We start from the raw sequence: 57,671 nt of genomic DNA, 5'->3' as shown, positions 1-57,671 counted from the left end.
TTCGCTGCTTGTCCCGAAATAATAAGCGGCGTACGTGCTTCATCGACGAGGATGGAGTCAACTTCGTCAATAATAGCGAAGTTCAACGGACGCTGTACCATTTGCTCTTGGTACAACACCATGTTGTCACGCAAGTAGTCGAAACCGTACTCGTTGTTCGTACCGTACGTAATATCGCAAGCATATGCATCTTGCTTCATCTCGTGGCTCATGCCAGAAAGGTTCAAACCTACTGTCATACCCAAGAAGTTATAAATCTGTCCCATCTCGTTGCTATCACGCGATGCCAAGTAATCATTGACGGTAACTACGTGAACACCTTTGCTTGAGAGTGCATTCAAATAAACAGGAAGCGTACCGACGAGCGTCTTACCTTCACCTGTTTTCATCTCCGCAATCTTACCTTCGTGCAGCGCCACACCGCCCAATAGCTGAACATCGTAATGACGCTTGCCGAGTACGCGTTTGGATGCTTCACGCACCGTCGCAAATGCTTCAGGCAGCAACTGCTCCAACGTGTCGCCTTTCTCTATGCGCGCACGGAATTCTTCTGTCTTCGCGCGCAATTGCTCGTCCGACAACTTCTGTAATTCCGGCTCCATGCTGTTAATCAGCTCAACAGTTTTCATTAACCGCTTCACTTCGCGTTCATTAGCGTCACCAAATAATTTTTTCACAAGTCCTAACATGGTTAACCCCTTTCACGCAAAACAGATCATTTATTCTAATCACCCATCAGAGGGCATTTAGAAGTCTATTTCCATTCACTCGTTTTGCAATAAATTGTAACAGTTTCAACAAAGAGCCGCAACCGTCCAAGGCACCAAATCATGACACTTGTGGCGTTATTTACGCATTCGAAGCGGCCTTATGAGTTGCGTCTTGGTCACAGCATTGAACATAACAATATTTCAGTAAACTTTGCTTCTATATATACGAGAAAAGAGCCCATTCCGTTGCGGAATTAGGCTCAGTTCTTATCATATACGGTGTACACGCCGCTAATCCGACTTACTCTGTCTAGCTTAGCCTTAAATGCTTAGCTTTAGAGCTTACGGATCAGCTGCAGCACCGTGCTTAGCCTTGTTCTATTAATCCATAACGTCCGTCATCGCGACGATACACGACACTGACTTCCTTTGTATCCGAATTGGAGAAGACGAAAAAGCTATGTCCTATCATATTCATTTGCAAAATAGCTTCTTCCACGTCCATCGGCTTCAGCGTAAAACGCTTCATCCGAACGACTTCCAACTCGTCCTCGTGCTCATCTACAGCCACTTGCGCCGCTGCATCTTCGGCAAACAGTTGATTCACGCTGCCAGCTACACGCAATTTGCGGTTGACTTTCGTCTTATGCTTGCGAATTTGGCGCTCCAACTTGTCTAGAACCGAATCAATAGATGAGTACATGTCTTTACTGCGATCCTCTGCCCGCAACATCAAGTTAGGCAGTGGAATTGTCACCTCGACAATGTGCAAATCGCGAATAACGCTCAGCGTCACATTGACATCAGATGTAAGGGGAGTTTCAAAATACCTCTCTAGCCGGCTTAACTTCTTCTCGACATAATCGAGCAAAGCATCCGTAACCTCGATGTGTTGACCTCGAACTTTGAAATTCATAGGGCACTCCTCCTTTTGTGTCTCTATTATACCATAGGCAGGTGTCAGGAATCAAAACAACGGTTACAAATTGTGTACACTTCTGTAGTGATTTGCGCAAAGATTTGTACAGTTGTTTGCGTAGTCTTTTGTACCCTGTATGTCCGCTGCTGAAACGGTACTGATTGGGCGTGCAGGAAGGAGTGTGATGAAGGCCGGAAAACGGAAGAAGCAAGGGCCTAGGTTTAAGTTAAGGAGGATGGATAACGGACAACGTGCTTGTACCGGAGTAAGAGGATTCGACGTACGGAATACTAGATGCTGGGTTAAAACGAGTCATTGTAACTGAACGTGTTAATGATAGTTTTGAAGTGCGCAGCGTGATGGGAATAAGGCGTTCAAAACAATAAAACCCTTGGCAAGATGCCAAGGGTTTATAGCTAATCGGAATCATATATAATTCGCGGCAATCGCCGAAATGATTACAATTTGATTACGTTAGCTGCTTGAGGACCACGAGCGCCTTCAACGATGTCGAACTCAACGGATTGACCCTCTTCCAAAGTCTTGAAGCCGTCGGATTGGATAGCGGAGAAGTGAACGAATACGTCGTTGCCTTCTGCTGTTTCGATGAAGCCGTAGCCTTTTTCAGCATTGAACCATTTTACTTTACCTTGCATGTAGATAACATCCCTTCATCTTCATATACCGTGAAGTTTATACCCTTCACAATTTCGAATATATCACCTGATGGAAGCGGTGTCAATTAAATTTTGGAAATAATTCCACCTTGTACTTTTACGAAAAACTCTTAATTGCACACGCTAATAACCGATATATATTAATAATATAATTTTTCTCAATTGAGGAGATTTCTTGATGAATGAAAATCATATATTAACTATAAAAAAGAATATTAAAGAGCAATTATCGTATTTGATTGAGCAGGGAAGCTTTGATTTAGCTGAGGAAATCATACATGAGTATGAAAATAAATTAGGGTTGGACCCCGACATTCTCTCCCTACACTCTGTATTATTGTTCTCTCAAAATAAAAAAGAGGATTCTCTACATAAATTACTCAAAGGATATTCTATATTTAATAACAATAGTGATATTTTATATAATTTAGGCGCTGTATATGACGAACTCGGTGAGAGACAGTGGGCAAAACACTACTATAAAAAGGCAATGTCGCTTTCCAAAGACGAGCAATCAACCAACGATTGCCTAAGTAAAATTAATAAACTAAACAGTGAAGATTCAGAGGCACTCACTAATAATAAAATTCGGGTTCTGATTGGTAGTCCTGTACATCAGAGACCAGAGATACTACAAGAGTTTTTAACTTCGTTAGCCAATCTTCAAGCAGATGATGTAGAAATTCACTATTTTTTTATTGATGATAATATTATTTCTGAGTCCAGTGATTTATTGAGGCGATTCGCACAACGAAATAAAGTGTATCACATGCCTTCTTATTATGCAGATGAATACAAATGCGATGCTGATAAACATCATTGGAAAGAGGAGCTAATTTGGAAAGTAGCTCATTTCAAGAATGACATCATCCAGTTTTCCATAACGAATAATTATGATTATTTATTTCTTATAGACTCTGATCTAGTGCTCAATCCTGCAACCTTATTACAATTAATTAAAGCTCAGAAAGATATCGTATCAAATATTTTTTGGACCCAGTGGAGTGAAGCAGATTCTATTGAACTACCTCAAGTTTGGCTGAAAGATTTTTATACTTTATATGAATCTACACGAATCGAAAAATTAGATAAAGAGTCCGTGATTAGTCGAACAAATCAATTTATCTCAATGCTCAGAATACCTGGTACTTACAGAGTGGGTGGCTTAGGGGCATGTACATTAATCTCAAAAGACGCCCTATTAAAAGGGGTTAACTTTAGTGAGATAAAAAATCTTAGCATCCGTGGAGAGGATCGTCACTTTTGTATCCGCGCTGAAGCACTCGGAATAGAGCTATTTGTTGATACACATTTTCCAGCCTTTCATATTTACAGAGAAACAGATTTACTAACGGCCAAACAATTAAACAGTCACCATACTATGTGTTAACACAACAGCAAACTTCATATTAAGTGGCGGGCCATATTATGCTCTATTTCTAATATGGCTCCGCTGTGAATATACAGCTTATTTCCCTGTAAATTTATTAAAAGTTGTGTCCACCATAGTATGCTCTTTCGCAGCACTTATTGCTTTTATATTCTCAAGGGGCTCATTATAATTAGGAGCCAAGACTAGAGCTTTCCTAAAATACTCAAAAGCAGCACCTCTGTTTCCATCTTGTGCAAATATCTCCCCTATATAATTACAAGCTACAGCGCTTGAATTAGCATAGTTCCCCAAATAATGTAATGCTTCATTTAATTTATTTAGCATTAAATAACCTAATCCGCTAATAACATTTTTTTCATACGGTGCAAGTGCCATTTTCACAGCTTCATCATAGTACTTTTGAGATAGTGGTATTAGTCCTCTACGATATAAAAACAATGAAATTATGGCTCTTGCTTCCGCCCCACTACTAGCTTCGGGTATTAAGTCAGTCCATTCATGGCTGTTCAAAAACTTTTCAACATGCGCAATATATCGGTCATATTCTATTTTATATGTCGTACTCAAGCTATGTCTTCGATACAAATAAAGCGCTACTGGAATATGGACACCATTCCCTAATTTAGTAAGGTGATATATATAATCTGTGTCCTCTCCTACAGTTAAAGATTCATCATATTTTATGCTTTGTGCAATGTCCTTCCGTATCATCAATGTTGCACCGTGAAAAGGAGAACCTATTTTGAGGAAAAATCTCGTCGCTTTTGTATGTGCTAACTGCATCGAACTAACGTATCTAAATAAATCATTTTCTATACCCGAGTTAAATAAGATTAAATCACTATGAGCGAAGACAATATCACCTGAATTAAATGCCTCCTTAAGTTGCTGGAGTCGGTTAGGTAATGATATATCATCGGCATCTTGAAAAACGATGTAGTCACCTTCTGCTCGATCTATTGCATAGTTTCGTGCAGCAGAAACGCCTTTATGATCATCAAAGATAAATAATTTAATTCTATCGTCCTCAAACTTTTGTATTATATCTACTGTTGAGTCTGTGGAACCATCATCAACGATAATGAGCTCAAACAATCTCTCCGTTTGATTTAACATGCTTTGAATAGACTCTTCAATATATTGCTCCATGTTATACGTAGGCATTATTACACTAATCAATGAATTACCTCCCCTCATTAAGTGTAATTTAAAGCAACTCCTCGGCAATTTCATGACGAAGCTTAGAAGTTTAGCGTGCCCCGTAATTGTTCGGCATGTTAAAAAGAAATCGCAAAACCCCTACTTATTATTTAATATCTTTTACAAGAGTTGCGATATGCGCCATTGTATTAAAATTATTGTTTGCCAACAGTTTAAGAATATTGTTTAAATACATGTTGTTATGCTCAACAACTTTGGCATACGTTTGAATAGTGCGGATAGCGATATCCGTATCAAGCTTTTTATGATAACCAGAGATGCCTATCAAATGTATCTTAAGCATCGAGTAAACGGACGCAAGAACGATATACTCATTAAAAAGGTTTTTATGTTGATAATTAGGGAACATGGTGTTATACAAATAGTTAACGATATAATTTTCGAAAATATATTCTTTATCTTCCATGAATGGAAGGTAGTATTCTTTGTAGTTGGTTGAATATGCATTTGATATTTCCGTCAAATTATCGAATTCTGATGTCATTTGGAACCCAGCAATCATCTCATCAAAACAAGTATTGTAACGAGTGTACGGTGATCCATGTTTATATCGGAATTGAACCATTTCTATTAAGGCATGAATTTGAACATCAATATTCACTTTTATTTCTTGTATTGATTTTAAATATTGAACATTTTGCAGACGAGAACGGTATGACTCAATAACATCATGGACTACCGCGTCTCCATTCAGCTCTATCTCGGATTGTAGTTTATCAACAAACAATCCCAATACAATTAGTCTATCGCATACCGGTAACGCCCGATTCTGCATAATTTCAATAGCAAACATTCGAACTGGCCAAAACATATGATTAAATCTACTTGTATCTGCCGATGATTTTTTTTGCTGGATCATCCAGCCTTCATTGATTTCAAACTCCATCTCTTCGAAATCGATTCCATCTTCTTTTAATAATGCGAGCCTAGCAACTTCTGGACAAGATACTTTAGCAGATAGCTCAAAATGTTGATCCATCATATTTAGTGCACGCGGATAAGTTGTACAAGTAGGTGACAGAGCCTGCTCTCCTGCTACCGCTTGAATTTGGCACCATTTATCTTCCGTTAACATAGGGCAACTCGAACTACTGTTTAATTTAATCTTTGCATAACAATTACCTGATTGATCGGCATTTTTTATACGCTCCATGCTGCTATCTAACTTGCCTTTTAATTCCGGATGATTTATTTTTTGATATTTTTTATATGTTTTTTTATCTAGTGTAATACCCCAACCTGCGCAACACGTATCCTCACAATCTCCGCCTATACATGAAAACTCCTTCATATACAATGGCAATAGGGTGATATGTTTCACCATGAATACTACCTTCTTCCTGATCATAATTACTAAATGGATACATTATTTATTTACTAATAGATTCAATCTCTGAACAGCTGGTTGGAATTGTTGAGCCGCGCTTAAATGGTAATAGTCTTTAGCTAGGCTGTATTGACCTGTTATCTCATAATATACTCCCAGGTTATAATGAGCCCTAAATGTCCCCACACCTAGTACCGTTTCATACTTACTAGAATCTACCTCTCCTAACTCTAGACAGCTTTGAAACGCTTGGGGAATTAACGCAAGCGCCTGTTCCGTTTTCATCTCTATTAGACTGCAACCATATAAGTAGTACAGATCTGTTAGATCGGAATATCGCCCTATGCCAGTTTGAAGGATTTGCAATAGTTTTGATAGTTGTCCCGTCTTAAGCAACGTCCATCCATACGTCTGGATTATCGTACTGTCAAAGGAATAGGCTCCGTTTGACAACTGATAAGCTTTTTCTAAATAATACGAAGCCTTGTCATGCTCTTCACTTATGGCGTATGTTCTCCCTAACTGAAACAGTGCATACACATCAGAAGGATTAATCTCCAGTTCCTTCAACAGAAGTTCGGCATTTCGCTTCACTTTATTCTTCTCTTTAAGACGCTTTAACGAGTAACCTTCATGATCGACAATAATATTTGAGTCAAATACATCTGGACTGCTGCCATCTTTTAATCGAAGTTGCTCGTGCACACTGCCTACATAATGAATACTGTTGGATTTAGTGAAAATTCTCGAAATACTTGATATCGCTTCCTCATTATCTCCTATTCGATTCACAATCTTTATTCTTCCTACTAAAGAGGAGTTATTAAGTAGCTCATGAACAACTTGTTGAAATTGCTGTTGGAGATTATCCCTTACTGTTTCGTCCGCATCAAGCATCAAAATAATAGGCTGACTTGCTAACTCGATCATTTTGTTTCTAGAAGAAGCAAAATGATCCTCCCAATCTGAAGAAACTACCTTTGCTCCGTTTAATGCAGCAATATGGATCGTATTGTCTGTAGAGCCTGTATCCAAGACAAGGACTTCTTGGACATAAGGACGAATTGAATGAATGCAATTTGCAATGACGTCTTCCTCGTCCCGAGTCATTATGCATGCTGTAATAGGAAACATTGTAACTAATCACCTACTCTAAATCATTAGATAAACAGGTGCCTGATTGCTCAGACACCTGTTGAAAGTCATATTTTTTAATTAAAAGTAAATCCTCCGCTCAATACAACTTCTTGACCATCTGGATTAATAACTTTAATGTCGATTGCACCTGGTGCAGCTGTACTTGGCATTCTAAATCTTAGCTGTTTACTGCTTAAGAAAGAAGCGGCTACAGTTGCATTTCCAACCGAGACTTTAGCACCATCCATGAAGTTTTCACCATTTACAAATACAAAATATCCTCCGCTAATTGCACCCGTATTTGGTGTTACAGTAGTAATGACTGGAGCTGGTTTTGGTGGTGCAGGTTTAAATGTAAATCCATCAAGAACTGAAGTTTCTTGGCCATCCTCGTTTACAACTCGAACAGTCACAGATTCAGCTCTTGGCCATACTGGCGTACGTACTCTTAATTGAGTATCTCCCAAATAGCTTGTTGGAAGAAGTGTATCATTAAAATACACTTTGGATGCTGGCGTAAAGTTTGAACCATTTATATGAACAAATACCCCTGCGTCGAACTGAGCACTATTCGGTGAAATAGTCTGAATTGCTGGTGGTGGTGGCAAGATAAATTCTAAGCCATCTACAGCCGAGTCACTCTGACCGTCCGGGTTCGTTACACTAACTGTAACTTTTCCTACGCCTGACCATAGTGGCGTTCTAATACGCAATTGTTTGTCAGACAGGAAAGATGCCGCAATTTTAACATCATTTATTTTAACAGTTGTCTGGTTATTAAAGTTTTCACCATTAATTACGACAAACGTGCTGATCGTATATGGAACAACGCCCGGATCGATCTTAGAAATTTTCGGTGCAGGTTTTGGTGCAGGCGGAACATACTCAAAACCACCCGCAGCGATGATTTCCTGCCCATCTGGATTCACCACTTTTACATTTATAGCCTCTGGATTTGCCCATGCAGGAGCCGTGATACGCAATTGTTTAGCACTCAAGAAAGATGCTGCCAACGGCTTCTCATTAAAGAATACTTTAGATCCTGAAGTAAAGTTTTCACCTTCAATTATAACAAAGTATCCACCAGCAATTTCTCCCTTAGCTGGATTCAGTTTCGTTATTATTGGTGCAGGATCAAGTACAGGCGCTTGGAAATGTAACCCTTTATCTAGAATAGCCTCTTGTCCGTCTGGGTTAACTACTTTAACACTTACATGCTCTTCTTTAGTCCAAACCGGGCTTCTAAAGCGTAATTGAGTTGCATCAAGTACCGAAATGCTCGGAAGCTTCGTACCGTTCAACCATATTTCAGCCCCGTCTTTGAAGTTCTCTCCTTTTATTACAACGAAAGTCCCTCCAGTAGGTAATACTGAATTAGGAGAAACACTCGCAATTACCGGAGCAGGCAATTTAGGTGCCGCAAGGTATTCATATGCCTGAGCAAGAATAGCTTCGCGTCCGTGACCATCAACCAACTTCACATCTACCTTACCAGCTGTTGCCCAAGCCGGTGTTCTCAATGTGATTTTTGTTTCCGTTACAGATCTTAATGTCAGCTTCTTATCATTAAAGTAAACTGAAATATCTTGTGGGATTTTCTCGCCCGTAATGCTTACATCGTCTCCACCCGCTAAAAGACCCATTGCTGGCGTAACCACCCCAGCTTTAAATTGCTCAGGCAATACGTAAGTTAACGCTTTGGACAATGCAGCTTCTTGTCCATCTGGATTAACTACTTTAATGTCTACAATTTCTTCTTTATTCCACATTGGTGTTCTAAATCTCAATTGTGTCTTATCAATAAATGATACTGCATCTACCTTTTTAGTATTCAGCCACAACTCAGCCTTGTCCTGGAAGTTATCGCCTTTTACTGTGACAAGTACACCACCTGCTACTAACGATGTGTTTGGTGTAATGCTAGTTAGTGTAGGTGCAGCTAGCTTAGGAGGTGCTAAGTATTCGTACGCTTGAGCAAGAACCCCTTCACGCCCGTGACCATCTACCAACTTCACATCTACCTTACCAGCTGTTGCCCAAGCTGGTGCAGAAAACGTAATTCGAGTATCTGCTATACTTCTAAGCAGCAACTTTTTGTCATTGAAATAGACAGAGATATCGCTAGGGAACTTCTCCCCTGTAATCGTAACTACTTCACCACCAGTTAATGAGCCACTAGCCGGAGTAATAGCCGTTGCTTTAAATTGTTCAGGCAGAGCATACGTTAACGCTTTGGACAATATAGCTTCTTGTCCATCTGGATTAACTACTTTAATGTCTACAACTTCTTCTTTATTCCATGCTGGTGTTCTAAATCTTAATTGAGTCTTATCAATAAATGATACTGCATCTACCTTTTTAGCGTTCAGCCACAACTCAGCCTTGTCTTGGAAGTTCTCACCTTTCACTGTAACAAGTACACCACCCGCTATTAACGATGTGTTCGGTGTAACGCTTGTTAGTGTAGGTGCAGCCGGTTTAGGAGGTGCTAAGTATTCGTACGCTTGAGCGAGAACCACTTCACGTCCATAGCCATCTACTAACTTCACATCAACTTTTCCTGGTGTAGGCCAAGTTGGTGTAGATAACATAATTTTAGTATCTGCTACATTTCGAAGCTGCAACTTTTTGTCATTGAAATAGACAGAGATATTGCTAGGGAACTTCTCCCCTGTAATCGTAACTACTTCACCACCAGTTAATGAGCCACTAGCTGGAGTAATTGCCGTTGCTTTAAATTGTTCAGGCAAAACAAAAGAAAAACCTTTTGTCAGCGTTACTTGCTTACCATCTGGATTAACTACTGTAAAATCAACTGTTTCTTCAATAGTCCATGTTGGCGATGTCACGCGTAAAGTATTTGAATCAATAAGACTTGTAACAACTTCTTTGTCCTTAAACTTTACTACAGCACCAGAAAGGAAGTGCTCTCCTTTTACTGTTACAAACACACTTTCGTTAGTTCGTGCTTGATTAGGAGACACTGATGTCAGAATTGGAGTCGGATTTTCATATGTAAATCCTCCACTTAATACACTGAATTGCCCGTCTGGATTAGCAACTGTTACATCAACTGCTTCTGCTTTAGCCCAGGCAGGAGTAACAGCTTTCACCTCAGTTGGTGAAACATACTGTGTCTGCAAAGCTTGCTCTTTAAACTTAACCACAGTACCATCTTTAAAATTAGTACCAGTCACTGTTATTGTTTCTCCACCCAGTTTTGTACCTACATTTGGAGTGATAGTTGTAATAGCAGGACCTTCTACATAGCTGTAAGCATTATTCAATACTGCTTTAGTACCATCTACATTCTCGATAGATACACTTACTGTGCCGTTTTTGTCACCTGTTGGAACTTTTACCTTGATCATTGTGTCCGTAACAGAAATGACAGTAGCTGGCTTATTTTCAAATTGCACTTTAACATTTTGCATAAAATGTTTACCGTTAATGGTCACATCATTATTACCTTGAACCGGACCTTCGTTAGGAGTTACAGAAGTAATCTCCGGTTGAGCATAATAACGATATACTGCTTTTGCTGATTGATTATCATCATTAGTAACTGTCAAATCAACGTTTCCTTGAACTCCAGGAGGCGCTGTTACTACTAGTTTAGATGAATTTGTATACTCCACTTGAAGTGCAGGAGTTGTTCCAAACATAACTTTAGGGTTTGGTCGGAAGTTTTCACCCGTGATGATAACTTTTTCTCCACCCTCTATTAATCCGTTATCCTTTTCAAGCAATGAAATAATAGGCGCAGGGTAGCCTACAGTTACAGAAGGCTGTGCAACTGTTTTTTGGTGCTTTTGCTTTAAATAATCTGTATAGGCAACATCGATATCTTTATCGCCTACAGGCAATTTTCCTACCGGAGTTCCTTTTTTGTGACGAATTTTGTATGTAAAAGTTAAAAGCTCTTCTTTTAGCTCATTAAACTTCCACGTTATTTGATTTCCATTCACCACAGGTCTTGGAATATTATTCTCATACGATCCTGGGACAATTTCAAAACCAGGTGCTACAAAGTCTTGCACTGTAACATCATATGCACTTGCCAAACCAATCTCTTTTACGATAGCTGCATATATTTCTTTAAGACCTACTGAACCAAGGACAAAGTGATGATGACGCGCTGTCGTTGCCATTTCTTTCAACAACAAGTTTTGCGGACTTCCAGTTGGGTCAGTATCTCCTTTATCTAACAAGGCAATGGTGTAAAATACGATACCTTCCGCTTTTGCAGCGTTTGCTTGTTCAAGAGCAAACTTACTAGCAGCATTAGTATCATTTCTTCCATTTATGTGGGTTGCCTTACCATCCGTCATAAGTACAATTACGGGCTGAGCATCTGGACGATGATTTTTTAAGATTTCACGTGATTTAGCAATCGCATCGCCTGTTGCTGTTCCTCCATCGGCTTGAATATTGCCAATGTAATTTTTGATATTATTTTTATCTGTGGACATTTCAAGTTCACTAATTGTAGTACTAAAATCAACAACACCAATTCTGTGCTTAGTGAAATCAACTAAATCAACAAAACCTTGGGCTGATAATTTAGCATTACCCATCTTATCCTCACCAGCATTGTTTCTGGGATGCATACTTCCAGAACGGTCAATGATGAGAATGATATCATTGGGCATAACAAAATTTACAGGACTACTACCCTTCACTTTTACAGTAACTTCTGCATCCCCACCTTCAAGAATATCGGTTGGGTTTACTTCTTTAGTTACTTGAACAATTTGATTTTGTTCAGGTGTTACGTTGGCCATCGCTATTCCTGAGAAGTTACCTGTCACAAGAAGTAAGACCAAAAATACGTTAAGTAGCTTCGGAAAAAGCTTGTTCATACTAGACCCTCCTGTTTATCTTTTTTTATCTAAAAAATATGCATCACTTGAATATGGAGATTGATTATATTTAGTTGATGCATTTTTTTTTCGCTCAAACATCTGCTGCTCTTGTTTCAACTCCGCTAATTCTTTAGAAATAACATCTACAATTTGTTGATGCATGTTATAAAGAGAAACTAGCTTAGCTCTCTCCATTTCAGTTAACTCTTCACAAGATAGTTTTTCATAGAGATCGTCGATAGTAGCAGCGTGCTCCTCATAAAGGTCAAACGAAGGAGCTTGAAGAATATATTGGTATATATTCTCAAGCTCTTTAATCCAACTTAGCCTTTGAGAAATCCCTCTCTCAAACATAGCTAAATCTCGACCTTTTTAAGTTGTTGTAAAGCTAACTTCCATGTTTCTACCATACCTTTGGAGAATTCTATCGCATCCTCTAGCACTAGTTCATCGCGCTTAACGATGAAATGTGCTAATTGCTGCTGGTAAAACATGTATAACTGGAAAAGATCCTTAGATATGGGATAGTCCATATTTAGTGTCACAATTAGCTCACTATAAATACTTCGGACCTTATGAATCATATGATTCATTTCCTCGAACTGATGTTGAGAATAATGCTGCTTCGCTCGAAGCAATGATTTGACTATCTCCTGATATAACAGCAATGTCAATTCTCCGGGACTTGCTGTTTCAACTTGAACTTTCAAATATTGCATCTGTTTCGCGTTTTGCATTTTTTATCCTCTCCATCAGTCAATCTTTTTTACATCTTTCCAAGCTGTTGATTTAACCAGCTACCTTGGCTATTTAACTTTTGCATAGCCTTTTCCATAGCATTAAATCTCTTATAGTACCGGGCTTCAATATCTTGTAACCTTACTTTCCATTTATCTTGCGCCTTCTTGATCGTATTCAGTTCACGACCAATAACACTATCGTCAAGAGCTTCAAGCGAAGTTCCTGAACCCATCGTTCTAGTCAAGCGCTTCATTTGAATGTCAAGCTCGGCATAAAGACGCTCAGATATCCCCGATTCTTCACGTCTCTTTTTAACATTCCCCGGAGTAGCCGGGATATCTGCAGCTGTAGTCGGTGTTTTAATAAACAATGCTTTAACATCATCAGGACGGTTATCAAGTGCCTCTTGTAACTTTTTCTCGTTTATTTTGAGCTTTCCGTTTTGCTTGTAGTCGGACTCAACGGTAATCCCGATATCAGAAAGCATATTCATTGTATCGGACGCCCCATTTACAGGTAGCTTGAGCGCATTACGAAAGCTATTCAATGTACTGGAGAGAATCGGATCGTTATAAAGAATACCTTCTTTAGCTTTCTTCTCCCACATCTCTGTTTGTTTTTCATTCATTGAGCTTTTTTCTTCATCTAATAGCGGCTTGTATTCTTTATTTCGCTTCTGCTTGTAAGATGTACTGAACGTATCAACCAATTCGTTATATTTCTTAACGAAATCTTTGATTTTGTCCATTACGTTGTTTGTATCTGTTATCGTTCCGATGGAGGTCGTTCCAACGGAACGAAGATTAATTTTAATCCCGTTCATATCGACATTGTTTGTAGAACTACTAATATCTTCTGAGCCATTAACAGTATATACAGAGTTAGCTCCTTTAGCTTCCAATGTAGATGCTGCAGGTATATTAAAAATATTTTTAAATGTGTCCCCTGCGTCTGTTATTTTCACTTTGGAAGCAAGCCCTGTATCGGTAGATGAAAGAAAAATACGACCTGAGCTTTTATCAAAATTAGCAGCAACACCTGTCTTGCCAGACTCCATATTAATATTTTTTACAATACTGTCTATGGTTGAAGTCCCTTGCTGAATAGTGATTTGGGATGAGCCCTTTGTTCCTTCAACGGTAATCGTTCCGCCTTCAGTAACGGGCGTATCAACTGCAGTAGATACCTGCCCGCCAATAATTGACGCTGATCTAGCCAGTGTCTTAACATTTAATGCGTATGTTGAATTAGTTGTTGAGCCTGAAGTAGAAACAACATCTGCAACGTTAGGTGCAGACGAAGTTGATTTTTTCGAGGCAAAATCGCCTTCAAAACGAAGCGAATTTACAGAATTCCGAAAAGCCAAAAGATTTGAGTTGACACTTTGATAAGCTTCACGCTTCCAAATTGCAGATTGTTTATTACGATTTAATTTGTTAAGCTGCAGTCTCTCGCCTTTCATCAAGTCCGAAACTAACTTGTCAATATCCATATTAGATGCCATTCCTGTAAAACGAATGTGCCCAACTGAACCCGACATGTATTTCCCTCCTCGCTACCATTTCTCATCGATAAATATTCCTGCTCTTATGCACATTTCATACATAAAATCGAGCATTTTTTCACTCGGAATTTCCCGAATAACCTCATTCGTATTATCCGCAATAACTCTAACCATAATGGTGTTTGTTTGTTCGTGCATTTGAACTTTAATATGCGTCTTATTATCACGCAAGGCAGAATTAAATTTATCAATAAGCTCCTGCGTATTGATCTTCTTCCGTTCATGCCCCTCTGTTTGTTGTTCTAATTTCGCTAGAGGAGTGTGCTGAAGACTCTGAGACTTCAAAGACTTAACGGGCAAGGATAGTGAAACTGAATCCACCTTCATATAACCGTTCTCCACTTCCAATTAGTATGTTTCACTGACTTATATAAAACTATAAAAAAGCCGACCGGATTCCCGGCCGGCTTCTCCAGCTCATTAACGGAGCAATTGCAGTACGCCTTGTGGCTGTTGATTTGCTTGTGCCAACATCGCAGTCGCAGCTTGCTGAAGAATGTTATTCTTCGTGAACTTAGACATTTCTTTAGCCATATCAACGTCACGAACGCGGGACTCAGCAGCTTGCAAGTTCTCTGCAGTTGTACCCAAGTTGTTAATTGTATGCTCAAGACGGTTTTGTACAGCACCCAAGTTGGAACGTGTGTTAGAAACGGTGTTAATAGCCGTTTGTACCAATTCCAAGTTTGCTTTAGCTTTAGCATTCAAGTCTGTAGTTGCATCTTTAAGATCAGTCAAAGCAGCGTCATCAACTACAAGTGTAGCAGCCTTCATGTTCTCAAGATTCAATGTGATTGTCTCATCTTTGTTTGCACCCACTTGGAAGATTACCGATGTGTTCGAACCATCAAGCAATTTCTTAGTGTTGAATTGCGTTTGATTTGCAATTGCATCAATTTGATTGGACAATGCTTTTACTTCAGTGTCGATCTTAGCAGCATCTGTCGTTGTCAAAACTTCGTTCGCACCTTGAACATACAACTCAGCCATACGTTGAAGCATAGCGTGTGTTTCGTTCAATGCACCCTCAGCTGTTTGAATCATGGAGATACCGTCCAATGCGTTCTTGGAAGCTTGCTCCAAACCACGGATTTGGTTACGCATTTTTTCGGAGATTGCCAAGCCAGCTGCATCGTCAGCTGCACGGTTAATACGGTAACCGGAAGACAATTTCTCCAAAGATTTGCTTTGTTGACCGTTGTTGATAGTCAATTGACGGTGAGCATTGTAAGAACTGATGTTGTGATTAATACGCATAATGTATTTCCTCCTTGGAATTAGAAAGTTGGTGATCGCATCCTTGCTACACCCTTATTGAGTAATTGTGCAATTCGACGACTGTCGAAATCACATCTATCAACTCATTAATATATTTATCGGCAATATTATTTATTTATTTAGAGCTATCGAAAAAAAATTCATTATTTTTTTTCAGGTAATTTGATTCCTAAGTTAGCCCACTCTACGGAATTCAAATCAATGATAGCCGCGCTTTGATTTTGGCTTTGAATAGCCTTATATATCTCCTCGCGATAAACTAAAATATCACTAGGTGCTTTAATACCAAGTCTCACTTGATCTCCATTAACTTCTACCACCGTCAACTCAATCTGATCACCGATCATAATTTTTTGCCCTTTTGTTCTAGTCAGTACAAGCATAATCCACCTCCTAAACCAAGGTAATCGGATGCTTCAAATCATATTCAGATCCATCTAATATGATTTGAGCCCCTAATCTTTTTTTCACATTAAAAACTAACGGCGCCCTATAATTGGCCGTAATCTCCTCTGGAGAGCGTACAGTTGTAATAACACGTACAGATATATCTTCTTCTGCTTCAATACATAACTTTTTCTTCCAGTCATCATTTAGAACAAAGGAGTAATCCTTATCAAATGTAAATGGTTCAGATAAGATAAACGTCAATTGTTCGTCTTCCACAGATTGTAGCAAATCAAACGGCGTATCTGAATTGTTTGCAGGCAACCACACATATTTTTTATAGTTTTGAAAACCTAATATTCCACTCACAAAATGAAATAAATCCGTTTCTTCTACATCAAGTTGACCTAGACGTGTTGAATGAATTTGCATGATGCTGTCCCTCCAAAAAAAATAGCTATAAGAACAAAGTTCCTTATAGCTATAATAATGATTATAATTATACGATCGCGTCAAGCTGCTGGCCTGTCGCTGACATAAAAATGAAATTTTGACGTATCAAGTAAGGATTAACTTTACCAGGGTAGTAATCTATAATAGGCTTTTTCGTCTGCACATTTAGTTCAACGCGTCCAGACTTCCAGTTCGTTTGTAGAGAACCCGCGGTATATGTTACATCTACATTATCGTACTTTGCCTCTCCTACTATGTCGATAGGAAACTGTTTAAACATACGCTGCTTTGCAATTTCCGCGAACGCGTTCTCTTTTTTATGGAAAGCCATCATTCGATCGCCTTCTTGTGCAAGCGAAGCTATGTTCTGCATCGATATTTGCAACGATTGTTGCGCAATACGATCCGTTGTTTCTTCAAACTTTGCTTTCCCCAGTGCCGACCATGCTTTTCGTGCGTCAATGTCCAACTTCCCGTCCGTTCTACTCAGTTCAACTTTCACTTGCTCTTGATGCATATTAAGCTCAGCGCGAGGCTGTTCTATGGAATGCTTCCCCAGCTCTCTCTGCAACCCAATTTGTGAAAACTGCTGTTGAATTTGGATACGAGGCATGTTCATAGGCGATCACCTTAACGAAGGAAATCTAGCAAGCTCGGGCGGGATATACGCGCAATTGTATCCAGCGAAGCTTGATAAATACCCTCAGCTGTTTTCAGCTCGGTAATGACTTTGGGCATATTAATATCTTCTGTCTTGGATTGCAAACTAATATAATTCAAGTTCAGATCTTCCAAGCGACTTGTCGTAAACTCCAAGCGATTTTGCTTAGCCCCTACTTCTGCCTGTGCGGTAACAATAGTCTCAATAAATGATTGCAGTTTAGGAATAGAAGCCTGAATGTCTCCTGTATTGTTAGACTCCAGAGCTTTTTTAAAGTTATCCACGACTTTGAACATATTGTTCGCATCAGTGGACTTCCCGAAAATCTTGTCGCCTACGGTATTTACATCCACGTACATCCCTGCTCCAACTTGATACTGAAACACCCCTTGATCAAGCTCATAAGCTTGGTTCGCCGGATCAGCTGGATATGGTGGCTGCTCAATACGCTGGCCATTGAAAATATGTTTCCCTTTGAATTGAGCATTGCCAAGTGATACTAAATGATCATACAATTGCGATACTTCTTGCGCAATATTTTTACGAGCATCTGGCGGAACCGTGTCCGTTCCGCCTTGTACAGCTAGCTCAGATAGTTTTTGCATAATTTGCGTTGTTTCATTCATTACTGTGTCTGTATACTTCAGCCACGACTCCGCATCCTGAGTATTTTCCTCAAACTGTGTCGTGGAGCTAATTTCCGCACGATAGTGCAGAGCGCTAGCTACACCAACAGGATTGTCAGATGGTCTATTTAGCTGACGATTCGTCATCAACTGCTCCTGATATTTGTCCAGACGGTGGAAATTGTTCTGCAAGTTTTTCATCATCGTGCTGCTCATCATCGATTGTGTAATACGCATCTGTTCAGACCTCCCTATGTAGCCTCATGTTCTTACCTACTTACAAGCTATACATCTATATGATCATAGTCCGTTTGTCATTTATCAGATTAATTATCTGCCTACTACGCCTGTACTGTTAATTAACTTATCTAGCATTTGATCCATTGTAGTGACAATGCGGGAAGAAGCGCTGTACGCATGCTGGAATTTGATCAGATTCGACATCTCTTCATCCAACGATACACTACTAACTGCTTGGCGCAGCGTATTCGCATGATCCGCCAATAGCTGGCTGTTTTGCAACATCTTTTTGGCGTGATCAGAGTCTGTACCCAACTGTGCAACGACAGATTGTACATAACCATTAATGGTAGCCGAGCTTGTAATCGAACCTGGCTGCGTAAAGGTGTAAACCTTCTCCGCCAAGCTAGCAATCATAAGCGCCATATCACCGTTACCCTGTAATACAACTTCCTGCGTCGTATTATTTGGTCCCGGGCGATTTTCTGTCCGCATTGATGCCGCGATATTTTTAACATCAGCCTCAATAGCGGAGTTGATACGAATATTGTTAGCTGTAATCGTCGTTCCGCCACCCGCAGCTACAAAGAAGTCCAACCCTGATTGTGTAGGGGTTTGCAAGTTGTAGCCAAGCTTATGAAGCCCATTCAAGCCGTTCACGGTATATTTCGTATCGTTCATTAACTTACGTGGATTAGCTGGGTCCATAACCGCATTCTGTATGACTACACCAGGAGGTAATATAGAACCTGCCGGAAGTGTAACTTCAACTGGACCGTTAGCGACCGTATTCGCCATAATATCAAGCTGACGGCTATATTCCGCGACATGGATATCACGTGATTCGATGTAACCTCTAATTTCTCCATCCGTTAACCCTGCTGTGTCTCCAATGGCAATTGGCGTGGATTCCATATTGTCAACAACCAGCGCATTGCCGAACATAACTTGATAGCTTTCATCGGTGCCTTCAATGACCCGTACATTACCGAGATTGGATAGCTTATCAACGAGCAAGTCCCGCTTGTCTCGCAAGTCATTCGCATTATCGCCAAGCCCTTCAATACGCTTAACCATTTGCGTAAGCTCGGAGATTTGGCCAATATAATTGTTGGCCTCATTCACTTTTACGTTAATGCGTTCTGTCAAGTTGTTAGACAACACGTTCAACTGTGAAGAAATGTGACCGAACGTTTCCGTCAATGCGATCGCTTTCTGTTGAACTACCGTACGAGCTGACAAGTCCGAGTTGCTCGGATTTTTGCTGAGTAGTTGCCAAGCGTTCCAGAACTCCGACACGCTTTTTGCAATACTGTTATTTGAAGGTTCATTGAACACACCTTCAATATTACTCATCGTCTCCTGCGTTACTTTCCACGTCGAGTTGACCGTATTTTGGTTACGGTATTCAATATCGAGTAGGAAATCACGCACTCGCTTAATGCTGTCCACTTCCACGCCCATTCCGAGTTGGTTTGGATTTTTGGAAGAGTTGCTGATGCCAGGAAAATCAATCGGCCTAGCCGCCGTCATATTTGCAACTTGTCTTGAATACCCCGGTGTATTGGCATTCGTAATATTGTGACCCGTCGTGCTAATCGCCGTCTGATGAGCCATAATACCGCGTTTACCGATTTCTAATGTATGAAATGTAGAACGCATATCGAGCATTCCTCGCTTTCTCTTCTAAAAAATACTCTCTCTTACATTCGTCACATATGTTATCTGCAACAACAATCATTCGCCCTGTACTGACAATGTATATGAATGAACCTAAACGACCTATCCTCTCGTATCGAACATACGTCTGGTCAATTTGGAGTTAGCTTGTGCAGGGTGCTGGTATACCACATCATCTTCCGGACGACTTGTAAATAAGTTAAGCGAATACTCAACAAAGTCAAGCGACTGATGCAGTAAGCTCTGAATGACTGCATTTTTTTCTTTCAATTTCTGCAATGTTTCCGAAAGCCGTTGCTGCGTCTCCTGCAAGCGGAGGCGCTCTTCCGGCTGAAACACAAGACGGGCGATTTCAGAAATCGTCAAGTTCAATTGCGAGCGAATTCCTTTCTCTTGCAAAAAGGCGTGTGCCGCAGCCACTCGTTCTTCATCAGCTTCAGCAACTTGCTTCAGTAGACGCGATTCCTTCGTCATCAACAGTGATAATTGATCGACTTGGTTGCGTGCGATTATGTCTTTCTTCTCTTCAGCAATGCTCAGCAGTTGAAGATGAAGCTCGTTCAAATGATCGAGCACATTCATTAATCGTTGCAAGCTCACGCTCGTTCCTCCGTTACTCAACATTACGCTTAAAGAGCGGCATCATCTTCTCCGCTATCTTATCCGCCTCTACAAAGTACGTGCCCGTTGATACAGCACGCTTCAATTCCTCAATGCGCTCAGTACGTCCTGTATCCTGCATTCGATTCTGTGCATCGAGCATGACCTTTGCTTCCGTTGAGATGGTCAGTTCGTCCTTTCGCATACTCTTCTGCGTAGAACGGTTCACTGCATGCTGCTTCTGATAGTGTTGTATAGCTCCAAGACGTTGGGTCTCATTGATTTTCAACAGAATCACCTCATTCCAATTAAGCGCAGCTTACCGCTGCTATTATCTGTTTAGACACATTCCTCTACTCCAAAACAAATAACCGATAACCTTTACTAAGATTATCGGTCCACTGTCAAGAAATATTTAGCTCTATTTCAAAAGAATATTTAAGCCGTTTAACTTCATTTCCAGACATGTATCAACATGTAGGTTAGTCCCGTGAATGATCGATTGCACGATATGCACCATGCTGGCCTTGCGCTTTGGGCGGGGCTCCACTCTCTTGCTTTACATCTGCAATATCTTTCATTAAGCGTGAACGACAGCTGTCGCACATATGCCCTTCACGAATTTGGTTATTGCACATTTCGCAAGTGTATGTAACATTAGGTGCCTGATAGACAGATATTCTACCTTCACGAATAAACTGTGTAATTTGGCGTGCACTTACACCCGTAGCTTCCGCCAGCTCATGCATGACAGATTGGCGATACTTGCGCAAATATTCCGAACAAAGCTCATATTCTCGTTCAATATCCTTTAAACATGTCGGACATAAATCTCTGTATGTTTTCGCAAATAGCCGTCCGCAACGAGGACAATTGCTAAGCTCCATCTCGTTAGCCCCCTTGAACGCCTTTTTCCTACATCATAACGTATATTTCGCCGCAACACGAGTACATTTTTTTGTGGGATTGTGTAAAAAAATTGTCCGTGAAAGCATCCGTTATTGGTGTTGAGCCCAAGATAATCCATTGCACCTACGCTCGGGCCCATGTGTAACTCAATACGTATAATGGACGGCGAATAACGCTCTGTAGAGACGCAATCTCTCGTGCGCACGCACGTAACGTACTTCCTGTTGTATACACATCATCTACGAGCAGCATCACTATCCCATCAGGCTGATCATTTTGCTTGCCATGCTGTCCCATTCCCTTGATCACATGACCACATTTATTTGTTTCAAGATGCCCTACATACCCCACATCTGAGCGCAATTGAAACACGTTAGCTATGTTACGTTCACGCCCGCTTCGCGTCTGCATACTTTGCTTCGCTGTTTCTTGCTCCCTCATTAATAACGGGACAACAGGACGATTCCATGTACGGCCCATGATTTGGGCCAACTGCTCCGCTTGATTAAATCCTCTCTCATACAGCCTCTGCTCACTCGTAGGCACAAAGGTAATAATATCAGGTAACATACAATTACTGGACCACCCGCTTCTTCCCCCATTGCTAGTACATCTTCCTAGGGAGTTCATGAATCCGGTAAATAGCATTGGATAAGAGACGCTCATCATTCGTCCAATAATTTCACCATAAACGTTAAGGCCATAAAATTTGTACTGGCTTAACCAATGCTTCATATGATTATCGTACCGGACGACACTACGATTACCTGCTAATCCCCATGCATGCAAAGGATGACGCTCGCAATCTGTACACCGGATCGCTCTACCACAACTTTTACATCCTACTGCTTGGATCCAAGGAATAGTCCCAATGCAGGCTGCGCACAGCCATAGCTTCAACACTTGTCCTCTCGCGTCAAAGCTGGCAGCCTGTTGCCTTAAATGATTCGGTTGTAACGGCATAGCAGCATTTTTCCTACAGCTCTGACATGTTGTAAGTTCAGGTTGAAAAAGAGTATTGTATCCTCGTCGCATCCACTCCGACCACGTATGCTTCGTAAAAAACCGCATCACCTATCCCCCCTTTCTTCTATCCAACAGCTCCTGAGCAGTTCGCCCTGTGGCAGTCTACGAAAGCCTTCGGAAGCCTACGCCCCCTCTAAGCCTATGCGGCACCTGCACCCTGCTGCGCAGGCAACAAATAGCCTTGCCGACGCGCAATTTGATTCATGCTATCAATTTGCCGCACGGCCTGCCGCTGCGCACGACTCCATTGTGCCGAGCCGAACACAACCGTCCCGGCCGGATCATCCTTTGACCTGCCTGCCCTTCCTGCCATTTGCACAAGCGAGGCCGTATCAAATAGACGATCGTCCGCATCCCAAATAAACACGTCACTCTTCGGGACAGTTACACCTCGCTCCAGTATCGTCGTCGTGACAAGAATACGAATGTGCCGTTCACGAAACTGTGTCACCTTATCAGAACGTGCCTCGTCCGCTGCCGAGGTGCCTTCCACTCGCACGTGAGGCATCAGCCGTGCCAACATACTTACAACTCCGTCCACGTGACGAACTCGAGCCACGAACACAAACAACTGAGCGCCTCGCTGCACTGATGCCTCAATCGCCTTACGCATGTCAGACGGCAAACTCCCATCCTTAAGGGACTTGCTTACACTCGGCATTGCAATGCGTTGTGGCACTGGGAGCGGATGCCGATGATAACGAACAGGGACCTTGGCGTGCGCAAGTCGGCCAGCTTTAACCTCACGCTGCATTTGCTCTGGCGGTGTAGCTGACAAATACACAAACACCCCTCCTGGCAGGCAAGCCCGCTCCGCTGCACGATGAAGCAAAGGGTCATTATGATACGGAAAAGCATCCAACTCATCAATAATGGCCAAATGAAATGCACCATCAAAGCGCATTAATTGATGCGTCGTCGCCAACGTAATATGTCCCTCCGACCACCTCTCGGGACTCCCACCGTATAAAGTCACCACTTTATGCTGACTAAACGCCTGCTGAATCCGTGGCTTCAACTCCAACACGACATCACGTCTTGGAGTCGCGATCAGCACTTTCCCTCCGTGCCGCAACGCATCTTCAACGAGTGGGAAAATCATTTCCGTCTTACCCGCTCCTGTCACGGCCCACAACAAAAAAGAGCCCTTCGTGGCAAGTACAGCAGCTCGTCCTATGCCTGTCGATCCTGAACGTAGCTCCGCATGTGCATCCTCTTGAACTAGCAGCTCCTTTTCACCAACAAGAGCCCTTGCACTTTGTAATCCCTCTCCTGCGTGGACATTTCCCCACGACTTGCGCGACTGTAGCCTCATTTCTGCAATATAGCTTAGCGCAGCCTCACTCGCAGCAAGTTGTGCGGGTGCAAGTCCCCATTTTCCAAGCTGGCCACTGACATCTTCATTTGTCACAACTCCTTTGGCGTTATCTTCGAATTCAGATCTCAAAGCTACTTCTTCTACTACCGACATACTCCCTACTACCTTACTCGTAACTATCTGCTCAACCATTCCCTCCCTTGTCATCGCTAACTTCAATTCCGCACGTCTTGTCAACACCCCCACCACGAGTAACGCACACGCGCGACAACGCCCCATGTTGATACATGCTGTGCATGTCCTGCAATGTAACAAACCACAGGAAGCGCAGCTATTTGACTCCAACTTGTCGCCTTTGCTACCACAACGTTCACAGCTCGCAACAACGCTCTGACGCCAGCCCATGAACCGTCGCCTCAACATAGCAAACCATCCTCGCTGCATATGTTCCTCTTCACCTTTAGGTCGATCCGTTATCCCGCTACGCAATTCAATCCACCCTTGCAACCATGCCCATTGAAGTAAAGATTTATAGTTGAGCAGCAACCTCCCTAGTCCCCGTTGTTCCAGTAAATCTTTCATTTCGACTTCGAGCAACGCACGACCATCCAGTGCTTTTGCCATCTCCCGGACACCCTCACGCCATGACTTCGGCAAAAAAGAAATGGGAGCCACCGCTCCCAGCTCCCTTTCACTCGCATGCATCACACGTTTATAGTTAGATCCACGCTTATCATATATATGTGTTGTCGTTGTTTGATGTCCCTGCTGAGAAATACTAAGTTCTCCTTCCTTCTCATCACGCTCTAAACCCTTCCATTCAGCAGCTCTTTCTGTTCGAAAAGGCAGCACCGTTCCATAAGCGGAATATGGCTCATCCGGACGTTCCATGATGAAATCTCCGGACACGGGTTCAGAGGACTGCGGCTCCAAAATGGTAACCTCCAATCTCTCTCGCATCCATAATAGATACTTCTCACTGTTCATTTGCTTCACATAATTTTCAAAAGCAGATGCAAAGTAGCTGCTCCAACGCGTCCTTCCCCAGCTATCCATCTCTTTGTCTACTTTAAATCCCTGCAACACCGCTAATCCGACAGGCAATGAAACAGGTCGCTGCACAACAACCAGCCGGCTCCCCCGTGTGTTCCTACCATCCCGCCCGCCCCCTTCGCCCAACCAATACCAAGCGTCCATCCGCCAATCCATCGTTAACCCTGACTGCCATCCCAGCTCTGTACGTACCGCATACAACTTGACCTCCACCATTTAAACCCCCTTAAATAATAAATTGAGTGATATGAATGATGCCAAAACGCAAAAAAAGCACATGACTGCCCGAAAAATCGGGACAGCATGTGCTTCATGCTTATCACTGTTTATTTGTTTAATATTGTAAACGACCTTACGTCATCTCGCAACAAAAAAATGTTATAACAACTCTTAGCCACAGTCATTCATCACTTGCGGCGTTTTTTCCTAACACGACGGCAAAAATGGCACCATCCTCGCCTACAACGCACCGCGAGCCATAAAGGGTACTTTTGCCCAATCTTCAATGCATTGCGGCCGAATCACGACCAGCGCTTCCTCTGGCGCCTGCTGACGCTCAAGTTCTTGCAGCACATATTCTCGCTCAGCAGCACAGCTAACCCGTTTCCACTCCCAACTAACTCCGTGGCGGCGGACAACTCTGCGTGTAATTTGTTCCGTACAATCTTTCGACCCTTCGTCCACTACCGTAATATGCAACCGCTGGCCTTTTAACCAAGCGAACCAACAATAAGCTTGTATAAGCCACTCCATATAGCGTTCATCATTTTCAGTCACGATCACGACATGTCTCCATGACACTGGCTTGGAACCACGCAGCGTCTGCCACCTATGCACCAGATGAACAGCCGCCACCGCTACCGCGTAGCAACACACAATCCACAAAAGCATTGCGATCATGCGGCCCACCTCCTTACTACCAAGTGTATGCCGCATTTAAGCATAGGGTGCCGGAATAGCGTCGTTATTTTACGATTTTTTTCAAAAACAAAAAAGGACGCTCAACCTTTAATTCCCACCAACCCAAGCGAAACTTATTCCGCCTTGCATTAGTAGAACTTAAGGTAGCGTCCTTTCCCATTCAAAAGACTCTTACAACGTAACCCAACCATTTTTGATGGAGTTAATAACGGCTTGTGTCCGGTCATCAACCTCCATTTTTTGCAAGATACTGCTCACGTGGTTTTTAACCGTCTTTTCACTAATGAACAAATACTCGCCAATCATCTTATTGCTCTTACCTTCAGCCATAAGACGAAGCACTTCAGCTTCACGGCGTGTTAACGGATTATCTTCAGAAGCAACGAATTTAACTCCGTTTTCTTTCACTTTATTGTTGTTCATTACACCACGATCATCCAACAGCGTCATACGGCGGAGCTGATGAATAAGCTTACCTGTTACTTTCGGGTGAATGTAAGCAAACCCACCTACAACGGAACGAATCGCATTAATAAGCGACTCTGCCTCCATATCCTTTAACAAGTAGCCAGAAGCCCCTTTGCGTAGCGTTTCGAACACATAGCTCTCATCATCATGAATCGACAAAATAAGAACCTTAACGTCCGGAAAAATATCACGCAATCGCTCTGTCGCGACGACCCCATTTTCAATAGGCATATTAATGTCCATTAAGACAACGTCTGGTATTTCCTGATTGCAGAACTCGACCACCTGAATGCCATCGCCACACTCGCCGATGACCTCCAAATCTTCTTCCATATTTAAAATCCGCTTCAAACCTTCACGAAAAAGTTGGTGATCGTCAGCAAGGAGCACTTTAATTTTCGTTTTCCCCGTCTTACGATTCTCCATACGTTTACTCCTCTCTCTTATCCACATTCGTTGGAATTTGAATCACTATTCGTGTCCCACTATTTTCAGCCGAATGGATTTCCATTCGCCCTTCCAGCAGCTCCACACGTTCACGCATGCCAAGTAGACCGAAATGAGTATGTTCTTTCGTCTTTGATTCCACAGCTTCTACTTTGAAGCCTAGCCCGTTATCTCTGATAACTAGCAGTACTTCCTCTTCATCGTAGGTCAGCTCACAGGACACAAATGATGGCTGCGCATGCTTGGCCGCATTCGAAAATGCCTCTTGCACCAAGCGGTAAATGGCCGCTTCCATCGCTGATCGCAGACGACGCTCATTTCCTCTGACTTCGAACGAAGTCCGTATTTTGGTCTTATCCTCAAAATCATGTATAAATTTGCGCACAGTGGGCACTAAGCCAAGATCGTCCAACGCCATTGGGCGCAAATTGAATATCACTTTTCGAATTTCCTCTAAACCGATACGAACTTGACCTTTTAAATCTATTATTTCGTGCTGGACCATTTCAAATTCCTGCTTCGACAGCATTCTTTCCACAATTTCTGTCCTAAGCACCAAATTGGCTAGTGATTGAGCAGGACCATCGTGAATTTCTCGCGCGATCCGTTTCCGTTCTTCCTCTTGTGCCAAAATAATTTTTAAGCCTAGCAATTGTCTATTTTTTGCAGACTCTAAAATGCGAGTGACTTGTGTCAAATCACCTGATAAATATTCAAGTGCAACACTCATTTGCGAACCGATAGTCTCCGCACGCTCAATTGAGCCTTCCACATTGCGGAGGCGCTTCTGCAAATCGTCACGACGCGTCTTTAAGTAGTTTTCTTTTTCCCGATAGATCATTAGTTCCAGCTGCAACTGGGTTGCCTTCTCATAAGCCTGTTTGATGTCCTCTTCTGTATATCGGACAAAATCACGACTTACATCAGTCAAACGCAAACGAGCCAGACGATAAGTTCGCTCCAGCTCGTCCACTTTATCACAAATTTCGGCCGTCTGATTCATGACTTCCTGCATTTGAACACTTAGAGAAAGCGCCTCGTTGCGAGCCGAATCTAATATTTCGAAAATTTGATACTTACTCTCTTCCATTACTTTGATGGCGTTCTTAATAACGCGATCAATGACATCGACTTGATTCTCCACGAACGTTCCGACTCCTCGGTCCTAAAGGATGAATGGATTTAATTCACCCCTTATCATAACACATCAATGTATAGTAATGGTCTTGGTTTTTTGCTCCCAATTTACATTTAGGCCTAATTGATCCCCTACGAGGCGTAAAGGGACTAAAGTACGACCATTTTGCACGATTGGCGCGACATCAGACTTAAGTCGTTTGCCATTGACGTTGATCGATTTATTGTTCACGATCATTTCAATGAAACGCTCTCCACGTAGGATGGAAACCCTTTTTAGCTTGCCGTCCCACATCGTCTTTCCACCGAATGCATCAATAATATACTTCACCGGTACATAAGTAGTACTGTTTAGGACAATTGGCGCAACATCAAGTTTTTTGGAAGTCCCATTTACCGTTGCCCTTTTGCTGTTGACTGTAAGCTTCATCTCATTTTTTGCAAGCTCGTTCGTTTCATTAGCGGATGGCAGTTGGACAGCAATATTATCAAATGCGACTTCGCCTGTAATTGCCCGATCAGCTTGTCCTTTCGCTAAATTCACCACGTACAGACGTGAAAGTTTAACTGGACCTGTTAAGCCTAATCCGGATAAGTCGGCGCTTACTGTCTTCCAACCTTCCCAATCCATTTCCTTCGCCAAATCTACTAGCTGTTCTTTCCCATTTGCATCAACTAGTTTCATTCGCAGCCAGTTACCGCTGTTATCACCGTGAACGTCTATTTTTAGCGAAGTCGAACCTGTTGGCAGCGTAATGCCTTTATCATCATTCAATACCGCGTAGGCAAATTTATTGTCTTTTCCATCTGCTGTAGATCCTTCGCCAGCTTGTTCTGTGCCCTCACTCATATCGTAGGCCAGTTTAAGCGCCTTTTGCTCGCGCCCGCCGATTCCCGATGCTAATTCTACACTACCTACTGTTTTGGCCGCTGGTAGGCCAGAGAAGCTTATTGGGTATCTAGCCGCATTGAAACTCTCTACAGCTTGATCGCTGGTCGTTGTAAGCGGTACGATTGTGCGCCAGCCGTTATAGCTCGCTATTGCGTAGCCTTCTGACGTATTAGCGTCCACGCTACTTACGTTCAATGTTCCATCCTGCACATTACCTTTGAAGCCTTGCAGCTCCCACGTGACAGCTTCGGCTGGAAGCTTGAATGAGCGGCCGTCTATCAACTTTGCGGTAATCGGCATGTGTACGCTCGCTCCAGCCTCTAACGGGGCTGATGCTGTGCCAATACGCAGCTCTGCAATTTGATCCGCACCGACAACTTCTACGTCTGCTGTCGTCTTTGCATTTCCGGATGAGGCGATAACTTGTGATTTGCCTGGCTTCTTCGCGACAAATGATTCGCCATTCCACGCAATGGCACCGTTTGTAGATGACCAATTCACGCTTAACGTCGTATTTTCCATCGGGTTGTAGTATTCATCATACGCCTTTACCGCATAGCCCGTACGTTGACCGATAAATAGTGTCTTCTCACCACTAATCGCAATGCCTTTCACTTTACCCTGTGGTGCCGTTGTATAGACGCCTATGCCGTTCACGACGGAGCGTGAGGAGGTTCCACCGTATTCCGTCTGATGCGCAAGCACCGTGTCTGTCTCAGCTAACGGGCGGCTTACCATCGTCGTTGAACCGCCGCCGTCCAAATTGACGGCTTTCCATGCTCCAATTTTGACGAGCACCTGCTGTAGCTCCTTAAGTGTCAGTCCAGAGTTGCCCTCATTTTTCTCAGCTGTGACCATATACACATGGCGGCCATCCTGCGAATATCCTACCGCTGTGCGTGCACGCGCACTGGAGCCGCTAATGTTGGCTGTATTGCGCGTAAAAGCAGATGGAGCCCCGTTCTCGACAAGCAGCGTATGGCCGCCAATCATCATTTGCAAAGATGACGGATCTACCGCTTGATTGGTCGTCTTAGAAATAAGCTCGTAGTTCACCTGTACGGATGCGCCAACTTGCATATGCTTTCGCATATAATCGGCTGCCTTGCCGTGTCCACGCAAAATAACAGCACCCTCCGGCACTTCCATTGCCAAAGGTGCCTTGTCGGAAAATTGCTCTACGACACCGCCACGCACGAGCGCCTCCGTCGGCGTCGTTGATGCGTCTTTAGGCCGGCTTGTCCCTTTCCATGCACTCGTGTATACGTACATCGCATTAACATGGCTATTTTGCTTCGACGGCTCCATGATGTACTTCGGCTTATTAATACCCGCTAGTGGGAATGTGGTTCCGCCCTGCTCTGATACTTTGCCCTCAAAGCTGTAGTGGTCAATTTTAGGCTGCCCCTCTTGCGTAACAACAAAAGCGTACATTCCTTGCAGCTGTGACGGGCTCGTAATGACCACGCCATCGGACACCGCGCCTCCCATTGGGACGCCTTCACTGCTCATATCCCAATAATCGCCGTTAACACCTGCGACGGCTCCTGTCTCCTTAGTCATTTTCGAGACATTATTTACCCCGGCAGTCTTACCATTTTTCCCTGTCATCACCCCAAGCTGCAAATATGGGTTTTTCATATCTGCCTCAATGACATTTACTTTTACTTTTTCCGTTTTGTTTTTACGTTTTACTGTATATTGATAGTTTACAAGTTTCGCACCCGAAGTGATCATTTCTTCGCTTATTTTGTGCAAGTTTTCACTTCTAGTTGCTGTTTGATATTCCGCAGGAGGTGCGTCCGCGTGTACATATGCTCCTCCGCCTAGTAGCGATTGGCTTAATAAGGTTCCTGACAATACGATTATGGCCGCTTTCGTTCCTAAGCGTATCGGTATCCGCTGGGCGGACACAGTTATTTTCCCCATTATACGACTCTCCCATTTCTTTACGTTATATTCATAAAATCTAATTCAACCACAAAACAGATACTATTGTGAACGTTATTTAACGAGTAATCTTTCAGTACCTTATTTTAGACTACCAAATTCGCCAAAAAGTTGCGGGAAACTTCCAATTTTCGCGAATTTTCGTGCATAAAAATACCCTGCCAAAACATGATGTTTTAACAGGGCTGTGTATCTCTTAAATGACTAACGTAACGGTATTTAATTTTGAAAGAAGACGCACAATGAGTACTGCTGCTTGTTCACGTGTAGCATTCGCTTGTGGCTGGAACTGATCTTTCTTCACACCTTCAATCAATCCTGCCTTTACAGCTTGTGCTATCTGCGCTGCAGCTGATTTAGATACGGCACGATGGTCTTTGAACATTTTTTTCAGTTCGTTACTCGATGCAGTCTGCATACGAAAATCACGAGATTGCGCTGCTCGAATAAGCATAAGCGTAATTTGTTCACGTGTAATGTTAGCGTTCGGACGGAAGTTACCGTCAGGGAATCCGTTAATAACACCTGCTTTTACCGCAGCTCCCAACATTGCACCATTCATCGAATCTCCACTAACGTCACTGAAGCGTCCGACAGCAGCTGAATCCGGCTCCAGCCCTAAAGCACGAGCAATTGCAATCGCAAACTCCATGCGAGTAACAGCTTGCTTCGGTTTAAAATGGGTGTTAGAGCTACCTGTCATAATAAATTTAGCTGCCAGCGTCGTAATGCTGTTACGCGCCCAATGCTTTTGTGTCACATCTAAGAAATTGTACTTGCTATTTGTCAGAGCAAAAATGGCCTTCTGCATAACTGTCGCACTCGCAATTGTCGTCGTGCCATTATTTTTGAACTTTGTCGGCCAATGCGAAATTTGACGATATTGCGTGTTATAGATGACCAGTGTCGACTGGTTTGCATGAAGCGACGTATTAGCTCTCATTTGCAGCTTCTTTTCCACATTCAATGAAACTAGCGAACTCGCTTTGCTAATATCCGATTTGGATGAATAGCCATACACGGCAACGCTATGAGGCATAACGATCACTGACGCATTTTTACTACTCAATGCCGTTTGTATGTCTGCCTGCACTGCGCCTGCCGGCTCAATTTCAAATAGGAGCATCGCGTCACTAACCGAAATTTGCATATCACGCACCATTTGAGACAACATCGTACTATTGATTGAAATTCCGTACAGTACATCGCCGTATTTAACACTAAACGCAATGCCGTCTCGCATCGAATAAGCACGCTCGAATGCACTTAATGGTAGCGCAACACGTGCTCCGCGCTCAGTAAGCGGCACTTCAAATATAATATGTTTGTTCGATTCATTCGATTGAACGACAAAATCAAACGCTTTTTTCAACTTTTCTTTATCCAACGTGTATCGCTGCACGACATAGCCGCCTGATGTATTATCCTGCGCTTTTTGCGCAATGTCCTCAGCAAGCTCGTAAATCGGATCAATAAAAGTATAATTTTTCGCTACTTTTAAATGATGCTCATTTACCGCCCCGACAACTTTATTGCCATTGTTGTTATTGTTATTCGTATTGTTCGTACTCGTCGTATTGTTGCTTATGTTTGTAATTGTACCGTTCATAAGCACATTCATATTCGAGAATACTTTAAGCTCTTGCCCACCAACCGACTTAATCGGTCTTTGGCCCGTATAATACGACACACTCAGCGACTCTACCCCGTTAGGAGGATTCAGCAATTCGATCGCTACTGTTTGTCCTGTTACCGATATGTGACGGATTGAATAGGACTGATTAGTGGAACGAACATTGAATTGCGCAGAGTTTGAAATTTGGGCCGCTTCCAACGTCTTGTTGAATGTCAGCAAAATAGCTGGCGCCTTCCATTGCGTTGTAACGAGAACAGGAGCATCGCTGTCTGTTCTGTTGTTCGAACTAACGAGACTGAAGTTCTGGGCACTGTTATTAGATAAGTCTTCAAGATACGGTGTACCCCGAACATAAGACACTGTAACTTTATCATAGCTGCGTACCGCAGTCGTTAAAGTCAACTCAACTAAGTTCTCTTTAACCTCTACTTTTGTAACAAAGTTGGAGATCTCGTTCACTAAAACAGAAAAATAACTCTTACCTGGGACGCTGTTCTGTTTGAGCGCCTCATTGTACACAAGCGTCAATTTATTGCCTGCTACATATGTCTCAGACAATTCAGGTGCTTTGCTATCATTGTTATTACGTACAAATTGACTGGAAAACGCGCCAATTTGGATGCCATTTGTACCTTCAATCGGATAGCGCCCTGGATTGTAACTAACCTTAACTATCTCTCCATTCGATACCGAACGATTTAACGTTAAAGAGACAGACGTACCACTGTTCGATATTCTATCAATCCCAACCGTGGAATTGTTGAACATGACTGTAAACTGCTCTTTAGCATAAGAAGATACTTCCTTCAAAGATTCTGCAAAATACAAATGTAGGGTATTACCATAAATATACGATTCACGAATGCTTGTTAAATTACCACTCACCGAGTTCTCAACACTACGAGAACTAAAAGTACCTACAGCATTACCAGCCAAATCTTTAATCATACGATAGCGTCCTGAGTAGCTAATCGTTACTACCTGTCCTACCGACACTCCGCCGTCTATATATACATATACAGTATCTCCAGACACGGTAACACTGCTTACACGGCGTGATTCGTTATTAACTGTAACTGTAAATTCACTGTTAGGTACAGAAGTTGTGCTATTTAATGCTTCTTTGTATTTAATTCTAATGACAGAGGTGGCGTGCATTTTTACTTCATCGAGTTCTGGTGCTGTACGATCCGTAGCTTCCTTAGAGAACGACCAGCTTGCGGATGCGGTGTATTCGTTACCCGCAAGATCTTTAACTGCACCTTTCTCCAAATGAACTACATACACTGTATTCTCTTGCAGCGCAGAGGTTGGATAAATCCAAAGCTCTCTTTCACTTTTAACCTCCGCTCTAAGCGATTCGTTACTTGTATTGCCCAATCGACGGAGCTGAATGCCTTTACCGGTATATACAATCGGTTCATTAAACGTAAGGATTATCGGTTTTGTTGTCGTTGTTTCATTGCTTCCGTATGAAGGAACATGAGTTACTATTACCGTCGGCGCGGAAGTATCTTGAGCATGTGTGCTAAACGTCCAAGTTGTCTTCTCAGATAATAAACTTACTTTATCCCGAAAAGCACCTTCAGGAACTTCCACTGTGTATGTGCGTCCATGTTCAAATGTTAATACATTGATCGAACTTATAGTCGTTGTCCCGCCACCAATAATACCTGTCGTTACAGGAATCTTAATATCGGGTTTGTTCGCAGTACGAATGACAATTTCTCCACCTTGTTGAAACACAGGCTCATCGAATGTCATCTCTAAACGTGCCGACAGACCCGAGTTTCCATTCGGCGATAGCTTCGTGACTTTAGGTCGAGCCCTATCGGCTGCTCCCTCTGTCTCGAAGTGCCATTCATTTGGCGTATGGACGCCCTTAAAATGACTCGAACCATCTTTATCTTTAATCGCATTTTCATCTACAATGACATAATAAGACTTACCTTGCTCCAAGGCTTGTGGCAGTATATAGCTTGCCGTCATTCCATTGGGAATAGCAGGATCGGGAGCAAACGCAAATTGCGTTGCTTTAATTACAACAACATCACTGTTCTTATTGTAATCACGAATACGAATAGAGCCTGCTCCTGGCTGAACTGGTTCTTGGAATGAAACTTTCAACGCCAGAGGAGAATGAGGTACTACTGATCCTTTAGCAGGTTCGAATTTAACAGATTGTGGTGCACCCTTAACTGTAAAGGACCACTTATAGCCTTGGAACAGTCCTTTTTTGGCCTCACTCATAAATGTCTTACTCTGAATTTCAACTTCAAATGAAGCTCCACTTTCTAATGGATGCGGCAATGAAATCTCATATTTTAGCTGATCCGTACTTTTAAACTGATTTACATCAAAATTAATATGCTGCAAACCTCCTATTTGACGCACACTAACACGTCCGTTTACAGGCCAAACCTTCTGGTTGAATGTAAACGATAGAGTGGACGGCGAAGCTGAAACTGCTTGTCCGTTCGGTGCAACGCTATCCGCTACTATTTCGATGCTTGGATCAAAATCTACGATTGTAGAAGGTACAATATTGCTAGCCGGAATAACAGACACATTACCCGTGTTGTTGGCGTACACAGCTGGTGTAAGTCCTAAAGTGCCAACTAGCATCGTGACTACTAACACAAGTGATATCCACTTTTTCATATTCAAACTCCTTTCACTCCGAAAAAAGACAGTTGTATTATATTTTTCGGCAAATATAGCGTAAAAGTTTAGCAAAAAAAATAACCCTCTCCCTAATAATTAGGAAGAAGGTCATTTTAACCGTTAGCTTATGCTTTCGATTGTGCAAGCAACGCTTCCGCTTTATCTGTACGTTCCCATGGAAGATCCAGGTCAGTACGTCCAAAGTGGCCGTAAGCAGCTGTTTGCTTATAAAGCGGACGACGCAGATCAAGCATTTTAATAATGCCTGCTGGACGCAAGTCGAAATTATTTTGAATAAGTTCAACCAACAACTCTTCGCTGACTTTACCAGTACCGTAAGTATCAACGTTAATAGATACAGGAGTAGCTACACCAATTGCATAAGCTAATTGGATTTCGCATTTGTCAGCCAAGCCCGCAGCTACGATGTTCTTAGCTACATAGCGTGCTGCATATGCTGCAGAACGGTCAACTTTTGTCGGATCCTTACCGGAAAATGCACCGCCGCCATGGCGAGCGTAGCCGCCATACGTGTCGACGATAATTTTGCGGCCTGTAAGACCAGCATCACCTTGTGGGCCACCGATAACAAAACGGCCTGTTGGGTTGATGTAGTATTTTGTCTGATCGTCCAACCATTCTTGTGGAACGACCGGAGCAATAACTTGCTCTCTGATGTCACGTTGAATTTGTTCCAACGTTGCCTCTTCAGCGTGTTGTGTCGAAACGACGATCGTATCAACGCGTACAGGCTTGCCGTCTACATATTCAATCGTAACTTGTGTTTTGCCGTCAGGACGAAGGTAAGGCAATGAGCCATTCTTACGTACTTCAGACAATCGACGTGCAATACGGTGCGACAATGCAATTGGCAAAGGCATCAGTTCAGGCGTTTCATTCGTTGCAAAGCCGAACATTAGACCTTGGTCACCAGCACCGATGTTCTCCGTTTCTTGCTTCATATCTTCTTCTGTACGTGTTTCGATTCCTGCGTTAACCCCTTGAGCAATGTCAGGAGATTGTTCGTTCAGGGACGTCAACACCGCACAGGTATTGTAGTCAAAACCGTATTTTGCTCGCGTATAACCAATATCTTTAATAGTATTGCGAACGATGGATGGAATATCCACGTAATCTGCTTTCGTGCTAATTTCCCCGATAACAAGTACTAAACCCGTTGCAACGGAAACTTCACACGCGACCCGAGCATTAGGGTCATTAGCCAAAAAGGCGTCCAACACCGCGTCCGAAATTTGGTCGCAAATTTTATCCGGATGTCCTTCCGTAACAGACTCGGATGTGAACAAGTGGCGTCCTTTCAATGACATAGGACTCAGCCTCCCCAAACCTTAATATGGCTCTCCCGAGAGCAGCCTAAACATAAAACGAACCTTTTCCTAGTGGAAAAGGTTGTTATACCAGCCTTCGAGAAATCATATTACTTCATTTGTCGGGTCCTGTCAATGAATGATATCAAAGTTTTACTTCCTATTTTTCCCCCAAGGCCTGTCTTATAAGTCGCTTTGTTATTTCCCCACCTACAGAGCCAGCATCACGGCTTGTAAGGTTGCCCCAATTGTTATGGGAGTAGCCTTGTTGCTCGGGTATACTGCCTAATTCTGAAGCAAATTCAGTATGAAAACCGACATGCGCGCCATGGTGCGCTACAGGTAAACCAAATTCAGCTGCAATTTCGTATTTCATGCGATATAATGCGCTTTTGCTTGCAGGAACTAACGTTTTTTTGCTGCTCATGGGTAGAACCTCCTTGAAGGTACATAATTGGTTCAAATGATTTCTACCCGTAGTTTGTCTCACTGTAACCCATCTAACCCTCAGGAAATATTGCACGGCTTGGAAACTTGAACCTCTTTATCATTTAACGCTTACTAACTCATACCCACCACGCACCGTTAAAATAAGACCATTTGCCTGACCTGGGTCTGGCATTACGCCACGACCATCCCGTGGAAACGACAACAAATGATTCGTCGGTACACTTTGACCATTTTTGAGATCTTTACCGTCCGTTAAATCGGGAACGCCATTGCCGTCTGTGCTCGTAATAAGTGCTTTCCCGTTCCGCACAATGACTTCCGTGCCCGCCTTAGCAACAAGCTTCTCTCCCTTTTTCACATCTACGACTTCTAAGCTGTTCGCAGCTCCCCGATCAATATTGGCACCACTGCCGTTAGCAGCGAGTTCCGCCTGAACTAGTGCCTTGACCTGCTCGTCCACATAGCTTTTCGTTGCTAGCGGGTCCTGAGCGGTCCCTGGCTCCGCTTCGCTCGCCGCTACACCAAACACAGAACCTATCCCGATTCCGCCGAGCAGCAGTCCGGCGGCCATCGTTACTTTCCATACCTTCTTCATGTCATAAACCTCCTTGAAAGGTGGGGTATAAGGGAAATCCCCTCATTATATAGAGGGGATTTCCAATCAATCGATTAAAATTGAAGTATTAATTTACTTTCGTTGTATAAGTAATACCTTGTGAAGCCAACTTCAACTTATGATCTTTGAATTGGTCATATACATTTAATTGTAAATGTCCACTTTTCACTTTCTCAAAGAAACTATCCGAGAAACTATGAGTGAAATGTTTGTTCTTACCTTCCTTTAATCCATCTCCAAGTTTAAGTTCATGCGTAAAAGTACGGCCGCTCGAATCCATAAGTTCAAGTATGACTTTATGTTGATATTCACCCATGTTATAAGTCAGATCACGGTCAAGGTGGTAATCAAACTCAAGGTTCAACGAGCCACCAGATGTAGTTGCCTTAACGCCATGCATAGCTAATGTATAAGGGAACATCTCTATTTTTTCCATGGATTTCACGAATCCAGGTAACTCCATATCTAAACCTAAAGCAACAGCATTTACGTATCCATTCGCTTCTGTTCCAGGTGCTGTAAATTTACCATCCGTAATACCTTCACCAATGATAAGTTCCATATCAGACAAGTACACTTTGTCTGGAATACTTGCGGAAACCGTTACAATATTTTTCCCTTCAGGAGTTGTAGGCGATTTGACTTGAATTGTATCTGCCTTAAACAACTCGCCGTCCTTTGATCTGTAGTAAGCAACAATTTGTGATAGATTGGCCGGACGTTTTTCTTTGTTTTTCATAACCAAATCAGTAACAACCATTTTGGCCGATGTGCCTGGATAAACAAGTGTTTTTCTAGCTGTTATTTCTGCATTACGGCCTGCTGTCTTCAAATCATAAAATGTATTAAATTTAACCTTATCCAAATCTTTAAGGCTTCCTAAGTTAGTGAATTGAATCAACTCGCTTGCTTCTTCGCCAAGCTTCTCCATAAGTGCAATTTGCAACTGCGAAATATCAAAATAAGTTGGTACTTTAGTAACGATGTAAACATCCACTTCACTTTGTGGAGGAACAATCATTGAGCCATCACTTTGCACCAGTTTGGTGTCTCCAGTAGATTTAGCAGAATCGACCTTGAACATACCTTCCAACTTAGGAATTTCAACTGATTTAAACTCTTTATTTTTAATCGTAAGCTTAGCAGATACAATATCTCCATCTGTCCAAGGAAGACGTTGAATGGAAGCTAACGATACCCAGAAGGAACCTTTACTGTTAGCAACTCTGAACTCTTCACCAATAGCGTTATGGATTGAAATAAGTTCCGGAACTTCATAAATTGCTACTGGATAGGCAAACGTTGTGTCCGCACTCGAACTTGTACCAGATGTGCCCGCACCACTATTTGCTTGTCCTCCTGTGGAAGCTGTAGACACACCAGAGCCGCTAGCAGATGGCATATTCATATGAAGCTTTAATTTATCAGAACCGGCATCAGATGGAATGCTAACATTCAGCTTAAACGATTTTGTTTCTTTAGGCTTCAGTGTTACATTTTCCAACGTTTTATTTGAAATTGGGAAAATAGCACCGCTATCTGCATGCATTGTAAACTCATACTTAGGTAGTTTCAATGGCTTAGTGCCGAGATTTTGAATATCAAACGTAATTGAAATATCTTTGTTTTCAAAAGTTGGTGTTACCCAAGCCGTTTGAATTTTCGTCAATATTTTAGTGTCTTTGACAGTCACTGTTTTCTCTTTGTACTTTGGAGTTACTAAATCCTTAGAATTGGACTTTGGTAACTGCATAGTTGCAATTGCATAGTTAATCTTTGATGTTTCGTCTTCTTGAACAATTTGAAGTTCCAATTTGTCCAGCTTTACTCTTGATGGAATTTTAGTCATTAGAGATAACTTCTTTTTATCTCTTGGTTGAATTTTATATTCTGACTCGTCCTGCACTAAAGGATAATTTGCCCCATTATTTGCTCGAATAGACAATTTTATTTTAGGGTTCTCCAATACTTTAGAGCCTATATTTTCTAGATTAAGGTTTACGTTTACATGATTGTAATTATCCGCTGGGAACACAAACATTTGCTCAACCTTAGCGTATACAGGAGTATCATTCAAACGGAATTTTCTTGTTTGGTTAATTGGTGTTGAAGTACTGAAAGTAGCTGGGATTGTGTACTTACCTAGTGTTTTCATCCAATTTGAACTGCTAAAATCCCACTTAAATATCAAAAATTCTAAATCGCTTATTTTAATATTACTGCCGACCTTGGCATGATAAGTTACACTAAGTGTCGATTGTGGTGCAACGCGAACTTTATCTTTGTCATTAGTGGACTGGGTAACTGAGTATTCAGTGCCACTCTTTGATCTTACTTTTGTCCAATAGTCATTTAAATTAATAATTTTACTGTCTTGGTTATAGTAGGTCAAAGTATAGGCAAGAATATTATTGTTATCTTGAGTAAGTAAGTTTACATCCGACAGCTTAACAAAGCTTTTTGCTGTTAACTTTACTGGATTTAATTTATCTAACGTATGTACGACAGGTTGTGAAGTTTTAGTAGTCGGCTTTTTGGGTGCCGGTTTAGTTGCAGGAGCAGCTATAGCCCAATTAGCTTGCCCCATAATTAAAGCGACAGCTAAGAATGAAGCTAGTGCGTTGGTTCTTTTCAATGGTATATCCTCCTAGAATGCGAATTTTGCCTTATATATTATAAACGCAGTAGCCTTAGTTAAAGTTTCGGTTTCAGAGGATTTGAGGTGGTTAAAGTTTTGTCATATATAAAAGAAAAGAGCAGCCATTATGGCTGCTCTTTTAGAAAAAATTTTATTCAAATTAGTTCTTAACGTTGATGTTGTTGAAGTAAGAAGAAATTCCGAAGTTTTTGAGCTTATTCTTCTTAGCAGCTTTGTCAACGATTGCTTCGATACCACCAGTACCCTCAAATTTAATGTTAATTTGAGCGTCTGCTTTAATTGCAGCAGGAAGTACTACTGTAATTTTAATTTCATTAGCTGTTGTGCCTGCTTCAACTTTTGTAACTTCTGCTTTTTCGCCAGTACCTTTAACAGTGTCTGCGTTAACAGTGAACAATTGCTTAAGAGTAGCTTCGCCAACAGAAGAAACTATTTCAATGTCCTCAGTTGTAGTGATGTAGAACTCATAAGTTGTAGCAGATACAGACTTAACTGCCAAACCTTTTTGTTCTGGTTGTACTTCATCAACGATTTGCTTGTTGAAAGCACCAATTTTATTTCCAAATACATCGTAAGAGGAGATAGAATTAGTAGTTACCACAGTAGCGTTCACAAGGCCTGTAGGCAATTTGTTTTCGCTTGTAGTGAATTGCAAGTAAACTGTGTTACCGTCTACCAAACGAGCGTTGTTAGGAACGTATGTGTCGCTTCCTACTTTAACTTCAAAGTCTCTGTGGTTGATGTTACCCAATTGACCTTTGAATACCAATTTAACTTCTTCTTTAGAAGTTGCTTTTGGCTCTTCTTTCAAAGCAACAACAGAATCAGTAATGTCGCTTCCCGCAACTACCATTGTGTATCCAGCATCATTAGCAAAGTATTTGTCTTCAAAGTCAGATACGCCACGAACTTCAAGTGCTGTGAACTTGAATGATCCATCTTTGTTCAACAAGGAATCTTTAGGAGCTTCGATGCGAACAGTGCTAGAGTTTTGAAGAGTTACTTTAGCATCTTTGTGCAATGTCACACGATTTGTTCCATCAATCAAGACATACTTATGAGTTGCAGTAGCACTTCCGTCTCCATCAGTTCTCACGTTACGTGGGAATTGAACGTAGATGTGGTCTGCATCAGAAACCGCTTGTCTCCAAACATGCAAGCTACCTTTGTTTGTTTCGCTAACTTTAACTGTTTGCGTAACTGGGAAGATAGTGTTAGCTACGTGTGCAGCATCTTGTACATTAGAGATTTCCAATGTGTAGTCACCGTTGTCAAGTTTAGCACCAACATAAACGTTTACACGTTTTTTGTCGTCCTCATATTTAGGAGCCAAGCTTGGGTGGCCAGTTGTAGAGTTAACTGCATCACTCTTTACAATTTTGCCGTCTTTTTTAATAACGTAGTTTTCTTTCTTCTCAGCAGAGTCTTTCTTAAGCTTCTCGCTGAAATCTACTTGGAAGTAGTGCTTTCCGTTCGCATCAGTTTTAGCTTCAACTTTAAGAACTGTTGGACGCTCAGTATCAAGAGTTGGAGTTACTTTAGTGTCACGGTTAACTTTGTTACCGCTGTAGTCTGTAACACCTTCAATTGTGATATTGTTTTCGCCCATGCTCAATGTGTTGCTGAAAGTAACTTTCAACTTGTTATCTTCGATCTTGTAAGTACCACTGTTGCTTGTGTTGTTGAAGTAAACTTTGTCGATCGAACGAATTGTTTCGTTGAACTCGATTGTAACTTCTTTCAAGTCGTTTGTTTTTGCAGAAGAAACTTCCGGTGCAGCTGTATCTTCAGTTACTGTGAATGTAGTGTCAGCAGGTACAGTTTTCAAACCAGAGAAGTCTTCAATGTTGCTTACAGTCAACTTGTGCTCACCAACTGCTACATCCGTAATTACGATTGCAACGTTAGGGTAAACGAAGTTTACTTGAGCACCGATAGTTTTGCCATCCACTTTGTAGTTAGCGGAGCTGTGCGCGCTACCTGGTTTAACCGGCTCAGAGAAAACAACCTTGAATGCTTTTGTTCCAAGACCTACTACTTCTTTAACAGTAGGAATTTGAGCATCGATTGGTGTGAACTTGATTGTTTGATCGAAAGTTTTAGAGCTGTCTTCGTTCTTAACGTTCTTAACTTTCAATTCTGTTTCTTTTTGGTTTACCAAAGAGCTCTTGTCATCTTGTTTCAACAAGATTGTAGCTACTTTTTTGTCAGCAGACAAAGTAACTTTTTCGATCTCTTTGCTATCTTTTACTTCGTAGTTTTCTTTGTTTTCTGCAGATTTTACATCTACAGTACCGTCAAATGTAACTACGATTTGTTTCAAGTTTTCTGCTTTAACAGACTCAACTTTTTGAGCTGCTGTTACAGTGTAAGTAACTTTGTGAGTGTACTCTTTGCCGGATTTAACTTTGAATTTAACTTCTGTTTCTTTGTTAGACTCAAGAGCTTTCTCCAACTTGTGAGCTACAACTTCTTTATCGGACATTGTGAACTCAACAGTTTTACCGCCATCAAGAACTTTATAAGTATCAACTTTTGGTCCTTGAAGTTGGTTGTAAGCAGCGTAAGCAGCGTCAAATACTTGACCGCGTGTAGCTACTGCTTTCCAGTTAGTGCTCTCAGGGAACACGCCAGCTTTAACAACTGCTGCTACATAGTCTTTAGCCCATGCAGATGCTGTGTTCTCAGAACCTTTAGGAAGCTCAAGTTTCAAACCTACAGCGATTACTTTTGCTACTTCTTGAACTGTGATGTTACCGTTCAAGTCGAACAATTTCTTCTGTGGGTCTTTACCGTTCATCAAGTTCTCAGCTGTTACAGCTTCTACGAAAGGAGCTGCCCAGTGGTTAGGACCGTAGTTTTTGTCTTTGTAAGTATGAACGCCTGTAACTTCTTTCAAGCCAAATACCTTAACAACAGTTTTCGCGAATGCAGCGCGAGTCATGTTTTTGTCAAGACCTGGAGTACCTTTGGAATCCAAACCGTTAACGATACCTGCTTTTTTCAATGCTTCGAATTTTTCTTCTGTAGTTTTAGCTGCTTCAGCACCGAAAGCTACGTTTGCGAACATAGAGAACGCCATAGCTACGGAAAGCAACAATGCTAATCTTTTTTTCATAACCTTTTTTTCTCCTCCTCTAAATACCTTTGTTTGTTGAGAGTTTTGTGTAGAAGTTTCATAGCTCATTTCCCTCATTCGCCGATTCACCCCCTTCCCAGAGTTTTGAGCGAATATATCCAAAAGGAAGTCTGTAACACGTGTCATGCCACAGAAACTTGTGAACAAAGGGAAATAATAGATAATGATGCCACTCTAGTCATTATACAATGACAGCAGACCAGCGTAAAGCATATTTTTGAGAAAATCAGGGAACAATAAGTGATTTTCGCCACTGTTTTTTAACTTCATGTTATTAAACGCTCGGTTTCATAAAAAGTTGCGCTATTCACGAAAGTTTTTTCGTTTTTTTCGCATCTTTGAAAACAACGAGCTAAAGTCCTATGATTTCCGTTCAAACTATATACTCGTTTGCTATACTAACGATATTAAATTACGTTCGTATTTATGTATGCATCTTTCATCTACATGTGATAGTATAGCGTGTTTGCAGCGTTTAGTCACGTTCTAATGATTTCCAATGCGTTACATTAAATCCACGTATAAGGAATTTTTACGTATTCAATACATCTAAGAAATAATTAGTATAGTTAACTACTATTAACTGCATACCATTAAGTCATAAGGCGGAGCCGAGCTTACTCGGCTCCATCTACTTACTACCCATTAACTATACATCTGAAACACAGTTTCTACATCTTAGGAAGCTTCTTCATATCTATCATAACATTAGCCATAATTAGTGCTGCATCGCCTCGCAGCATATTGGCATTAGGGTTGAACACATACTTCGTTTTTGGATTCTTAGGCTCCACAGGAATTCCTTTAATAAAGCCTTTCTTCGCAATTGCCAATACAGACGGTCGAGCGTAGTAATCCACTTTGTCAGCATCTTCAAAATACTTGAGCAAGTCTTTCTTTACCTTGTCAGGGTTTGTTTCAAGCTTCATATTCAATGCTTTAGCTATCATAACCGCAGCATCTTGACGCTGGATGGATAGATTCACACCAAATACTTGCGGCTCTACTCCACGAACAATCCCCTCACGAGCTGCCGTTTCAATATAACGGAAGTCATACAAAGCAGTCGTATTAATCTTGTTACGTTCACCAACTGGCGGTACGTACACATCGTTGAAATGTTGCGGACCGTCATAATTCAATGGAAGCTCTTTAGCACGGACCAACATACGAGCGAACTCTGGACGACTAACATATAAGTCTGTTCCAAAGGAGCTTAATGGCTGTTCAGCATTCATAACCCCTTTTGCAAAGATCGTTTCAATATGATCACGTGCATATGGGTGCTGTACAACATCAGGGTAAGAGTATCCCATCTTACCTACTACGTAATAACCAAAACGCTCAAACGGTACTGTAATCGTACGTTTTTTATTATCTACTACTCCACCGATATTTTCCCATTGTTGCAAATCTGGATCGAAGCGGAACACCGAAACAAGTCTACCGGCGTCTTGAGCTAAATTTTTATCATAAGACAAGGTAAGCTTACCTGCTTTAGATGGGACTAACTCTCTATCGTATCCACGATTATAGAACATAGGTATAGGTGAGCCTGGCAACTGATGCGGTTGGCTACCTTGTGGAATTGGATCATATAAATTATCCCCCTGAATAGTACCACTACCCGGAGTATTATTGTGAATATCATCAGCCATACCTGGATCGATCCAGAAGACCGAACTTGCTTTAATAAATCTTTCAGGGAAGCTCGCTCTAAAAATAGTTCCTGCTTGTATCAGTTCCAAGTTAAAGTTAGCAGGGATTGTTTCAAAGTCCTTACGATCAACAACACCATCATGTGGATTAGCTAATGCAAATAACATATTGTGTTCATTGTAAACTTGCGTTTTAAATTGCTCTGGTACATTGTGATCTTTACGTATTAAGTTCGTCCCTTTTGCAAGCGTAAGAGTTAATGTATTATCAAAGACTTTATGGGAATTTTTCATCTTCTCCATAAATTGCGCGCCTGGTATGGCAGTCGCTACATACTTAACGGTAAACGATTGCTTATAGCTGTCCTTACCTTTTGTAATAATAAATTCAATTTTGTTCTCACGATTAGGCTTAAGCCCCGTTACAAATGCTCTATAAGCATGTGGATAATCAATATTCTTATCATAATCCGGGTCGTAAGCAATTTTTTCAGCGTTAATCTTATTAATTGTTACTTTATCAGCTCCAGGCGAGCTAATAATAACTTCAACAAAATTCTGATTAACTACCCTTTGCTCCACAGACGGTTTAACAATGGAATATGGTAAATTAATTGGAACTACCTCTAGACGGTAAGAAGCACGTGGTCCACCTTCACCGTTGTTGTACACCGTCATATTAATAACGAGTGGACTTCCATCTACAGGAACCAAAATTCCGTCATCTTTGGAAGTAGAACTTCCGCCTGATCTGCCATCAGATGTGATAACAAACGAGAAGTTTTCATTTTCCGCATGATACGTAACAATCAAATTAGGATTTGGTGTCACATTATTATTTGGGATAATATCTTTGCTTCCGTTAATATCCTCAACCTTAAAGTTATGATCCAAAGACCAAACGATGTCTTGCTTAAGGCTTGGTGATTTAATGACAACTTTATAGTTATTAGATTGGTTGCTGCTTCTCAAATCATTAATTTTTTGTTCAACAGCCGATGCAGATTTACCCAAATCGATAAAGTCAAACGTTCCATAAACCTTAAGTCTATCCAAACGTGTCAGATAAACCGATCCCTGCTTCTCAAAATCAGCCTCGACATGCTTAGGGTTTACATTGCTTGCTTTTACGTTAAAAGGAAATACACCTGCTGTATTTGGTGCCGGAATAACAGGCAAGTTCGTTGGAATTAACGTAACAGTTACAGACTTCTCATAGAACGCATTTTTAGAACGGAACACAAATTTCAACTTATTGTCACCCGCATAAAGTGCTGCAAATGCTTTGTCTCTTTCAGCGTCATCCTTCAGAATGAATTTCGACTTGTCCGAGCCATCCATTATAAGTTCAATCGTCGTATTATTAATATAGAAGAATACCGATTTCTTAGTACCGTTATACTCGATCTCTTCTGGAGTAGCAATGTTAAAAAGCTGTCCTTTAAATTGACCTAACGCCTCAGTAATAATCTTTCTCTTACGCTGATCAACAGCCTCTGTTGTGTCGGTATAAATTTTCATACCGTCATGAATCGTATCAAACTTTACAAACGGCCCGTAAAGCATTGTAACTGTAACCTTTTTGATCTCACCGTTACTCGTCTTAAATTCAAGCGTTTGTTGACCCGTAATAGGAAGCTTTTCGAGTACGTAAATGAGACGCAGCATCGAAGTTGGTACACCGTTAATGTTATGAACTACAGTATCTGTAGCAACTGGATTGTCAGACAATTTAAAACCAGCTGTATAACTCTTGTTAAATGCATCTGTAACCTTATCGATCGTTACAGCTTGGTTAGATCCGTTAGGAATAAGAATTTCTACCCCTGCTGGAAGCGAAAATATTTCCGCACCCTCCATATTAGATCCTTGCAAAGACAACACTTCAGACGCATTCATGTTCGCGTTATAACCAGGCAAGTATTTAATCTCATGAATATAAGGCTTACTCGCATCCTTCAACGTAATGGAGAAGCCACCTTGAGATTCTTGGCTAGGCGGAACCGTTGACATGTTCGTACTGATTAACTTCAAGTGCAATTCCTTGTCATTTACCATTCTGCTCGATTGGTCGATATCAAATGAAAGTTCCATGAAAGTTGGGTTCACTTTGACCAATTGAACATTTCCAGCCGTTCCTGTTACCCCGTCAAATTCGTATGTGATTGTCGGGATCGGAGGATTAGCCGTGTTAGGGACAATCGGAATAAGTGCGCGACCGTAAATTTTCTTATCCGTACCCACTACAGCAGTTGAATTCGTAGCCAAGTCTACTTTATTACCCGCGTTGTCAAGCATGTGCACATCGACAAATGTTACGGTGTCGTTGTAAAACGCCAATTCTCTTGTCGTTTCTACCGCTTGATTTCCGTTAAAAGATTTAATGGTAACTACGTTTTTACCCTTGTTTACACTAATCGGTGAAGCAAAAAACGTATAATCATTTGCCTTAGCAACGTTAAACGTCCAACTACGTCCATTAACCGTAACTTGAACTTTATCTGCATTCGGCGCTTTACCGGAAATGCTGATATTTACGTTTTGACGTCCTTTTGATTGCGGCGAATGAACAACTGTTGTTTCTTTTTCCTTCAGGTCAAAATTGTAACCATCCAGCGTCGCCATCATATCGTACATGGTAGGTCCATTACGGTACTCAATAAAGATGGAGTCCGTTACTTGAGACGCTCCCTGCATTCCTTTAAATGTGATGCGATTCAAACCAGGGAACAACTGCAAATTAGGTATGCTAATCTGAGAACCGTTTAGGTTAATACCCGCTGTTTGCTCTTCCCTTTTGTCAATAATAGATTCCTGCGTACCATTCATCGTAATCTGATAAATACTGTACGACATCGTATTTCCGTTTACTCCGTTCAACGTACCGTTCAACGTAATGCGTTCGTTGTTCGTTACACGAGCGCTTGCCGGAGTGTACTGTTCGTTAGGAAAAATAAAAAATTGCGCAGCGCCAGCTGCTTCAGCAATCTTAGCAGCGCCGAATGGAATCGGCACAAGCGTAAATACTAACGCAACCGTAAGTAGAATAGATAAAAATCTTTTCAACGTAAAAGTCCTCCTTCTTATAATCGCCATCATAATTGTATGTAATATTTTATCGGTTTTCAGAGTCCAAATATTTAGTTAAATCCTTAAACTTTACACAGTTTCGTTCAACTGACCTATATAAATAAAAGCCCCTGTCTTCTCTCCTACCTTAGCAGGAAAGAAAACAGAGGCTCTCGCAGCTTTACAGCTGTTATCGCTTTATTCTGAACGTGAATCTGCTTGTTCCTTCACTCGCAAGCGATGTAAAAGATTAAGCACTGGACGTTTTGTCTTACTGACAAGTCCGATGATTTCGGCGCCCACTTGCAGTGCTACAAGCAAGACGCAGATGACGACGAACGTCACCCAAGTTGCATCATGCGATGCAGCTGCTGATTGAATGATGGCCAATACACCAAAGGAAGTGGCGATGCCATAAATAATTAAGACCGTCTTGCGATGGCTAAAGCCTAGCTCACGTAAACAGTGATGAAGATGCCCTTTATCCGGGGCAAAAATCGGCTTCTTATTGAGCCAACGACGTATTATAGCAAAAAATGTATCTGACAACGGAACACCGATAATTAACAATGGCGTAACGAAGGACATAAGTGCGATTTGTTTAAATCCAAGCATAGATAAGACGGCTAAGCTGAAGCCTAGGAACAAAGATCCAGTGTCACCCATGAAGATACGTGCTGGATGAAAATTAAAGAATAAGAATCCAATAATGCTACCGAGCAATAAAACACATAACAGGATGACGATAGGATTGCCCATAAAAATAGCCATCACAAGAATCGTTGCAATCGAAATTGCAGACACACCTGCAGCGAGCCCGTCCAATCCGTCAATCAAGTTGATGGCATTCGTCACACCGACAATCCAGAAAATGGTCAACGGTACAGCTAACCAAGCTTCCATGGACCAGTAACGGTCGCCGAACGGCACGTTAACAAAGTCAACTGTCAGGTCAAAACCAAACACAACAACACAAGCGGCAACAATTTGTCCAAGCAATTTCACCTTAGCAGACAACTCAAAGCGATCATCCAAGGCGCCAATCAGTACAATAACAAAACCACCAGCGAGAAGTGCTTTCACTAAACTTGCTTCACGCGTTGCGCTGAACAATAGGTCTGGCACAAATGGCATCATGGCCAGCAAACCGAGAACAAACGCACCGTAAATAGCAAGACCACCCATACGAGGCATAACACTTGTATGCACTTTGCGGGCATTAGGCACATCAACTGCGCCAACTTTAATGGCAAACTTCTTAACTAACGGCGTTAACCCGGTGGCAAGCAGCAAAGCTAGCAGTCCACCAATTACATATACGGTCATCATCGGTTTATTTTCAACCCCCATTTATGTTACCGGATTGAATTATACTCCGTTCAAATTAGAAACACCACCGCCGAAATGGTGCGCAATCTTACGAAAATGAAAGCTTAAACGATATTTCATTAACGTTTTATCACTTTTTGTTTATCTCGGATTACTTTCAGTGCAAATTTCGGTAACGCGAGCATCCGTATGAATCTTTTCGGCTCTCTAAGCAAGCGGTACAGCCATTCCAGCTTCATTCGCTGCATCCATACTGGGGCACGCTTCGATCTTCCAGAAATAATATCGAAGCTGCCACCAACACCCATCATCACTGGCACTTGCAGCTTATGACGATGCTGGGCAATCCACGGCTCCTGTGTATCAGCGCCACGTGCGACAAATAATAAGTGCGGGGCTGCTTCGCGAATTTGCTGAATAACAGCCTCATCCTCATCAGCGCGGAAAAATCCATCACGCGCGCCAACAAATTGAACTTCCGGATACTTTTCCTGTAACCGTTCAGCTGTCAGTTGAACCACTTCAGGTGAAGAGCCAAGCAAAAACACTCTCCAACGTTGGCTTTCCCCTACACGCATCAACTCATGCAGTAAATCAAATCCTGCAACACGCTCGGCTACCGGCTCGCCCGCAAAGTTGGCAGCCCACACAATGCCTGCACCGTCTGGAACGATTAGATCGGCTTGCTGCATAATGCGCATCCAATGATCATCTTCCAAGGCTGCCATCACCATAATGGGATTCGCCGTTACAACTTGAAGCGATTCACCGCTCGTTACTGATTGTGTTAAGTAATCGACCGTTTGCTTCATATTTAATTTGGAAAACGGAACACCATAAATCGGTACCGTTGGAATTTCGGCTAATGCACTATGGTTACTCGTTTGCTTCATCACTCATCACCTTTATCTCTTGTTACTCAGCCATTGCACGACTTGCTGGGCAGGCTCCTCTGCTTGACGTTTCAACTGTACAATGGCCTCATGATGCGAAATGCGCCACTCTTCAACGCCAACAAGTGTATTTAAAGCTTGAGCAGCCGCTAAGTCTGCATCCAACTGCTGCGTCGAACCGACTGCTTTTAAACCGAGACGGTGTAAAAATTGATCGATCTTAGGATCATAGGATATGCCTAACATCGGCACCTCCTGAGAAGCGGCATAAATCAACGAGTGCAAACGCATACCGATCAGTATGCGGCAGCGACTTACTTCCGCAAGCATCGCTTGCGGATGCTCAAGCGGAGGACAGAGACTCATGACTGAGCGTCCTTCATCAAGGGCAAGTCGATCCATAATGTATTGCGACGCTGCTTTGTCGGACTCGCCATGGAAAGGTAAGAAACGAATATGCACAGCTTGATCATGAGCCAACTTGTTCAGCATAGCCGCGATGGCATCCATGTCCGAACGGTCCTTATTCCAGAAACGTACGGAGACACCTACATATGGGCGCCCTTCCTCGTCAAAGCCACCTGCTCCTGGAGCAATGGAATCAGGTGCTACATTTTCCCCAGAAGCTGCGAATACATGAGCACTGCCACTTTCCATTCCTTCTGGCAAGCGCAGTCCCATTACCGGGTCAGGCACAACATTCACACCACTGCGCGCTATGCCCATCGTATTAAGCAATTGTGCCGACTCTTCATCGCGTACCGATACATAGGCAGCGCGTGAAAAGACATGGCGGATAGGCGCATAGAACGATTGTTTTTGAACAGGGCCTACGCCTTGCGCATAAATAAACGTCGGCTTGCCCAACATTTGCGCAAGCTTCAATACGGCCAAGTAATACGGTATCGTCTTTGCGCTTGTTGCATCTTGCAACAAGCTGCCTCCGCCGCTAATAAGTCCGTCGCAGCTGCGCAATGCACCAAATACGTCGCCCGGCTTCATTCGGTGTACGGCACGTACGCCGTACAACCGAGTTGTTGTCGCTGGATCGCCGGACAGCACAACCGGCTCAACCTTTACACCTTGTGCCTGCCCAGCGCGCTCTAGTGCAGTTAAGATAGACAGCAGTACTGCCTCGTCACCGCTGTTATTAAATCCGTAATAACCGGATATCGCTATAGTTTGATTTTTGGACGCCATGCATCCCAACACCTTTCTGCCACTGACCATAGAACAACACCCACAAGTCCAACTACAAATCCTAAACCAAGGCCCAATGCAGTACGAGCAACTGAAATGAGGACAGGAGTATGAATATGTGCAAACGTGTCAACCATCGACAATTGTCCTATTGCTGCAATGATGAACAAATACAATCCCCAGCGATAACGGAACGCGATAAATGCCCCCACTAAAAAGACAGGGTGAGCAAACATAAATTCTTTCATACGCGGCCGTACACCGAGAGTATCTTCAAGCAACCAACGGAATGCCAACTCCAATTGGGACGCTGAACCTGCATTACCTGTACGCGACATGTAGTATAGACCGATCACGCCAACAAAACCGCCTGCCACTACCCAGAACACCTTGATAGGCATGTTCAACCAACGTTTTGCCTCAGAAATAACAGACTCACCGCGATATAAGAACACGTACAGTGCCGTGAGCGCGATTGGCGCTAAGTGCAACAAGCTAACACCACGGAACTGAGTAATAACTAAGCTGTAAGTAATATTATTCAATAAAGCAATAATGTATGGTACAGCCAGCAATGAAATAAGTGCAGTGCGTAGGAACAACGCCGAAGCTAGGCCTACACGCGCACCAAATGCCTTAACATTTGAGCTCATCTCAATGCGGCGAATGGCGAGTACCATCGCAATCGTCGGTGCACTAATGGAGACCCCAAGCGCTAATGCCTGCTCCATAATAACCGGACGAAGCACGTACAATCCTGCACACCCAATTGCACCCAGTACAAATGCCGGGAGCATAACATAAGGGGCAAAGTACGATATTAACAGCGCGATTAACGCAACGCCGCCCAATACGACAATCATTTTGGCATAACGTTGCCAGCCTGCATCGTGAACTTCGAACGGAACCGCTTGTCCAAACGTAAAGCCGTTTCCTTCGATCGCAGCTAAAGCATGACCAGGCTCTTTCAAGCTATTGATCAAGTTGTCAATGGAATGTACAATTTCAGCTTTGACCGTATCTTTTTTCACAGAAGCATTTAAATAAATCATCCGAATATTGCGATCTTTAACAGCTAATCTCATGCGATCGCCTAATACGTCAGGTTCATTAAATGACTCCTGCTCGTTGATGGAGTGAATTCGCGCTACATTATACTTTGTCATATATGCAAGCTTGTTCATCCCTTGCTGCGGCGATTTCAAGCCTTCTATCGCTGCAACACCCATGTCGTATTTATTCAACAAGCCTGCAAAGTTAGCCAAGCTCTTCATGTCTGCGTCATCGTTAAAACCTTTGACAGCATCCCCGTCAAACAAAATACGTTTTACACCAAGCTCTTTGTAACCCGCTAATAACTCGTCCACGACTGCTTCATTATATTGCAATGTATCTGAAATACGCGGCACGATTGTAAAACCTTTGGAACGCAGTAGTTCAACTGCTAATGGATCTTGAGGCATCGGCTTCAGCACTGCGCTTTCGCGTGGCGTCTCAATAATCAGACCGTTTTTACCCTCAAACTTCCAAAGCTTTACGTTAATGCCTAATCGGATAAATGTCTTTTCAATTAGTGGTGATAATTTCGATTCATCTTCAGACGACAAAAACAGTACATACGTATAGTTTTCATCTTTTGGCGGCACTTTCCCTTGTAGCATGAATGCCTGTTCAGAAGTGTACATCTCAATTCGCTGCGCTGTTTCCAGTTCAATTAAAGAACTTTCAAACATCGCCATTGATTGGACGCCTGCTTCTTTTAAACGATCCAATTGTTCATTAATAAACAATGAAGGTTGTGGCATTAATCGTGAAATATCGACTAAATCTCGATAGTCAAACACCAGTTCAACCTTGTTAGCTGTCTCCTCAGTCTGAACACGCTGCACTGCAATTGGCAAAGCAGCTACTAAACCGACGATAACGAGTAGCCAAAGCCATTTCTTTGTCCGTCGATTCCAATTTTCTAAAAGTTGCAACACTTGATTCCCTCCTTGAATCCACCAATGCCGACACGATTCTCAATAACCTGCAATACCTTATCCAACATTAACCGAGGTTATGTGAGTCTGTTCGACATCAACGGCCGATAGACCTCCCTTGCGGCAGGCCTATTACCGCTTATATATCATACTGTGTAAATGCTTTACTTATATGGTGTCCTGTTTTGTTGAAAAGACTATTCGCGATCGACAAATGCAAACATCATTTCACCTTCAGCAACAACACGATCTCCCACTTTAGCGATCGTTGTCCCTTTGCCAATCGTTCCCTTTAAACGCGTAATTTCTACGGTTAACGTTAATTGGTCACCAGGTACAACTTGTCCGCGAAAACGGAAATTGTCCAATCCCGCCAACATGCCCAACTTATCTTTGTATGCATCTAGTTGCTTAATGGCAACAGCACCGACTTGAGCTAAAGCTTCTGTAATAAGAACTCCCGGCATGACATTATACTCTGGAAAATGACCTTGGAAAAAAGGTTCATTAGCAGATACATTTTTGATACCAACCGCTTTTTTACCTGGTTCAAACTCCACTATGCGATCTACTAACAGAAAGGGGTAGCGATGGGGAATAATGTCTTTAATTTGTTCAATGTTTAGCATTGATTACACTCTCCTTAATGGCTATAGCGTTCTTCATGCGCATTCCCTTTGAATAAAAGTGGGCACGCATGCCAAAACTAAGAATATCCTTCTTCGGACTGCAGACGTGAAGGTTGAGATAAGGAGCTTTCCCTAAGGTGATGTGGTACCATGCCACGTATAAACGGGAAGCTCTTTTTGCTTTTTACGACCCTAAGCCTTTTTGTATGACGCGTTTATGATGCACCAACACTTCGGTTCAACCTGAAAAAATGAGTGGTATAAATAATGGCCGTTATAAAAGAAAACGCGATAACCACCCACAGCAACTCTAAATGGTACGGCCAAGCAAAATAAACAAACAAAATGGCCAAATAAAAAAGTGCAGTCGTTAGTTTACCCATCCAATTTGCTGGCACCGTCTTCTTTCCACGAAAATGAAAAAGGGCCGACCCTACAATCATGCCTGCATCGCGAATAAACACAGCAATTGCCGCTGACCAAGGCAAATGACCTCCCCATAGCAAAGATATGATGACAGTAATCATCATCAATTTGTCTGCTAACGGATCGAGCATCGCCCCGAGCATCGTTACTTGATTATACTTACGCGCTATGTATCCATCGAGCACATCTGTACAACCAGCTAACAATAATATGCCAAATGCAGTGTACCGCTCATCCATAAAGAACAGAACCAAATAGATGGGGATTAGAACGAATCGAATCAAAGTTAGTAAATTCGGTAAATTCAACCCTAAAACCCCCATTTACCCCCAGTTTCAAAGTTCCTCCAACTCATTATACATGTCCCACCTTAAAAATAAAACTGCACAAAAAATCCCCGTCATAGCGGGGATTTCAATCATTCATGAACTAGCCGAACGCTAATTTGAACAGGTTTAGCCACGTATTTATCTTTAACGCCTCAGAAAAAGTACCATTGCCAACCGTCACGTAACCGACAACCATGCCCGAATACAGTGTCAGCAGACATATTAATGGTACGATTACTAATCGAAATATCCACCTCATACGAGGGGATAGACGGCGATTTTGTTTTTGACTATTTGAAGATTCGTCTCTTCTGCCACGCTCTGCTCTACGAAGGCGCGATGAGCGCGTCTGATTGGGAAGACCATCCTCATTATGTGTCCGTGTTTCTCTACTCATTTCTTCACCTACTTCGCTTATGCCCGCAGGTTGTTAGCCAGCCCCCACATCGAATCACCAGACGTGAGTGCACGTGCTGACATTTGATAAGCTCGCTGAGCTTGAATTAAGTCAGTCATTTCGTCGGTAAGCGTAACATTAGAATGCTCAAGCATACCTTGACGGACACTCGCTGGAGCCATGCCACCCGGAGTTGCTGCCACTAAATCAAGGTCTTGCACGACGATATTACGGTTCACATTAGCCGGTAGTACATAATAGTTATTTTCCGTTTGCACAAGAAGTTCTGGCTTTTGCGGTTTCACAACCTTTATCGTCCCGACTAAAAGAGGTGCTTGTCCTGACTTTACCTCGTATACACGGCCTGCGGTATCAACCTGCATATCATAACCTGCACGAATGCGGATTTCAACATTGTTCGTATCCAACACACGGTGACCTTGCTTCGTTGTCAGTACCGTTTCGGTACCGTCAGGTGAGAGTTGAAAGTTACCTTCTCGAACCCAAGCTGGTCCATTCGCTGTCTCGATTTCAAACATCGCGTTGCCCTCAATAGCAAAATCGGTACCTACGTTCGTCGTCACGAGTTCACCTTGACTAAAGTCGCGATTGATATCGTTCAACATCGAGCCATAACCCATCGTGTATCCTAGTGGGGTAGCTCGTCCCGGCTGGCGGTAATCTTGGTCATGTTGACGAACATTCGTTAATACATCAGCAAAAGATGCTGTCTTCCGTTTATAACCGTTCGTGTTGATATTAGCCACATTATCGGCGATAACATCCATCTTCCGCTGCAAGCCATACATCGACACGGACGCGGCAATCATCGATTGATTCATGTCGTTCCTCCTCTGATTCATTAATCATTTTTTCAGGTCGATAAACCTTGCTTAAACACGGCCGATTTCGTTCACCGTTTTTTCTAACGTTTTATCAAAAAATTGAACCATCTTTTGATTGGCTTCATACGCACGGAATGCCGACATCATATCAGCCATGGATTGAGTTGGATCGACCGTCGAACGTTCCAGGTAGCCTTGACGCACTTGCACCTGCAAGCCATCTACACCTGTGAAGTTGAAAGGCGTTCCCTGCTGTGCCCCATCTTCGAGGCGATAGCGCCCATTGCCCTCACGAATTAATTCGTGCGGATTATCAAAGCGAGTAACGAGCAGTGCTCCATTTGGAACTAACGCACCGGTCTCCGCATTTACGAGACGTGCTTGTTCATCTAGCGCAAGTTGTGACATAGCTACACCTGTCAGAACGATCGGTGTGTTGTTGCGATTAAGCACGAGCGCTCCATCCGCTGTTGTAAGCTGGTGTTGCTCATTTAAACGAAAAGAGCCGTCACGTGTGTATCTAATCTGTTCGCCATCTTGTACCGCAAACATCGCCTGTGGTTGATACGTCACATTGCCTTGATCGTCCACTGCTTTGCCCGATGCGTCAAAAGCCATACCAGGAACTTGAATGTCTGAGAGCAACGCGAAATCGCCCGCTTGATTCGTTTGCATCAAATCTCCTTGTAGAAAGGAAACCCGGCTCTCTTCAGCAAATACACCCGTGTTAAGACGTCCAATCTGTTTGCCTGCTCCTTTGTCATCGCCCATAAGATTGATGAGCATTTCAGGAAACGAGCGGGCAACACCTGTAACCGACTTATACCCTGGAGTATTCATATTACTTATATTGTTCGTAATCGTATCGTGACGACGTTGATGAGTCGTCATTCCCGAAGCTGCTGTATACAGACCTCTCAACATGTTAAGAAACCTCCCGGTCTACCGATTTATATAACATATATCGGTTTATCAGAAATTTTTCTTAACTACTTTATCTAAATTATCAAGCATGATGCCTGTCCCTTTTACAACGCAATGCATTGGATCTTCCGCAATAAGCACCGGCACTCGCAATTCTTCTGCCAACAGCTCGTCCAATCCATCAAGCAATGCTCCACCGCCGGTTAAAATAACACCACGATCGATAATGTCCGCCGACAACTCCGGCGGAGTCCGTTCCAATACCGATTTGGCAGCAGCTACGATGGAAGACACAGGGTCCCAAAGGGCTTCACGAACCTCATTTGACGTAATGGATACCGTAAATGGCAGCCCGGATACCATATCACGGCCACGAATATCCATTTCTTTGATTGTGCCATTTATCCGGACGGTACCGATCGTCGTCTTAATATCTTCAGACGTACGTTCACCGATCAGCAATTTATATTTGTGCTTAATGTAGCGCATGATAGCACTGTCAAACTTATCACCAGCAACTTTAATAGAAGAGGCGGTCACAATATCGCCCATAGACAATACAGCTACGTCCGTTGTTCCGCCACCAATATCAACGACCATGTTGCCGCTAGGTTGGAAAATGTCCATACCAGCGCCGATTGCCGCCGCTTTAGGCTCTTCTTCTAAAAACACTTCCTTAGCGCCACTGCGTTCCGCTGCTTCGCGAATCGCTTTCTGCTCTACGGAAGTGATGTTCGTCGGGGCGCAAATTAAGATTCGCGGATGCGAGTACCAATTGCGACCACCGACGCGTTGAATAAAGTGCTTCAGCATTGCCTCCGTAATCTCGAAGTCGGCGATAACACCGTCTTTGAGGGGGCGAATTGGGATAATGTTACCAGGGGTACGTCCGACCATT

The 57,671-nt window shown here is 42.4% G+C and carries 44 protein-coding genes (2 of these 44 only partly in view); 1 reads left to right on the top strand and 43 read right to left on the bottom strand.

Features of this window, described 5'->3' with window-relative positions; genetic code table 11:
- From secA to KIK04_RS12360, 3 genes are all read right to left on the bottom strand, one after another.
- Positions 1–689, bottom strand: partial view of a preprotein translocase subunit SecA gene (gene secA, locus KIK04_RS12370; RefSeq protein WP_232278519.1) — the start only. Its footprint begins 1,822 nt before the window's first position; the window shows 689 of its 2,511 coding nt (coding positions 1–689); its start codon is at positions 687–689; the stop codon falls past the left edge of the window.
- A 388-nt stretch (positions 690–1,077) separates the two neighbouring features.
- Positions 1,078–1,626, bottom strand: coding sequence for a ribosome hibernation-promoting factor, HPF/YfiA family (gene hpf, locus KIK04_RS12365; RefSeq protein ID WP_232278518.1), 549 nt, complete (start codon positions 1,624–1,626; stop codon positions 1,078–1,080).
- Between the two features lie 461 nt (positions 1,627–2,087).
- Complete coding sequence (locus KIK04_RS12360; protein ID WP_232278517.1) at positions 2,088–2,285, bottom strand: cold shock domain-containing protein; 198 nt, start codon at positions 2,283–2,285, stop codon at positions 2,088–2,090.
- Positions 2,286–2,484: 199 nt separating this feature from the next.
- Here KIK04_RS12360 and KIK04_RS12355 point away from each other — a divergent pair, with 199 nt between their 5' ends.
- Positions 2,485–3,696: a glycosyltransferase family 2 protein gene (locus tag KIK04_RS12355; RefSeq protein WP_232278516.1), complete on the top strand. Its 1,212-nt coding sequence runs from the start codon at positions 2,485–2,487 to the stop codon at positions 3,694–3,696.
- A 78-nt stretch (positions 3,697–3,774) separates the two neighbouring features.
- Here the strand turns inward: KIK04_RS12355 and KIK04_RS12350 are convergent, their stop codons facing one another.
- The 40 genes from KIK04_RS12350 to KIK04_RS12155 all read right to left on the bottom strand — a co-directional run.
- Positions 3,775–4,863: a glycosyltransferase gene (locus KIK04_RS12350; protein WP_269671029.1), complete on the bottom strand. Its 1,089-nt coding sequence runs from the start codon at positions 4,861–4,863 to the stop codon at positions 3,775–3,777.
- 142 nt (positions 4,864–5,005) lie between these two features.
- The gene (gene fliB / locus KIK04_RS12345; RefSeq protein ID WP_232278514.1) at positions 5,006–6,244 is read right to left on the bottom strand and encodes a flagellin lysine-N-methylase; all 1,239 of its coding nucleotides are present in this window, start codon (positions 6,242–6,244) and stop codon (positions 5,006–5,008) included.
- Between the two features lie 42 nt (positions 6,245–6,286).
- Positions 6,287–7,357: a glycosyltransferase gene (locus tag KIK04_RS12340; RefSeq protein WP_232278513.1), complete on the bottom strand. Its 1,071-nt coding sequence runs from the start codon at positions 7,355–7,357 to the stop codon at positions 6,287–6,289.
- Positions 7,358–7,458: 101 nt separating this feature from the next.
- Positions 7,459–12,246 carry an IPT/TIG domain-containing protein gene (locus KIK04_RS12335; RefSeq protein ID WP_232278512.1) on the bottom strand — a complete coding sequence of 1,596 codons (4,788 nt, stop codon included), beginning with the start codon at positions 12,244–12,246 and terminating at the stop codon, positions 7,459–7,461.
- A gap of 15 nt (positions 12,247–12,261) precedes the next feature.
- Positions 12,262–12,603 (bottom strand): hypothetical protein, encoded by a 342-nt coding sequence (locus KIK04_RS12330; RefSeq protein WP_232278511.1) that lies wholly within the window; start codon positions 12,601–12,603, stop codon positions 12,262–12,264.
- Positions 12,604–12,605: 2 nt separating this feature from the next.
- Positions 12,606–12,986 carry a flagellar export chaperone FliS gene (gene fliS, locus KIK04_RS12325; RefSeq protein ID WP_232278510.1) on the bottom strand — a complete coding sequence of 127 codons (381 nt, stop codon included), beginning with the start codon at positions 12,984–12,986 and terminating at the stop codon, positions 12,606–12,608.
- Positions 12,987–13,015: 29 nt separating this feature from the next.
- Positions 13,016–14,530, bottom strand: coding sequence for a flagellar filament capping protein FliD (fliD, locus tag KIK04_RS12320; protein WP_232278509.1), 1,515 nt, complete (start codon positions 14,528–14,530; stop codon positions 13,016–13,018).
- Between the two features lie 15 nt (positions 14,531–14,545).
- Positions 14,546–14,881: a flagellar protein FlaG gene (locus KIK04_RS12315; RefSeq protein WP_232278508.1), complete on the bottom strand. Its 336-nt coding sequence runs from the start codon at positions 14,879–14,881 to the stop codon at positions 14,546–14,548.
- Positions 14,882–14,974: 93 nt separating this feature from the next.
- The gene (locus tag KIK04_RS12310; RefSeq protein ID WP_232278507.1) at positions 14,975–15,811 is read right to left on the bottom strand and encodes a flagellin N-terminal helical domain-containing protein; all 837 of its coding nucleotides are present in this window, start codon (positions 15,809–15,811) and stop codon (positions 14,975–14,977) included.
- 164 nt (positions 15,812–15,975) lie between these two features.
- On the bottom strand, positions 15,976–16,215 hold the full coding sequence (gene csrA / locus KIK04_RS12305) for a carbon storage regulator CsrA (RefSeq protein ID WP_232278506.1): 240 nt from the start codon (positions 16,213–16,215) through the stop codon (positions 15,976–15,978).
- Positions 16,216–16,225: 10 nt separating this feature from the next.
- Positions 16,226–16,651 carry a flagellar assembly protein FliW gene (locus KIK04_RS12300; RefSeq protein ID WP_232278505.1) on the bottom strand — a complete coding sequence of 142 codons (426 nt, stop codon included), beginning with the start codon at positions 16,649–16,651 and terminating at the stop codon, positions 16,226–16,228.
- Between the two features lie 67 nt (positions 16,652–16,718).
- Positions 16,719–17,291 carry a DUF6470 family protein gene (locus KIK04_RS12295; protein WP_232278504.1) on the bottom strand — a complete coding sequence of 191 codons (573 nt, stop codon included), beginning with the start codon at positions 17,289–17,291 and terminating at the stop codon, positions 16,719–16,721.
- A gap of 11 nt (positions 17,292–17,302) precedes the next feature.
- Positions 17,303–18,196, bottom strand: a complete 894-nt coding sequence (flgL, locus tag KIK04_RS12290; RefSeq protein WP_232278503.1) for a flagellar hook-associated protein FlgL — start codon at positions 18,194–18,196, stop codon at positions 17,303–17,305.
- Between the two features lie 93 nt (positions 18,197–18,289).
- Positions 18,290–19,861 (bottom strand): flagellar hook-associated protein FlgK, encoded by a 1,572-nt coding sequence (gene flgK / locus KIK04_RS12285; RefSeq protein WP_232278502.1) that lies wholly within the window; start codon positions 19,859–19,861, stop codon positions 18,290–18,292.
- 120 nt (positions 19,862–19,981) lie between these two features.
- Positions 19,982–20,479: a flagellar protein FlgN gene (locus KIK04_RS12280; protein WP_232278501.1), complete on the bottom strand. Its 498-nt coding sequence runs from the start codon at positions 20,477–20,479 to the stop codon at positions 19,982–19,984.
- A 13-nt stretch (positions 20,480–20,492) separates the two neighbouring features.
- A complete protein-coding gene (gene flgM, locus KIK04_RS12275; RefSeq protein WP_232278500.1) occupies positions 20,493–20,768 on the bottom strand; it encodes a flagellar biosynthesis anti-sigma factor FlgM in 276 nt (91 codons plus the stop codon).
- 193 nt (positions 20,769–20,961) lie between these two features.
- A complete protein-coding gene (locus tag KIK04_RS12270) occupies positions 20,962–21,366 on the bottom strand; it encodes a TIGR03826 family flagellar region protein (protein WP_232278499.1) in 405 nt (134 codons plus the stop codon).
- Between the two features lie 145 nt (positions 21,367–21,511).
- Entirely contained in the window at positions 21,512–22,459 is a 948-nt protein-coding gene (locus KIK04_RS12265) for a ComF family protein (protein ID WP_232278498.1), read from the bottom strand.
- A gap of 94 nt (positions 22,460–22,553) precedes the next feature.
- Positions 22,554–25,001, bottom strand: a complete 2,448-nt coding sequence (locus tag KIK04_RS12260; RefSeq protein WP_232278497.1) for a helicase-related protein — start codon at positions 24,999–25,001, stop codon at positions 22,554–22,556.
- Between the two features lie 243 nt (positions 25,002–25,244).
- Positions 25,245–25,685 (bottom strand): glycosyltransferase, encoded by a 441-nt coding sequence (locus KIK04_RS12255; RefSeq protein ID WP_232278496.1) that lies wholly within the window; start codon positions 25,683–25,685, stop codon positions 25,245–25,247.
- A 192-nt stretch (positions 25,686–25,877) separates the two neighbouring features.
- Positions 25,878–26,600, bottom strand: a complete 723-nt coding sequence (locus tag KIK04_RS12250) for a response regulator (RefSeq protein ID WP_232278495.1) — start codon at positions 26,598–26,600, stop codon at positions 25,878–25,880.
- 4 nt (positions 26,601–26,604) lie between these two features.
- Positions 26,605–27,765: a sensor histidine kinase gene (locus tag KIK04_RS12245; protein ID WP_232278494.1), complete on the bottom strand. Its 1,161-nt coding sequence runs from the start codon at positions 27,763–27,765 to the stop codon at positions 26,605–26,607.
- Positions 27,766–27,828: 63 nt separating this feature from the next.
- Positions 27,829–30,579 carry a stalk domain-containing protein gene (locus KIK04_RS12240; RefSeq protein ID WP_232278493.1) on the bottom strand — a complete coding sequence of 917 codons (2,751 nt, stop codon included), beginning with the start codon at positions 30,577–30,579 and terminating at the stop codon, positions 27,829–27,831.
- Between the two features lie 217 nt (positions 30,580–30,796).
- Entirely contained in the window at positions 30,797–34,897 is a 4,101-nt protein-coding gene (locus KIK04_RS12235) for a SwmB domain-containing protein (protein WP_232278492.1), read from the bottom strand.
- Positions 34,898–35,025: 128 nt separating this feature from the next.
- The gene (gene metK, locus KIK04_RS12230) at positions 35,026–36,228 is read right to left on the bottom strand and encodes a methionine adenosyltransferase (protein ID WP_232278491.1); all 1,203 of its coding nucleotides are present in this window, start codon (positions 36,226–36,228) and stop codon (positions 35,026–35,028) included.
- A 160-nt stretch (positions 36,229–36,388) separates the two neighbouring features.
- Positions 36,389–36,655 (bottom strand): alpha/beta-type small acid-soluble spore protein, encoded by a 267-nt coding sequence (locus KIK04_RS12225; protein ID WP_232278490.1) that lies wholly within the window; start codon positions 36,653–36,655, stop codon positions 36,389–36,391.
- Positions 36,656–36,775: 120 nt separating this feature from the next.
- Complete coding sequence (locus KIK04_RS12220) at positions 36,776–37,273, bottom strand: hypothetical protein (protein ID WP_232278489.1); 498 nt, start codon at positions 37,271–37,273, stop codon at positions 36,776–36,778.
- A gap of 88 nt (positions 37,274–37,361) precedes the next feature.
- A complete protein-coding gene (locus KIK04_RS12215) occupies positions 37,362–39,929 on the bottom strand; it encodes a hypothetical protein (protein ID WP_232278488.1) in 2,568 nt (855 codons plus the stop codon).
- Positions 39,930–40,092: 163 nt separating this feature from the next.
- Entirely contained in the window at positions 40,093–43,149 is a 3,057-nt protein-coding gene (locus tag KIK04_RS12210; RefSeq protein WP_232278487.1) for an S-layer glycoprotein, read from the bottom strand.
- Between the two features lie 614 nt (positions 43,150–43,763).
- Positions 43,764–47,816 carry an S-layer homology domain-containing protein gene (locus tag KIK04_RS12205; protein ID WP_232278486.1) on the bottom strand — a complete coding sequence of 1,351 codons (4,053 nt, stop codon included), beginning with the start codon at positions 47,814–47,816 and terminating at the stop codon, positions 43,764–43,766.
- Between the two features lie 201 nt (positions 47,817–48,017).
- Positions 48,018–49,148, bottom strand: coding sequence for an MraY family glycosyltransferase (locus KIK04_RS12200; RefSeq protein ID WP_232278485.1), 1,131 nt, complete (start codon positions 49,146–49,148; stop codon positions 48,018–48,020).
- 119 nt (positions 49,149–49,267) lie between these two features.
- Positions 49,268–50,041, bottom strand: a complete 774-nt coding sequence (locus KIK04_RS12195) for a WecB/TagA/CpsF family glycosyltransferase (RefSeq protein WP_232278484.1) — start codon at positions 50,039–50,041, stop codon at positions 49,268–49,270.
- Between the two features lie 12 nt (positions 50,042–50,053).
- A complete protein-coding gene (csaB, locus tag KIK04_RS12190; RefSeq protein ID WP_232278483.1) occupies positions 50,054–51,241 on the bottom strand; it encodes a polysaccharide pyruvyl transferase CsaB in 1,188 nt (395 codons plus the stop codon).
- Positions 51,217–53,130 (bottom strand): DUF5693 family protein, encoded by a 1,914-nt coding sequence (locus KIK04_RS12185; protein WP_442951169.1) that lies wholly within the window; start codon positions 53,128–53,130, stop codon positions 51,217–51,219. Before KIK04_RS12185 ends, csaB begins: the two co-directional genes overlap by 25 nt.
- Positions 53,131–53,420: 290 nt before the next feature.
- Positions 53,421–53,852, bottom strand: a complete 432-nt coding sequence (gene fabZ / locus KIK04_RS12180) for a 3-hydroxyacyl-ACP dehydratase FabZ (protein WP_232278481.1) — start codon at positions 53,850–53,852, stop codon at positions 53,421–53,423.
- A 215-nt stretch (positions 53,853–54,067) separates the two neighbouring features.
- Positions 54,068–54,586 carry a CDP-alcohol phosphatidyltransferase family protein gene (locus KIK04_RS12175; RefSeq protein WP_232278480.1) on the bottom strand — a complete coding sequence of 173 codons (519 nt, stop codon included), beginning with the start codon at positions 54,584–54,586 and terminating at the stop codon, positions 54,068–54,070.
- Positions 54,587–54,707: 121 nt separating this feature from the next.
- Entirely contained in the window at positions 54,708–55,004 is a 297-nt protein-coding gene (locus KIK04_RS12170; RefSeq protein ID WP_232278479.1) for a DNA-directed RNA polymerase subunit beta, read from the bottom strand.
- A 17-nt stretch (positions 55,005–55,021) separates the two neighbouring features.
- A complete protein-coding gene (locus tag KIK04_RS12165; protein ID WP_232278478.1) occupies positions 55,022–55,846 on the bottom strand; it encodes a flagellar hook-basal body protein in 825 nt (274 codons plus the stop codon).
- A gap of 51 nt (positions 55,847–55,897) precedes the next feature.
- On the bottom strand, positions 55,898–56,773 hold the full coding sequence (locus KIK04_RS12160) for a flagellar hook-basal body protein (RefSeq protein WP_232278477.1): 876 nt from the start codon (positions 56,771–56,773) through the stop codon (positions 55,898–55,900).
- Between the two features lie 48 nt (positions 56,774–56,821).
- Positions 56,822–57,671 carry the 3' portion of a rod shape-determining protein gene (locus KIK04_RS12155; protein WP_232278476.1) on the bottom strand. It continues 149 nt past the right edge of the window, so only the last 850 of its 999 coding nucleotides appear in the window; its start codon lies beyond the right edge, outside the window — the gene reads right to left on this strand; its stop codon occupies positions 56,822–56,824.

It is taken from the genome of Paenibacillus sp. 481 (genome assembly GCF_021223605.1).
In the GTDB taxonomy this organism is placed as follows: Bacteria; Bacillota; Bacilli; order Paenibacillales; family Paenibacillaceae; genus Paenibacillus_B.
Note: the sequence above shows the minus strand (reverse complement) of the source record. Positions and strands in the feature narration are given on the sequence as shown.

Excerpts from the sequence above, each read along its gene's own strand:
- hpf (WP_232278518.1), bottom strand. The coding sequence starts at position 1,626 with ATGAATTTCAAAGTTCGAGGTCAACACATCGAGGTTACGGATGCTTTG.
- KIK04_RS12360 (WP_232278517.1), bottom strand. The coding sequence starts at position 2,285 with ATGCAAGGTAAAGTAAAATGGTTCAATGCTGAAAAAGGCTACGGCTTC.
- KIK04_RS12355 (WP_232278516.1), top strand. The coding sequence starts at position 2,485 with ATGAATGAAAATCATATATTAACTATAAAAAAGAATATTAAAGAGCAA.
- KIK04_RS12350 (WP_269671029.1), bottom strand. The coding sequence starts at position 4,863 with ATGCCTACGTATAACATGGAGCAATATATTGAAGAGTCTATTCAAAGC.
- fliB (WP_232278514.1), bottom strand. The coding sequence starts at position 6,244 with ATGGTGAAACATATCACCCTATTGCCATTGTATATGAAGGAGTTTTCA.
- KIK04_RS12340 (WP_232278513.1), bottom strand. The coding sequence starts at position 7,357 with ATGACTCGGGACGAGGAAGACGTCATTGCAAATTGCATTCATTCAATT.
- KIK04_RS12335 (WP_232278512.1), bottom strand. The coding sequence starts at position 12,246 with ATGAACAAGCTTTTTCCGAAGCTACTTAACGTATTTTTGGTCTTACTT.
- KIK04_RS12330 (WP_232278511.1), bottom strand. The coding sequence starts at position 12,603 with ATGTTTGAGAGAGGGATTTCTCAAAGGCTAAGTTGGATTAAAGAGCTT.
- fliS (WP_232278510.1), bottom strand. The coding sequence starts at position 12,986 with ATGCAAAACGCGAAACAGATGCAATATTTGAAAGTTCAAGTTGAAACA.
- fliD (WP_232278509.1), bottom strand. The coding sequence starts at position 14,530 with ATGTCGGGTTCAGTTGGGCACATTCGTTTTACAGGAATGGCATCTAAT.
- KIK04_RS12315 (WP_232278508.1), bottom strand. The coding sequence starts at position 14,881 with ATGAAGGTGGATTCAGTTTCACTATCCTTGCCCGTTAAGTCTTTGAAG.
- KIK04_RS12310 (WP_232278507.1), bottom strand. The coding sequence starts at position 15,811 with ATGCGTATTAATCACAACATCAGTTCTTACAATGCTCACCGTCAATTG.
- csrA (WP_232278506.1), bottom strand. The coding sequence starts at position 16,215 with ATGCTTGTACTGACTAGAACAAAAGGGCAAAAAATTATGATCGGTGAT.
- KIK04_RS12300 (WP_232278505.1), bottom strand. The coding sequence starts at position 16,651 with ATGCAAATTCATTCAACACGTCTAGGTCAACTTGATGTAGAAGAAACG.
- KIK04_RS12295 (WP_232278504.1), bottom strand. The coding sequence starts at position 17,291 with ATGAACATGCCTCGTATCCAAATTCAACAGCAGTTTTCACAAATTGGG.
- flgL (WP_232278503.1), bottom strand. The coding sequence starts at position 18,196 with ATGCGTATTACACAATCGATGATGAGCAGCACGATGATGAAAAACTTG.
- flgK (WP_232278502.1), bottom strand. The coding sequence starts at position 19,861 with ATGCGTTCTACATTTCATACATTAGAAATCGGTAAACGCGGTATTATG.
- KIK04_RS12270 (WP_232278499.1), bottom strand. The coding sequence starts at position 21,366 with ATGGAGCTTAGCAATTGTCCTCGTTGCGGACGGCTATTTGCGAAAACA.
- KIK04_RS12265 (WP_232278498.1), bottom strand. The coding sequence starts at position 22,459 with ATGCGGTTTTTTACGAAGCATACGTGGTCGGAGTGGATGCGACGAGGA.
- KIK04_RS12260 (WP_232278497.1), bottom strand. The coding sequence starts at position 25,001 with ATGGTGGAGGTCAAGTTGTATGCGGTACGTACAGAGCTGGGATGGCAG.
- KIK04_RS12255 (WP_232278496.1), bottom strand. The coding sequence starts at position 25,685 with ATGATCGCAATGCTTTTGTGGATTGTGTGTTGCTACGCGGTAGCGGTG.
- KIK04_RS12250 (WP_232278495.1), bottom strand. The coding sequence starts at position 26,600 with ATGGAGAATCGTAAGACGGGGAAAACGAAAATTAAAGTGCTCCTTGCT.
- KIK04_RS12240 (WP_232278493.1), bottom strand. The coding sequence starts at position 30,579 with ATGGGGAAAATAACTGTGTCCGCCCAGCGGATACCGATACGCTTAGGA.
- KIK04_RS12235 (WP_232278492.1), bottom strand. The coding sequence starts at position 34,897 with ATGAAAAAGTGGATATCACTTGTGTTAGTAGTCACGATGCTAGTTGGC.
- metK (WP_232278491.1), bottom strand. The coding sequence starts at position 36,228 with ATGTCATTGAAAGGACGCCACTTGTTCACATCCGAGTCTGTTACGGAA.
- KIK04_RS12225 (WP_232278490.1), bottom strand. The coding sequence starts at position 36,655 with ATGAGCAGCAAAAAAACGTTAGTTCCTGCAAGCAAAAGCGCATTATAT.
- KIK04_RS12220 (WP_232278489.1), bottom strand. The coding sequence starts at position 37,273 with ATGAAGAAGGTATGGAAAGTAACGATGGCCGCCGGACTGCTGCTCGGC.
- KIK04_RS12210 (WP_232278487.1), bottom strand. The coding sequence starts at position 43,149 with ATGAGGGAAATGAGCTATGAAACTTCTACACAAAACTCTCAACAAACA.
- KIK04_RS12200 (WP_232278485.1), bottom strand. The coding sequence starts at position 49,148 with ATGATGACCGTATATGTAATTGGTGGACTGCTAGCTTTGCTGCTTGCC.
- KIK04_RS12195 (WP_232278484.1), bottom strand. The coding sequence starts at position 50,041 with ATGAAGCAAACGAGTAACCATAGTGCATTAGCCGAAATTCCAACGGTA.
- csaB (WP_232278483.1), bottom strand. The coding sequence starts at position 51,241 with ATGGCGTCCAAAAATCAAACTATAGCGATATCCGGTTATTACGGATTT.
- fabZ (WP_232278481.1), bottom strand. The coding sequence starts at position 53,852 with ATGCTAAACATTGAACAAATTAAAGACATTATTCCCCATCGCTACCCC.
- KIK04_RS12170 (WP_232278479.1), bottom strand. The coding sequence starts at position 55,004 with ATGAGTAGAGAAACACGGACACATAATGAGGATGGTCTTCCCAATCAG.
- KIK04_RS12165 (WP_232278478.1), bottom strand. The coding sequence starts at position 55,846 with ATGAATCAATCGATGATTGCCGCGTCCGTGTCGATGTATGGCTTGCAG.
- KIK04_RS12160 (WP_232278477.1), bottom strand. The coding sequence starts at position 56,773 with ATGTTGAGAGGTCTGTATACAGCAGCTTCGGGAATGACGACTCATCAA.